Annotated in this window: 38 protein-coding genes, 1 tRNA gene and 1 pseudogene (1 of these 40 running past the window's edge); 18 read left to right on the top strand and 22 right to left on the bottom strand. The window is 43.0% G+C overall.

Going from position 1 to position 57,671, the window contains the following annotated elements:
- From BMZ28_RS14770 to BMZ28_RS14765, 3 genes are all read left to right on the top strand, one after another.
- Positions 1-2,803, top strand: partial view of an autotransporter outer membrane beta-barrel domain-containing protein gene (locus tag BMZ28_RS14770; RefSeq protein WP_074824345.1) — the 3' portion only. The gene continues 371 nt to the left of window position 1, outside the view; the window shows 2,803 of its 3,174 coding nt (coding positions 372-3,174); the start codon falls outside the window, past its left edge; its stop codon occupies positions 2,801-2,803.
- Positions 2,804-3,999: 1,196 nt separating this feature from the next.
- The gene (locus BMZ28_RS17745; protein WP_428480396.1) at positions 4,000-4,266 is read left to right on the top strand and encodes an IS1/IS1595 family N-terminal zinc-binding domain-containing protein; all 267 of its coding nucleotides are present in this window, start codon (positions 4,000-4,002) and stop codon (positions 4,264-4,266) included.
- 90 nt (positions 4,267-4,356) lie between these two features.
- Positions 4,357-7,734 (top strand): autotransporter outer membrane beta-barrel domain-containing protein, encoded by a 3,378-nt coding sequence (locus BMZ28_RS14765; RefSeq protein WP_074824342.1) that lies wholly within the window; start codon positions 4,357-4,359, stop codon positions 7,732-7,734.
- Between the two features lie 60 nt (positions 7,735-7,794).
- On the opposite strand, the gene BMZ28_RS14760 is transcribed toward BMZ28_RS14765, so the two are convergent.
- Positions 7,795-8,346 carry an RNA polymerase sigma factor gene (locus BMZ28_RS14760; RefSeq protein ID WP_074824339.1) on the bottom strand — a complete coding sequence of 184 codons (552 nt, stop codon included), beginning with the start codon at positions 8,344-8,346 and terminating at the stop codon, positions 7,795-7,797.
- Between the two features lie 3 nt (positions 8,347-8,349).
- Positions 8,350-8,739, bottom strand: a complete 390-nt coding sequence (locus BMZ28_RS14755; RefSeq protein WP_074824336.1) for a hypothetical protein — start codon at positions 8,737-8,739, stop codon at positions 8,350-8,352.
- Positions 8,740-9,315: 576 nt separating this feature from the next.
- On the opposite strand from BMZ28_RS14755, the gene tehB reads away from it, so the two are divergent.
- The 9 genes and pseudogenes from tehB to BMZ28_RS14715 all read left to right on the top strand — a co-directional run bounded on the left by tehB (position 9,316) and on the right by BMZ28_RS14715 (position 27,798).
- The gene (gene tehB / locus BMZ28_RS14750; protein ID WP_074824333.1) at positions 9,316-10,182 is read left to right on the top strand and encodes an SAM-dependent methyltransferase TehB; all 867 of its coding nucleotides are present in this window, start codon (positions 9,316-9,318) and stop codon (positions 10,180-10,182) included.
- A gap of 181 nt (positions 10,183-10,363) precedes the next feature.
- A complete protein-coding gene (locus tag BMZ28_RS14745) occupies positions 10,364-10,714 on the top strand; it encodes a DUF4156 domain-containing protein (RefSeq protein WP_074824329.1) in 351 nt (116 codons plus the stop codon).
- A 748-nt stretch (positions 10,715-11,462) separates the two neighbouring features.
- Positions 11,463-13,130 (top strand): ShlB/FhaC/HecB family hemolysin secretion/activation protein, encoded by a 1,668-nt coding sequence (locus BMZ28_RS14740; protein WP_074824415.1) that lies wholly within the window; start codon positions 11,463-11,465, stop codon positions 13,128-13,130.
- A gap of 13 nt (positions 13,131-13,143) precedes the next feature.
- Positions 13,144-22,509 carry a hemagglutinin repeat-containing protein gene (locus tag BMZ28_RS14735; RefSeq protein ID WP_074824325.1) on the top strand — a complete coding sequence of 3,122 codons (9,366 nt, stop codon included), beginning with the start codon at positions 13,144-13,146 and terminating at the stop codon, positions 22,507-22,509.
- Complete coding sequence (locus BMZ28_RS14730) at positions 22,506-23,030, top strand: hypothetical protein (protein WP_232036573.1); 525 nt, start codon at positions 22,506-22,508, stop codon at positions 23,028-23,030. Before BMZ28_RS14735 ends, BMZ28_RS14730 begins: the two co-directional genes overlap by 4 nt.
- A 308-nt stretch (positions 23,031-23,338) precedes the next feature.
- On the top strand, positions 23,339-24,562 hold the full coding sequence (locus BMZ28_RS17580; protein ID WP_074824321.1) for a VENN motif pre-toxin domain-containing protein: 1,224 nt from the start codon (positions 23,339-23,341) through the stop codon (positions 24,560-24,562).
- A 2-nt stretch (positions 24,563-24,564) separates the two neighbouring features.
- Positions 24,565-25,116 carry an immunity 42 family protein gene (locus BMZ28_RS14720; protein ID WP_074824318.1) on the top strand — a complete coding sequence of 184 codons (552 nt, stop codon included), beginning with the start codon at positions 24,565-24,567 and terminating at the stop codon, positions 25,114-25,116.
- Between the two features lie 168 nt (positions 25,117-25,284).
- Positions 25,285-25,595: pseudogene (locus BMZ28_RS17765) on the top strand (MafI2 family immunity protein).
- Between the two features lie 262 nt (positions 25,596-25,857).
- Complete coding sequence (locus tag BMZ28_RS14715) at positions 25,858-27,798, top strand: autotransporter outer membrane beta-barrel domain-containing protein (protein WP_074824315.1); 1,941 nt, start codon at positions 25,858-25,860, stop codon at positions 27,796-27,798.
- Between the two features lie 92 nt (positions 27,799-27,890).
- On the opposite strand, the gene BMZ28_RS14710 is transcribed toward BMZ28_RS14715, so the two are convergent.
- The 3 genes from BMZ28_RS14710 to BMZ28_RS14700 form a co-directional block, all read right to left on the bottom strand.
- Entirely contained in the window at positions 27,891-29,060 is a 1,170-nt protein-coding gene (locus tag BMZ28_RS14710) for a nucleotide sugar dehydrogenase (protein WP_074824313.1), read from the bottom strand.
- Positions 29,057-30,205: a glycosyltransferase family 4 protein gene (locus BMZ28_RS14705; protein ID WP_047782171.1), complete on the bottom strand. Its 1,149-nt coding sequence runs from the start codon at positions 30,203-30,205 to the stop codon at positions 29,057-29,059. The genes BMZ28_RS14710 and BMZ28_RS14705 overlap by 4 nt, the downstream gene beginning before the upstream one ends.
- 114 nt (positions 30,206-30,319) lie before the next feature.
- Positions 30,320-31,684, bottom strand: a complete 1,365-nt coding sequence (locus tag BMZ28_RS14700) for an asparagine synthase-related protein (RefSeq protein ID WP_047782170.1) — start codon at positions 31,682-31,684, stop codon at positions 30,320-30,322.
- Positions 31,685-31,809: 125 nt separating this feature from the next.
- Here BMZ28_RS14700 and BMZ28_RS14695 point away from each other — a divergent pair, with 125 nt between their 5' ends.
- Complete coding sequence (locus BMZ28_RS14695; protein WP_074824310.1) at positions 31,810-33,036, top strand: oligosaccharide flippase family protein; 1,227 nt, start codon at positions 31,810-31,812, stop codon at positions 33,034-33,036.
- A gap of 6 nt (positions 33,037-33,042) precedes the next feature.
- On the opposite strand, the gene BMZ28_RS14690 is transcribed toward BMZ28_RS14695, so the two are convergent.
- The 5 genes from BMZ28_RS14690 to BMZ28_RS14670 form a co-directional block, all read right to left on the bottom strand.
- Positions 33,043-34,086 carry a hypothetical protein gene (locus tag BMZ28_RS14690; protein WP_047782168.1) on the bottom strand — a complete coding sequence of 348 codons (1,044 nt, stop codon included), beginning with the start codon at positions 34,084-34,086 and terminating at the stop codon, positions 33,043-33,045.
- A 72-nt stretch (positions 34,087-34,158) separates the two neighbouring features.
- On the bottom strand, positions 34,159-36,300 hold the full coding sequence (locus BMZ28_RS14685; protein WP_074824307.1) for a polysaccharide biosynthesis tyrosine autokinase: 2,142 nt from the start codon (positions 36,298-36,300) through the stop codon (positions 34,159-34,161).
- Positions 36,301-36,476: 176 nt separating this feature from the next.
- Positions 36,477-37,673 (bottom strand): polysaccharide export protein, encoded by a 1,197-nt coding sequence (locus tag BMZ28_RS14680; protein WP_047782166.1) that lies wholly within the window; start codon positions 37,671-37,673, stop codon positions 36,477-36,479.
- Positions 37,674-37,796: 123 nt separating this feature from the next.
- A complete protein-coding gene (wecA, locus tag BMZ28_RS14675) occupies positions 37,797-38,843 on the bottom strand; it encodes a UDP-N-acetylglucosamine--undecaprenyl-phosphate N-acetylglucosaminephosphotransferase (RefSeq protein WP_074824306.1) in 1,047 nt (348 codons plus the stop codon).
- Positions 38,844-39,674: 831 nt separating this feature from the next.
- Positions 39,675-40,139: a response regulator transcription factor gene (locus BMZ28_RS14670; protein ID WP_074824305.1), complete on the bottom strand. Its 465-nt coding sequence runs from the start codon at positions 40,137-40,139 to the stop codon at positions 39,675-39,677.
- Positions 40,140-40,168: 29 nt separating this feature from the next.
- Between BMZ28_RS14670 and BMZ28_RS14665 the strand changes: the two genes are divergently transcribed.
- Positions 40,169-40,498, top strand: a complete 330-nt coding sequence (locus tag BMZ28_RS14665) for a NapC/NirT family cytochrome c (protein WP_164720472.1) — start codon at positions 40,169-40,171, stop codon at positions 40,496-40,498.
- A gap of 105 nt (positions 40,499-40,603) precedes the next feature.
- On the opposite strand, the gene BMZ28_RS14660 is transcribed toward BMZ28_RS14665, so the two are convergent.
- The 6 genes from BMZ28_RS14660 to BMZ28_RS14635 form a co-directional block, all read right to left on the bottom strand.
- The gene (locus BMZ28_RS14660; RefSeq protein ID WP_074824301.1) at positions 40,604-41,782 is read right to left on the bottom strand and encodes a fimbrial protein; all 1,179 of its coding nucleotides are present in this window, start codon (positions 41,780-41,782) and stop codon (positions 40,604-40,606) included.
- 751 nt (positions 41,783-42,533) lie between these two features.
- A complete protein-coding gene (locus BMZ28_RS14655; RefSeq protein ID WP_373876102.1) occupies positions 42,534-43,529 on the bottom strand; it encodes a substrate-binding domain-containing protein in 996 nt (331 codons plus the stop codon).
- A gap of 51 nt (positions 43,530-43,580) precedes the next feature.
- Positions 43,581-44,621, bottom strand: coding sequence for an ABC transporter permease (locus BMZ28_RS14650; RefSeq protein ID WP_047782158.1), 1,041 nt, complete (start codon positions 44,619-44,621; stop codon positions 43,581-43,583).
- Positions 44,622-44,665: 44 nt separating this feature from the next.
- The gene (locus BMZ28_RS14645) at positions 44,666-46,168 is read right to left on the bottom strand and encodes a sugar ABC transporter ATP-binding protein (protein WP_074824298.1); all 1,503 of its coding nucleotides are present in this window, start codon (positions 46,166-46,168) and stop codon (positions 44,666-44,668) included.
- Positions 46,165-47,676 (bottom strand): xylulokinase, encoded by a 1,512-nt coding sequence (gene xylB, locus BMZ28_RS14640; RefSeq protein ID WP_074824295.1) that lies wholly within the window; start codon positions 47,674-47,676, stop codon positions 46,165-46,167. Before xylB ends, BMZ28_RS14645 begins: the two co-directional genes overlap by 4 nt.
- A 3-nt stretch (positions 47,677-47,679) precedes the next feature.
- Positions 47,680-48,717, bottom strand: coding sequence for an NAD(P)-dependent alcohol dehydrogenase (locus BMZ28_RS14635; protein ID WP_047782155.1), 1,038 nt, complete (start codon positions 48,715-48,717; stop codon positions 47,680-47,682).
- 214 nt (positions 48,718-48,931) lie between these two features.
- On the opposite strand from BMZ28_RS14635, the gene BMZ28_RS14630 reads away from it, so the two are divergent.
- On the top strand, positions 48,932-49,495 hold the full coding sequence (locus BMZ28_RS14630; RefSeq protein WP_074824292.1) for a D-lyxose/D-mannose family sugar isomerase: 564 nt from the start codon (positions 48,932-48,934) through the stop codon (positions 49,493-49,495).
- An 81-nt stretch (positions 49,496-49,576) separates the two neighbouring features.
- The gene (locus BMZ28_RS14625; protein ID WP_175474944.1) at positions 49,577-50,584 is read left to right on the top strand and encodes a LacI family DNA-binding transcriptional regulator; all 1,008 of its coding nucleotides are present in this window, start codon (positions 49,577-49,579) and stop codon (positions 50,582-50,584) included.
- Between the two features lie 189 nt (positions 50,585-50,773).
- On the opposite strand, the gene BMZ28_RS14620 is transcribed toward BMZ28_RS14625, so the two are convergent.
- Together BMZ28_RS14620 and BMZ28_RS14615 are read right to left on the bottom strand one after the other, a co-directional pair.
- On the bottom strand, positions 50,774-51,382 hold the full coding sequence (locus BMZ28_RS14620) for a LysE family translocator (RefSeq protein WP_074824289.1): 609 nt from the start codon (positions 51,380-51,382) through the stop codon (positions 50,774-50,776).
- A gap of 403 nt (positions 51,383-51,785) precedes the next feature.
- Positions 51,786-52,268 (bottom strand): cold-shock protein, encoded by a 483-nt coding sequence (locus BMZ28_RS14615; RefSeq protein ID WP_074824287.1) that lies wholly within the window; start codon positions 52,266-52,268, stop codon positions 51,786-51,788.
- A gap of 188 nt (positions 52,269-52,456) precedes the next feature.
- On the opposite strand from BMZ28_RS14615, the gene BMZ28_RS14610 reads away from it, so the two are divergent.
- Positions 52,457-53,155 (top strand): RluA family pseudouridine synthase, encoded by a 699-nt coding sequence (locus BMZ28_RS14610; protein ID WP_074824285.1) that lies wholly within the window; start codon positions 52,457-52,459, stop codon positions 53,153-53,155.
- A 355-nt stretch (positions 53,156-53,510) separates the two neighbouring features.
- Here the strand turns inward: BMZ28_RS14610 and BMZ28_RS14605 are convergent.
- From BMZ28_RS14605 to BMZ28_RS14590, 4 genes are all read right to left on the bottom strand, one after another.
- Positions 53,511-53,586: transfer RNA gene (locus BMZ28_RS14605), tRNA-Phe, on the bottom strand.
- A gap of 110 nt (positions 53,587-53,696) precedes the next feature.
- Positions 53,697-55,466 (bottom strand): protein-disulfide reductase DsbD, encoded by a 1,770-nt coding sequence (locus BMZ28_RS14600; RefSeq protein ID WP_074824282.1) that lies wholly within the window; start codon positions 55,464-55,466, stop codon positions 53,697-53,699.
- A complete protein-coding gene (cutA, locus tag BMZ28_RS14595) occupies positions 55,442-55,786 on the bottom strand; it encodes a divalent cation tolerance protein CutA (RefSeq protein ID WP_232036571.1) in 345 nt (114 codons plus the stop codon). The genes BMZ28_RS14600 and cutA overlap by 25 nt, the downstream gene beginning before the upstream one ends.
- A 137-nt stretch (positions 55,787-55,923) precedes the next feature.
- On the bottom strand, positions 55,924-57,225 hold the full coding sequence (locus tag BMZ28_RS14590) for an anaerobic C4-dicarboxylate transporter (RefSeq protein WP_047782140.1): 1,302 nt from the start codon (positions 57,223-57,225) through the stop codon (positions 55,924-55,926).
- Between the two features lie 215 nt (positions 57,226-57,440).
- On the opposite strand from BMZ28_RS14590, the gene tnpA reads away from it, so the two are divergent.
- The coding region (gene tnpA / locus BMZ28_RS14585) for an IS200/IS605 family transposase (protein WP_139211644.1) at positions 57,441-57,671 on the top strand (231 nt) is incomplete at its 3' end.

The following is a 57,671-nucleotide window of genomic DNA, read 5'->3' as shown; positions in this document are numbered from 1 at the left end:
AATTCTGAATGGGGTAACGTTGTCTACGCCTGAGGCTGGCAATGCGATTACCGTCAGAGACAAAGCTGAAGTTGAATTCAATAATGTCACGATTAGTGGCGACCATTATCTTTCGCTACTTGCCTCTAATAATACTAAATTGACCATCGATAACCTGAATTCATCTGCTGGTATTTATCTGACCAGCGGGAGTTCAGGAACGCTTAAAAATAGCGATATTAAGGCAATATCAAATATCGGTGTTGCGGTAACGTTATCGGGTTCTGATTTACGTATTGATAACAGCAAGCTATTTGGCCGTGGTGGCGGTATGGTGATTACCAATCAAGGAAGCGCCAAATTTTATGGAGGTATCCTCAGAGCGGAAACGGGCGCATTATCAATCAATCAGAACAGCACTTTTGAAGGTGATAACGTAGAGATTATTTCCGATAGTCGTCGTGCGGTACAGATAACTCAGGGGAGTTCTCTGACCCTCAGTGGTAATTCAAAAATTAGCGGACTGGATGGTATCTATGCTGACAGTGCCAAACTGGATTTAAGCGATTTAGCCATTACCACAACGGGTTCTAACTTAGGGCATGGTATTTGGTTACAGAACCTTGATCGCAGTTGTATAACGGGCTGTGACACCATGCAGTTAAAGCGGTCAACGATTGATACGGTTGGCACATCGTCTAACGGTGTCTATCTGACTGTTGGGGCGAAAGCGGACATTGATAATACGGTGATTACTACCTTGGGCAACAGCTCAATGGGTGTATATGTTTCTGGCAGTAGTTCTAGCTATTCACCTTCATCCCTTAAATTAACCAATAGCCAGATTAATACTTCCGGGGAGAGTGCCCGTGGGGTTTATCTGCGTAATTATACTGACGCCGGGCAAGTGACGGGGACGTTGGATTCAGTCAAGATTACTACCGGGGGGCTTTACTCTGCAGCATTGGCATTGGCAGAGGGCGTTTCCGTGATGGGAAGTAATGTCACGCTTGAATCGAACGGTGAATACACCACTGCGCTGGAGGTGATCGCCGGTACGGCAGGTAAAAGCAACAGTCTGACCCTGAACGGCGGCAAGATTACCAGTAACAAGGGAGCAGCAATATCGACGGCAGGTTTTAGTACCATTAACCTGAGCCATATGGATATCAGCGGATTAACCGGGGTAATCGTGGCGGGGGCTTCAGCCAATACCGATATGACGATGAATCAGGTTAATGCAACCGGTGATATTACGGCGGCTCAAGGCAGTCAGGTAAATTTGCAGTTGAATAATGCTTCAGTGCTAAAGGGGAGTATCACCGGAACCAATTTGCTGATTGATAGCAGCAGTCAATGGCAAATTACCGATGACTCTGCGGTTAATCGTCTGGAAAATAGCGGTACAGTCAAGTTTGACCCACAGGGGATGCCAGGACGCGTTTTGACGGTTAATGGCGATTATGTCGGCAATAATGGTGTGTTAATTTTAAACACTGAGTTAAACGATGATAGCTCGGCAACCGATAAATTGCTGGTAACGGGTAATACCTCCGGCCAATCTTACCTGCAAATCAATAATGCAGGTGGCCTCGGCGGTGAAACGGTTAATGGTATTGAAGTGATTAACGTCGGCGGTCAGTCAAATGGCTCGTTTACTCTGAATAGCCGGGTTAGTTATGGCGGTTATGAATATTTCCTCTATCAGGGCGATTCTGCCGGTAACGGAGGTGATTGGTATCTGCGTTCTGAATATGTGACTACCCCTGTGCCACCCCCTGGCCCGGATCCAGATCCAGATCCGTTGCTACCGACACCACCACCGTTACCACAGACTAAACCGGTGATTGAACCTGAAGTGGGTGCTTACGTTGGTAATCAGGTGGTTGCAAATACGTTATTTAACTTACGGTTACATGACCGACTAGGTGAACCTCAGTTTACGGCACACGCACAGGGTGACCGTTCGCTGGCATCGTCTATGTGGCTACGGGTTGTCAGTTCACAGGAAAGAAATCGTGTGGCGGACAATCGTTTGAAGGTTCAAACTAACGCGACGCTGGTGCAGTTAGGGGGAGATATTGCCCAATGGAATCTGACAGGTCAGGATCGCTTGCATTTAGGCGTGATGGCGGGATATGGGAACGCTCATCTGACCTCCCGTTCAATGCAGAGCGAATATTCAGCGAAGAGTCAGATCGATGGTTATAACCTTGGAGCCTATGCAACCTGGTATGCAAATCAGGATTTGCAACAAAATGGTCTGTATGTTGACAGCTGGCTACAGCACAACTGGTTTGATAATGATGTGACTGGCGACCAGCGCTCAACGATTCACTATAAATCCAAAGGATTTAGCGCCTCGTTGGAAACTGGCTATACCCAAAAAATCATCGATTACGCCCATGGCTCATGGTTTGTTCAGCCGCAGGCTCAGGTGATCTGGTCGGGGGTTCATGCCGATAATGTTAACGATGGTCGCGGTAGCACGATTGATAGTGGTAATCAGGATTACTGGCAGACAAGGGTTGGTTTACGCACCTATCTACAAGGTAAATCGCCGGTTAATCAACAGCAGACATTCCAGCCGTTTATTGAGGTTAACTGGTTACACAATGGTAATGACTATGGAGTAGATTATCGTATTGCCTCCGGTACGCGTCATTACGAGAGTGATACCGCGAAAGACATCGGTGAAGCTAAGATTGGTATTGAAGGTAAACTTACCAATAGTTTTTCCGTATGGGGCAATGTTGCTCATCAGTTTGACGGACAAGACTATAGCTATACAGCAGGAACGCTGGGAGTGAAGTATCAGTTCTGATTGTTGGTAAATCGTCGGAAAAATGGGCTATTAAGGTGCCGTGATTTCTGCAATATCAGTGTGAATAAACCCTCCTTATACTTTGGTATGGGGAGGGTAAGGTAAATCACTATTGTTTCTAATATTTCCCGTCTCACAATGAGTCAGGAATGCCGTAGGGTTATTATCTCTGGCGTCAAAAAATGAAATCACTTCACTTCTCTCTTCATCTGATTAGAACCGAAAATACTTTTTTATTCCGAAGGGCCTGATTGAATCGGTATTCGTTGGTATACGGTATCGTAGGTTTGTCAGTGCTAACTTTCTAAGAATGACTCAATATGAATATTCGGCCTTATGTGCTTATTGGATAATGTCAAATTGGGAGTTATATGAAAATAGATACATTAATTAATGATGGAAATTATATTTATTAATACTATAACGATGGCTTTATTTTTTAATGGAATTACTGGAGGAGTATTCCATTGTTGAGCTTGGTTAGTCCATGTTATTTATAATTCTCAAGTGATTTATTTATATTATTTATGTTATGGAATTAACTATTGTATCTATTTTAATTTAAATTTTGTTAATTTATTATTAATGAAATTCGCTATCTTTTGTTTTTGTTTAAATACATTGATTGCTCATTGTTTTTATTGAAATAAAAGCATGTGTAATTAATATTATTTATAATATTCCTGATAATAATAATTTATTCTTACTGTATGTTTTTAGTGAATTGCATCATTAGTTTATGTGTAATTCCTTATAAGTGAATCAAATATAACAAATTGAAATTAAAGGGTATTTTATATTCAGGTAAGTCGTGCTATTAATATTCAATTGAATTGCTCGATCGTTACATTAATATTGATAGCTGTATGCTATCAGCGTGGTGTTATCGATCGTTTAAATCTATTTGATGTTGTTGGAAGCCATGAATTACTATTGATTTTAGATAGAATTTTATTATTAGAATTAATTAACTCGTTCATTCAATTTCAATATATTTAAGCTGTGTTTCTTGATGTTATTTTTTGTATTAATGATTTTCATCCTGCTATTTGGGTTGAGGTTTTCAACTTAAGCTTAATTTATATTGTCTTAGTGCAAAATATTTTCTCTGTTAAAGTGTTTTTAATATTCGCATACGGATGCTTTGCGTTAATTAATAACATCTCTTTATTATTTAACGTACCGATGGATTTATCATGAACAACTCTTTTCCAATATGTCACCATTGTAATCATGCAACTCAGGTAAAAAAGCACGGGAAAAGCCGTACCGGATTTCAGCGTTATTATTGTTTGGTATGTCGAAAAACATTTCAGACCAGATATGTCTATAAAGGTAATGAAGACAAGATCGAAAAGCAGATCGAGCGTTTATCAACTCAAGGACATCTTCCGCAAGCGATAAGTACCAGTCTGCAGGTTCGCTTATCTACAGTTCTTCACTACATGAAGCCCAAAAATTAATAAAATAACCTTACTTCGATACTGGTCTTTTATAACTTAATAAGTGAAAATGATTATTGTTTATATTAATTTGGTATAACGGAGTGTTCTATGCCAAGTCAAAGACAGATATTCAGTATGACAAAGAAACCGCTGGTTATTCTTATTGGTGCACTGTGCTGTAATTTTTATGCTCAGGCTGAATCCCGAGCTTTTTTTGGACAGGTGACTTGGCAGGGGGAGCCTAACGGAAGCTGGCACGAAGCGGCTAATTGGGACAAAGGATTACCGGTTAGTGACAGTGTGGTGATGCTTCAGGATGGCGCAAGCGTTAACTTGACCCAGCCGACTGGCGTTGTTAAACAGTTTTACAGTAATGATGCGACGTTGAATATTCTCTTCGGCGGTGAGCTATTGGTCGATAAACTCGTGACCTTCGGCTATGAAGCGAATACTAAAACCACGGTTTTAGTGAGTGGTATTGGCTCCTCCATTCGCTCTAATGGTACCGACGGAAATACTTGGACTTTCGGTAAGAACGGTGAGGCCGTTATTCGCCTCGAAAAGGGTGGACAACTGCTGCATAAGGGAGCGAATCCTAATACTATTCATCTGGGCGATGTTGTTGGCGGCGGCAGTGGCACGATTATTGCCACAGGTGCAGAACGGGATGTTAACGGTAATAAGATTGCTGCCATTGATACTGATGCACTAATGCGGGTAGGACAATCGGGTAAAGGATCGTTACAGATTCTGGATGGTGCGCTGGCTAATATCAACACGCTGCATCTTGCTCACTATAATGGCAGTGAAGGTCATGTTTTGGTATCAGGTCAAGGTAGTACTCTGAATACCGTCAACGAACTGAAGGTCGGCTTTGAAGGTCTGGGTACCCTCACCATTGAAAAAGGTGGTGTGGTGAATACCGGTGGGCTTGGCACGATTGCTAATACTTATGGCCGTCCCAATACGGCTAATTCCTGGGCTTTGGTGACCGGTGAAGGCTCAGCCTGGAATGTGAATAAGGGATTTTTTCTTCATTACGGCTCCAGTGAGGGGACCAAGCACCGTTTAGATATTCGCGATGGTGGTGCGGTAAATGTCACGGGTTATTTCATTATTAATAATTTTGAAGAAGACAGTGAAGGTATTCTGACCATTGCGGATAAAGGTTCCATACTGAATGTGACTGGTGATGCCAATACGGGTATTGGTCTATCGATTGGTCATGGTAATAAAGGTCTTATGAGCATCACCAACGAAGGTGTGGTGCACTCTTCCGGTGCCTTTGTCGGCACGAATCCGACAGGCATTGGTGAGGTCGTGGTATCCGATGCCGGTTCCCGTTGGATAAACGACAACGAACTTTGGCTGGCTCGCAAGGGTATGGCAAAAATGACTGTTGCTAATCAAGGCGCAGTGGAGTCCGGCTCATCCTCGATTGGCGTATTTGCCGGGGCTAAAGGCGATGTTTTGCTCAAGGATGAAGGTACTCGCTGGAATAACTTAGGCAATATGATTATTGGTGATGCTGGTATTGGTACGTTGACGTTAATCCAAGGAGCAAACCTGACTGTGGGCGGTGTGTTAAGTATTGGCGCGCAGGCGGGAGGAACAGGAACGTTGAATATTGGATCGGCCTTGGATAAAGCGGCTACGGTAGCAGGTATATTGAATGTCTCTGACATCAAGCTGGGGGATACCTCGACCACGAGAATGAACACCGGCGGCGATGGGACTATCGTATTTAATCATACCCACTTTGATGCTACCAACGGTGGTTATCGTTTCAATGCCAATACCTCGGGCTATGGTAACGTGCTGGTACACAGTGGTACTACGTTGTTTAACGGCCAGAATACTTATGGTGGTATGACCGAAATCCATCGTTTGGCGGTAGCCCGCGCGGGGGCAAAAAATGCCTTTAGTGCCAACTCTGATTACCAAATAGACAACGGTGCATGGCTGGACATGGCCAGTTATCAACAGACGTTAGGGAATACCACCAACGCAGGCCTGATTACTTTCCATACCAATACTATCGGTAAAGGTGAGGCGCATAATCTGCTGAGGGTACAGGGAAACTATCACGGGGATAACGGAACCATCGTTTATAACACGGTGTTGGCTTATGACGATGCGGCGACCGATCGCTTAGTGGTGACGGGGAATACCTCGGGAACCACCAATGTCAGAGTGATCAATGCGGGAGGAACCGGCGCAAGAACGCTGGATGGTATTCAGATAGTCGAAGTTCAGGGCCTGTCTGATGGCACCTTCGTTAAAGCGGCTAACCACCGTATTGTCGCTGGTGCTTATGAATACGATCTCGCGCGAGGAACCGATGCTAATCCAAACAATCTCAGCAAAAATTGGTATTTAACCTCGACCTGCGTTAATGGTGCTGGTGACTGTGAAGAGCAAGAGGAAATCACGCCACCCAATACCGGCGATAATGGTGATAGCGGTAATAGTGGCGATAAGGGTAATAGTAGTGGCAATGGGAAAAATCATATCTATCGTCCTGAAGCCGGGGCTTACGGGGATAATATCGCCACCGCGAATATGGCGTTTGTGCACACATTACATGACCGTTTGGGCGAGCCGCAGTATACCGATGCCGTACAGGGCGAGATCGATCGGCCAACCAGCATGTGGTTAAGGACGATTGGCGGACATACCCGTTCTCGCAACAGTGGCCAGTTAAAAACACAGACCAACCGTTTTATTATTCACGGTGGGGGTGATATGGCGAGCTGGAGTAATAATGGTGAAGATCGTACTCATCTGGGGCTGATGTTTGGATATGTTCACGCCAGCAGCAATACCGACTCCAATATTACCGGATACTCGGCGCGGGGGGAAACCGACGGTTATAACGCCGGTATTTATGGTACCTGGTATGACAATGACGCAGAGAAAACCGGCTTATATGTAGATAGCTGGGCACAGTACAATTGGTTTACGCATAGGGTAAACGGCGAGTATCTCAACAGTGAAAAGTATAAATCACGGGGTGTCGTGTTATCGCTGGAGTCGGGTTATACCTTCCTGGTGAATGAAAATAAACAGCGTGAAGAGAAAACGTTTTTACAGCCGCAAGCACAGATAGTGTGGATGAATGTGAAATCTAAAAATCACCGAGAAGTGAACGGAACTCGAGTGTCCAGCTTTGGCGATGGAAATATCATGACGCGTTTGGGTAGCCGTTTGTACTGGCAGGGCCATCATGAAATCGATCATGGCAAAGACCGCATATTCCAACCGTTTATTGAAGCGAACTGGTTACACAATACGAAAAACTTTGGTGCAACCATGGATAAGGTGCGGGTTGAGCAGAAAGGTTCGCGTAATCTGGGTGAGTTGAAATTGGGTGTGGAAGGGCAAATTAACAAGCAGGTTAATCTCTGGGGTAACGTCTCTGAGCAGCTTGGTAAGAATGGCTACAGCAATACCACCGCAATCGTTGGTGTTAAGTACATGTTCTAAAAAACGACAGATAACCCAGAAACGGCCGAAAATATTTTGGACCGTTTCTGGGGAGTCATATTATTGTTGTAGCATATCTTGATAAACATCGGCCAGATAAGTGCGTAGAAACATCACGGCATAGCGTTTACGCGCCATCAGCGTATTAATATTACACCCTGTCTGCTCGGCTAATTCGCTAAATGATAAGCCATGAAGCTCCGTCATTTCAAAAGCCTGTCGCTGTTCTTCCGGTAACAGAGCAAGCGCCTGTTCCAGTTCGCCCCAGAATATGTTCTGTAAATACTCGCTTTCCGGGCTGCTATTATCGATCGCCAATAGCGAGATAAGATCGTTGATATCATCGTCGTCATCGCTATCCGCCAGATAATCATCAAGTAAGATTTCTTTCTTTTTACGCCCTTCATCAATGATTTGATGGCGGGCGGTTTTATATAGCCAACCGGTAAGGTGCTCAATTGGTGAAAGCAGGCTATCGGCTTTCGCTAACTGATAAAAAACTGTTTGCACAATGTCTTCAGCTTCATCTGCTGTCATCACGCGTTTACGGATAAAAGCTCGCAGCTGTCGGTAGTATTTACTTAACGTGTCAGCACTACGGGCGCTATTCATCGTTTATTTGTCATCATGCGGAGTATCTGGGCATTCACACTCTGGTTTTTTTTCAGTATGGCGTCGGTGATGACGACCATGATGGTGCTCAGAACAGCGACCATGGCGGAGTGAATCAAAACGGTGACGATATTGCTCACGTTCTTCATCACTCATGTTGTGCCATTTTTCAAATAGGGCTCTTCTGTCAAATCCTCTGCGGCCAAAGCGCGGTAGAAGGTGACCAAATAACAGGCGGCTTAAAATAAGTAGACCGGCAGCCTGTAGAAAACTGATGGTAGGCAGATTAAAGATTGCCGGCAAGAGCGCATTCCAGAGCTGCTGAGTTATAAAGCTAAGGGCAAACAGCGCGACGATGACGATGCAAATAAATCTTATGGTAGCGTTTTTCATTGGGAACTCATCTTTGTTAGTTGAACATACTTATGTAGACGAATGAGGAAACAAAATCGTGTTATTTAAATTAATTATTTTTTTAGTTCGTCAAATAATGTGATGGTAACCCCTTTAATTCAGCTCGTTAGATGATGTAAAACAGAATTGATAAGTGAGCACATACTTACACAAATGAATTATGAGGATAAGTCTCTTTTTGTCGGTGAATGGAACAATATTGCATAGGGGAAGTTGACGCCGTATAAGCCGTTTCGGCATCAGTTAATATCCTGATTTTTAGCGCTAATATGCTACGTTATTTAGGGGGAAATTCCGTTTGTTGGTGAGATTTATCTCTTTTAGTTGACTCGTTTCAGCTAATGTCAATTGACTGATTTATCTTATTTTTAATCTAGCTGTGATCGGTGTTTGATTAATGAATAGTGGAATGATTTATTGTGCAACTATTATATATTGGTTCGGCATGTTTTAACCTCCGTATTTCATGTTGAACAGTAGAATTGTGAATACGCTGATTGTTATCCACCTGGCCATGGTTTTTTCGTAGATTCAATTTGAAGTAAGAGATCTAATATGGAAAATCTTATTTGCTATAAACAGATGCCACTTTGGAAAGCGGTAACGTTACCTAAAATGTTTCAGGAGCAGCATAATACACAGGTCGGAACCTGGGCTAAGCTCACGATTTTTAAAGGGAATCTGAATATTGCATTACTGGAAGAAAATGGTGAGGTTATTCAGCGCGATCGGTTTTCAGCCGTATGTCAGCCCCCGTTTCTTAAGCCACAGGAGTGGCATAAGATCGCTTCCTGTTCATCTGATTTAGAGTGCCAATTATCATTTTATTGTCTGCCGGAAGACTATACCCAGAAGAAATATGGCATGACTAAAACCCATTCGGAAGTGATAAATGCGGTGCGCTATATTAAGCCATGTAAAGCATTAGACTTTGGCTGCGGCTCCGGGCGTAATGCCCTTTATTTGAATAAATTGGGCTTTGACGTTACGGCCTGCGATAAAAATACTCAAAATATCAGCGCGCTTCAGGACTTGATTCAATCAGAGTCGTTAAGCCATCTTTCCGCTCAAGTATTTAATATCAATCAACAGTCGATTGAAGAGAGCTACGATTTTATTCTTTCCACCGTGGTGTTTATGTTTCTGGATAAAGAACGGGTTCCGGGCATTATCCGTAATATGCAGGATAAGACTAACAACGGTGGCTATAACTTGATTGTTTCCGCCATGTCGACGCCGGATTTTCCCTGTAGCGTGCCGTTCTCTTTCCTGTTTAATCACGATGAACTGAAGCACTATTATCAAGATTGGGAAATCATCAAATATAACCAGGATGTAGGTGAGCTGCATAAAACCGATGCTGAAGGAAAACGCATTAAGCTGCGTTTTGCCACCATGCTGGCTAAGAAAGTGAGTGAATAACTCAACGCGTGAACCCGCTTTATTTGGTATTGCGGGCGCGGATAAAAATAATGGAGTAAGCTGATGCTATTGTTAGTTAATAGCGAATCATAATGTTGATTAACGGTAGCAGTGAATACCTAAAGCTTTTTTCAGATTTTTGTTAACGTGAGTGGAATTCTCAATATGATGTGGGGGAAACATGCAGAATAAATTGTTCTTAGGCCTTGCGGCTGCAACGTTACTGCTGGCAGGGTGTTCCAGTTCAAATCCATTAAGCGGTGCCGGTCAGCAGGTTAGATTGGTTGATGATAAGCCCGGTGCCGAGTGTCAGTTACTGGGTTCAGCAGAGGGAAGCCAGAGTAACTGGTTATCCGGTGCTAACAGTGAATATGATTCAGTGAGCAGTGCGACTAACGAGCTACGCAACAAAGCGGCAGCCATGGGTGGCAATGTACTCTACGGTGTCTCTGGCCAAGGCCCGAGCTTTTTGTCGGATTTTGTGCCGTTAGACAGTAAAGTCAGCGGTCAGGTATATCGCTGCCCGAACTGATAACGATTAATGAGATTGGGTATTCTGTTAGTGTGGCGAGATAAACCGGCCATACTGGCAGAACGACCTGATGCTGTGTCTTCTGTTATAAAACCATTTCTCTATAGTCAACCACGGCCACCATTAGTCTTAATCGTTTTTGCTGATGGCCGATAATTCGCGTCAGTTGTTATGTGCTTAATCTTCCCTTCAAAGAGATCAGAATCATTGCCGATCGTGAAAAGCCTCTAACGTCTCCAGATATTTCCCTGCTAATAATGGGGAAATAAGCATGGTTGATTCTTATTAAATGACTGAAAATTATTTATAACGATATTCTGTATTTATATTTATACGCAGCAATTAATGTTGCTTAATAAGCGTTTCTATCTTCTGATAATATTGCCAATTAGTTTGTTTTAAAAATATAATTTCAGTGGATTGTTTACTGTCCCTACCTGTTGTTTCTTTTTATTTTTCTTTATTTTTAATTTTATATTAATAACTTAAATTCAATATACCCTCTTTGGGGTATTAGGAAAATTATTGATTTAAACAGGTATTTTTACTAGGTTATAAATGTCATAAAATACCTCTATACTTTCAGAATAATGCTTATTAATTTTAAATTTTTATTTTAAATTTTTCTATTAAACCTTGATGAATTGAATGGTTTCGTTTTATTAATACCTATGGATTGGTAATGAAAAAAATATTGTGTGGAAAATCAGTCGATTTTAATATCGGTTTTTGTGGTTTATTAGAGACCATGAAAAGAACGCTGCCTTTTGTTGCAGTGGTTTGTTTATTGGCCTATTCGGCGCATTTATCTTGCGCTCCGCTTAATCCTGCTGAACGGGAAGATAATCAACAGCAGCAACGGGATATTTTGTTGCAAAACCAACAGCAGCGAGAGGATTTGGAGCGAAATATACGCATTCGCCAACAGGCTCAATCCTCTTCTCAGAAGGTTCAGGGACCCTGTTTTACACTTTCTCAGATTAATATTGAACGGGCTTCATTATTATCAGAAAGCGCAAAGCAGAAGCTAATACAACCCTATCTCAACCAATGTAGCGGCATTAATCAAATTTCACAGTTAGTTGAAAAGGTCTCCGATTGGTATATCAGTCGAGGATATATCACCAGCCGGGCTTTTTTAACCGAACAGGATCTCTCGTCAGGCACGCTGAATATTGTGGTGTTAGAAGGCAAGCTCGAGGCGATTTACCTTGAAGGGAAAGTGACGTCTGAAATTAAAATGGCTTTTCCGCATTTAACCGGCGGTATTTTAAATCTGCGCGATATTGAACAAGGGATGGAGCAGATTAATCGGGTGCGTAACGTACCGGTACAAATTGAAATTTTACCCGGTAGTGAGCAGGGGCTTTCTATTGTTAATCTGACAGCGACGCCGGAATTTCCACTGTTGCTAAACGTAGGATTTGACAATAGTGGGCAAAAAAGCACCGGTACCGGGCAGGTAAATGCCTCTATCACCGGTAATAATTTAGTGGGGTTGGCGGATAAATGGTTTGTTGCCGGTGCGAAAAGTAGCGACTTATCCAACAGCCACGATGCCCAAAGTATACAAACAGGTATCAGCATTCCCTATGGTTATGGTCTGCTGGATTATAACTACTCATATAGCGATTACCTGAGCAGTATTGAAAACCGCGGTTTTTACTGGCGTTCTCGCGGTAACACTCAAACCCACCGTTTAAATAGTTCATGGGTGTTATATCGGGACAGTGATATTAAGTCAGGGCTTTCTCTGGGTATTACCCATCGTATTAGTCGAAATTATTTAAATGATATTTTGCTACAAAGTAGCAGTCGCAAACTTTCTAGCGTGAGCGTTGGTGTGAACCATAGTCAGAAAGTATGGGGAGGGTTTGCAACATTGAATCCGACCTATAGCCATGGTGTGCCGTGGTTAGGGGCTGAAGACGATCGCGGTAAAGTATTTGGTGCGCCGAAGGCGGGGTTTTCTAAGTGGAACGTGTCGGGTAGTTACTATTTCCCGCTGTCGGAGAAAGTCACTTGGTTGAGTAGTCTGTACGGGCAGTGGACGTCGGATCGGCTGTATGGCTCTGAACGCCTGACTATCGGTGGTGAGAGTTCTGTCAGAGGGTTTAAAGAACAGTATCTGGCGGGCGACAGCGGTGGTTATTTGCGTAATGAAATTAGCTGGAATCTGACCACTCTGCCTGTGCTGGGCAATATTAATACCATCGCTGCCGTCGACGGCGGTTATCTACATCACGACAGTCTGGATCCTTACGCCTCAGGTACGCTCTGGGGAAGTGCTATCGGGCTCACGACTAACAATAATCATTACTACAGCAGCTTTACGGTGGGAAAACCATTGAGTTCTCCTGACTGGCTTAAGTCTGATTCACTATCAATGTATTACCGCATCGGATTGATATTCTAAGGGATTAATCATCATGAACAATAATATGACATCGTTGCCGGTTAATACTTCCAGACGTTTACTCAGCTACCTGATCAGTGGGCTACTTGCGGTACAACCGGTACTGCCTGCTGTTGCTGCCGGTGTCAGTGTGGCGGGCGGGAATACGACAACTGAGCAGGCCGCTAACGGTGTACCGGTGGTGAATATCGCTACGCCAAATCAACAGGGCATTTCCCACAACCAATATCATGAGTTTAACGTGGGCAAAGAGGGGCTGATACTGAATAACGCGACCGGTGCGCTTAATCAGACTCAGCTCGGCGGCATCATCCAGAACAACCCTAACCTAAAAGCCGGACGGGAAGCACAGGCGATTATCAATGAAGTGGTAGGAGCAAATCGCTCACAGCTTCAGGGCTATACCGAAGTGGCGGGTAAACAAGCCAACGTTATGGTGGCCAACCCTTATGGGATTACCTGCGATGGTTGCGGCTTTATTAATACACCCAACGTCACGTTAACCACTGGTAAACCGGTGATGGATGCTCAGGGGAATCTTGAAGCGCTATCCGTTACTCAGGGCTCGATTACTATCAATGGTCAGGGGCTGGATGCCAGCCAAAGTAGCTCGGTGGCGATTATTTCCCGTGCCACTGAGATTAATGCCGGATTGCACGCTCAGGATTTGACCGTGATTGCCGGAAGTAATCGGGTTGGGAATGATGGTTCAGTGACGCCGATTGCCGGAACCGACAGCACGCCAAGAATTGCTGTAGATACCGGTTCATTGGGCGGCATGTATGCCAATCGTATTCATCTGGTTTCCAGCGATAAAGGCGTGGGGGTTAACCTCGGCAATCTGAATGCTCGGCAGGGTGATGTTCAGTTGGATGTTAACGGTAAGCTGACGCTGAGTAGCACATTAGCTCAGGGAGCGATAACCGCCAGTGCTGATGAATTAGCTTTAACCGGTAACCATAAGGCGAGCGGTGATATCCGTTTAAGCAGTAAAGGCCAGACCAAAGTCAAAAATAGCGTTATCTCATCCGGTAAACATGTGGCACTGAATAGCCAGGGGCAATTAACGCTCAGTGATAGCGTAGTTGCCGCCGGGGTTGATGCTCAGAGCATTGTGGGCAAGAGTGGCACCCTGCAATTAGAGGCGGATAGCCAGCAGTGGAGTAACAGCCAGTTATCTGCGGCACAGGTGACGGCAAAAAGCCGTCAGGTGCTACAGCAGGATAGCGCTTCGCGCCTGATGGGAACCACCGGCGTTAGCCTGACAGGTTCCCAACTGTTGCTCGATGGTCAGGTTAGTGCCGGACAGGATATGGCATTGGATGCGAATAATATTCAAGTTGGTGCAAAGTCCAACGTTTCTGCTCAGCAGAGCTTGAATATCCGGGCCAATGAGAGGCTCAATAATCTGGGTGAAATAAATTCAGGTTACCTCACCACGATATCAGCAGGGAAACTTGATAATCAGGGACTCATTGCCACTAATGGTAATAACGTTATTACCGCTAGCGGAGTGAATAATCAGGGCCGTATTCAGTCGCTAGGTACGCAGTCTATAACGGCTGAAACGGTGGATAATAGCGGAGCGTTATTATCCGGTGGCTTATTCACCTTAACTGGCAACGGAGTTTCACTTTCCGGCAGTATCGGTTCTCAGCAGACGCTGACATTAACCGCTAATGACTGGCTGAAGGTTGAGCAAAGCGGTTCTGTACTTAGTGATGGCAGCCTGAGTCTACAGGTTGGTCGTGCGGATATTGCCGGTTTGCTACATGCACAACAGGCTATGTCACTTAATGCTCAGGCGCTGAATACTGTACAAGGCAGTCGTTTACTCAGTGATAAACATATTGGGCTGATGGCATCGAGTATGACGCTGGGTGGTTTAGTCTCGTCTAATGGCTCACTGTCGATTGATTCCCCATTATTTACCACGTTAGCCAGTGCTCAGATCCAGGCTTACGCAGGTTTGTCCCTTAACGCCAGTGAAAACGCACAGCTACAGGGCGTATTGACGGCGGGTGATAGCCTGACCTTGACGGGTACGGCTATCAATCAACAAGGCATACTGAAGTCTGACGGCACGCTGTCATTAACCGGTACTGAGATTAACCAACAGGGCACACTGCAAGGTCAGACGGTCAAGATTAACGGACAAGGGCTAACCAATAGCGGCACGGTATTAGCCCTCGACCAGCTTTCGGTTAATGCCAAGCAGGTTAACAACCAGAGCAGCGGCAAGCTGTTTAGCGCCGGTAGTCTGGACTTAACCAGTGATTCTCTCAGCCATTCAGGGCAAATGTTGGCGCTATCTGACTTGGTTATTCACTTGCAGCAGAATTTTGTGCAAGGCGGCACGATTGCGGCAGGTAATGCGCTAGCGCTGAGTAGTGCTGGCACCATCAGCCAAGCCGGTACGCTGCAAGGTAAAGAGGTTAGCGTTACCAGTGGTGGGTTGTTTACCAATCAGGGCAAGATAACGGCAGGAGAAGGCACCTTAAGCGTGAATGCTGCGGATATTCGCCTGACTGCCAACAGCCATTTACAGTCCGCAGGTGATATTCAGCTCACCAGCGGCGATTCAATTACCCATGATGGTTTTACCGGTGCGGGTGGTGATTTGCAGCTCAGCGCGGCTAATGCCATTACCAATAGCGCACTGCTATATGCCGCGGGTGATATGCGGTTGTTCGCCAACAGTATCAGTAATATTAAAGGCGATATTCTGGCGGGTAAGAGTTTGTGGATGCAGAAGGATGCTGCGGGTCATGCCAACAGTTTAGTGCTTAATAGTTCGGGTACTATTGAGACAATTAATGGCGATATTACGATAAATACGGCTAGATTATTGAATGAACAGAATGGATTATCGATAGTTCAATCAGATCGCGATTTAACTAAGGAATATAAATGGTTAAGTGCTTCAGAAGCTAATATTCCGTTGCGTGATTTAGATAAAAATGAGGTGGGAGTATACCGATACCATTTTGATCCAGGTTCGAATGGGAATGGTGGGTTTAATGATAGATATTTTTATTACATGGCGCCGTTACTCGGCTCTGAAACAAAAGAATTACCCGTTTTTATTTCAACTGTGGGAGTAACGAGTAATGGAAAATCTGCCAGAATAGCTTCTGGACGTGATTTATTTATCTCAACAGGTTTATTGGATAACCACGCCAGCAATATTCTGGCTAATCGAGATATTTTCTTATCTGGTAACATACTTAATAACCAATCTTGGTTCAGTGGTACGGAAACTCAGTATCAAAGCTATACCCATTCCCGTGGCTATTCTTTTTATGAGTGGGAGTGGCTGCCAGACGCAGCGTCAATTGACATGAATGGCTCGGTTTACTATTACGACAAAGAGCGTGAGGAGCAAATTTTTTTCGATAATAGCTCAGTGTCATACACTGCCACCGGCGAGCGCCGCTTTGAACGCAGCGGTGACTCCGAACTCTATCGCTCAACCATTCAAGCAGGCGGTACTCTACAAGCCAGTTTTAATAACGATATCAGCAATACCACCGCAGTTGCCAATGCAGGCAATATCAACCATACGCTGAATGCGCCTACGCTAAGCGGACAAAATAATATTGCACTACCTGATGGTTTAAATGGTCTGTTTGTGCAAAATTCTGATCCGGATAGTCCTTATTTAATTACCACCAATCCGAAACTGGATGGTTTAGGTGGACTGAATAATGGCCTGTTTAACGATCTCTATGCGCTGTTAGGCCGTCAGCCGGGGTCTGCACCGCGTGAAACGGATAGTCGTTTTACCGATAAAAATAAATTTCTGGGATCGGCCTATTTTCTTGATCGTTTAGGCTTAAACCCTGACCTCAATTATCGTTTCCTTGGCGATGCGGCGTTTGATACTCGCTATATTAGCGATGCGTTAATTAAACAAACCGGTAACCGTTATATCAATGGCGTTGGTTCTGATTTAGCTCAGATGCAATACCTGATTGATAATGCAGCGGATGCTCAGGCTGGCCTGAATCTGACATTTGGCATTGGCCTGACTCCGCAGCAGGTGGCTCAGCTAAATAAAAGTATCGTTTGGTGGGAACCGGTTACGGTGAACGGACAGACGGTATTAGCCCCTAAACTGTATCTGGCGAAAAACGATGTCACATCCCTTGATGGCAGCGTGATTAAAGGTAGCCATGTCGAGCTGGACGGTGGACGACTTGTTAACCGTAACAGCAGCATTTTGGCGGATAACTCGCTGCTTATTGATAGCCAAAGCACCATCGATAACGTTAACGCCGGGCAAATAAAAGCGGGTGGTGCGTTATCTATGATGGCTATGGGCGATATTAACAATATAGGCTCAACCATCCGTGGACAGCAGGTTGAGATAGAAAGTGTTGATGGTAATATCGTTAATCGAACGGAAACCCAGCAGTGGGGAGCCTCAGGCAATACCTATAGTGGAAGAGGGTTATTATATAACCAACAAACTATTGGTTTTTCAAAGACTGAAGTCGGTAATATTGCCTCCATCCAGTCTGAGGGGGCATTGAATTTAACCGCTGGTAAAGACATAACCATTCATGCAGCAGAAGTCACCTCTGATAAGGGGAACTTAACGCTATCCGCAGGGAATGATGTCAATATTGAAGTGGCTCGGCAAAGCCAGTCTATTCAGAAAGGTAAGAATAAAACGCAAATCGAAGGTGCACTCAGTAGCACACTACAAAGCGGTGATAATCTTACCATCGCCGCAGGACGTGATATCAACGCGCAAGCGGCGGAAGTGGACGCGAAAGGTAATGCTTCACTTGTTGCCGGGCGAGATGTCAATCTGACGACCGCCCAAAGTCGGGTTTATCAGGAAACTCACGGTAAACGCAAACAGCAGATTGATGAGTCGGTTCGCCAGCAAGGTACGGAGATTAGCAGCGGCAAAAATACACAAATTGTTGCCGGGCGTGATATCAAGGCTCAGGCCGCTGAGGTTCAGGCGGAAGGCGATCTGAAGCTGTATGCAGGTCGTGATATTGATCTGAGCAGCGCCACGGAAAGCGATTATCGCTTCTTTAAAGAAACCAAAGTTAAAAAGAAAACCTTCTCCAAAAAGACAACCCGTATTGTTGAGCAAGACTATAGCACCCATGAAAAGGGATCGGTGCTGAGCGGCAATAATATCACCCTGTCTGCCGGTCATGATTTAACCGTACAGGGTTCATCGGTGGCTGGTGAAGGGAATGTTGCACTGGCGGCGGGGAATAACGTCAATATCGTTGCGGCTACTGAGGAACAGTCCACTTATCGTCTGAAAGAAGTGAAAAAGAGCGGCATGTTTAGCGGCGGTGGTTTAGGCGTCACGATTGGTTCCCAGTCGACTAAATCGACGTTTGACGGTGCGCAAGTTAATCAAAGTGATGCTCGCAGTATGGTCGGCACCTCCGGCGGTAACGTGGTTATTTCTGCCGGAAACACCGCCACCATCAGTGGCAGTGATATTGTTGCCGGGCGTGCCGTGGGTGATACCTCTCGTGCGACGGGGCATATTGATGTTACCGCGCAAGATATTGCCATTCTCCCCGGTAGGGATGTGGTGGATCAAAAAACTACTCACTCATCGAAAAGTAGCGGTATCGGTATTTCCATTTCGGACCCGCTAATTAATAGCGTGCGTAACTTCCGTGATATCGGCAAGTCCGACGATGGTGGGGTACAGAAAACCAAAAATGTATTAAATGAAGCGGCGGCCACGGGAGCGGATTGGTTTAACCCGACTCAGCTTCCGACAAGTTACGGACGTTCATCCAGCAAGAGTGAAACCACCACCCACGGAGAATATCAAAGCGGTAGCAACGTCAATGCGGCCGGCAATATTCAGCTTAATGCCACCGGCAATGACAGTCGTTTAGCTGACGGTAAGCTTACCCATGGTGATGTGGTGATTAGCGGCAGTCGGTTAGGTGCTGGTGAGTCAATTATCATTGATGCTAAGCGCGATGTGGTGATTGCCCCTTCAACCGATAGTCAGAACAGTACCAGTAAATCAAGCAGCAGTAGTTGGAGCGTGACGGATGCCACGCCGACCCTAGGGTCAGTGACCCGAGCTATGGGGGGCGGGCCAAATCACGGTTCCAGCGTATTACCTGTTGGTATGGATAAGTCGCAAAGTAAAGGTGATAAACAGGTTACTGCTCAAAATCCTTCCGTTCTGACCGGTCAGGATATTTATATCAATAGCAAAGAAGGCAGCATTGATGTTGCCGGCAGTGCGCTGACCTCCGTCAATGATTTGATGCTGACCGCCAAGCAAGGTGATATCCGGGTGAGTTCCGGTAGTAATACCGTGCGTCAACATGAAACCGGTAGCCGCACCACCGTTGGTGAATTAGGCGGTGATGGTTATAGCGGCACCGCAGGCTGGCGTAAAGAGAATCACTCCCGACTTGATGAGAGCACTCAACAAAGTACGGTTCGCAGTCAGCTGACCAGCGGTAGTGGCAATGTGACGCTACAGGCGGGCCAAGATGTGGTGCTTAATGGTGCTGACGTTAGCGCGGGTAAATCGATCAATCTGAGCGGTAAAAACGTGCTGATGGATGTCAGTGAAGACAGCTCACTGCATGAAAATCGTTCCAGCTCAACGCAGTATGGTGTTACCGCTTCCACATCAGGTTATGCGGTAGCCGCTGCTCAAGCGATTGAGAAGGCGGCCCAGTCAGCGGAGGATGGGCGCGATCCACGCTTGACCGCTATTTATGGCGCTCAAGCAGCGTTGAATATCGCTTCACAAACAATTCAGTCCAATATGAATCCGTCGGCGGTGAAGGTGACGGTTAGCGCCACGGCAGGAAGTTCTCAACAACAGCAGAAATATGAAAGCCAGCAGCAGCAGGGAAGTACCCTGAAAGCGAAGGAAACAGTCAATATTAATGCGACTGAGGATATTCGCGGTAAAGGCGTGGATATTCACGGGAAGAATGTGATTCTGAATGCCGGTCAGGATATCGCATTGATCGCCGCTCAGGACAAAGACAAGCTGGAAAGCAGTAACTCAGGAAATCAACAGAGTATCGGTGTGGGTGCCGGTTTTGGTGGTACTCAAAATGGCTTTACTATTGAGATCGGTGCCAGCCAGTACAAAGGCAAAGAAAATGGCAGCTCGCTAACTAATCATAATAGTCAGATTCAGGCGGATGAAACCTTAAGCGTCACCAGCGGCCGTGATACCACCCTTAAGGGGGCGGAGTTGTCCGGCGAGCGAGTGATCGCTAACGTTGGGCGCGATCTGACCATTAGCAGCCAGCAAGACAGCGCAAAATATGACAGTAAGCAGACCTCCAGCGGTGTCAATGTCAGTATTTGTGTACCGCCGATTTGTTGGGGGGCACCAGGTGCTCAGGGAAGTGCTAACTTCAGCGGTGAGAAAATCACCAATGATTATGATGCAGTGCGCGATCAGAGCGGTATTTTTGCTGGTTCCAGCGGTTTTGATATCAATGTGGGTAAACATACTCAGCTGGACGGTGCAGTTATTGCCTCTGAAGCCGATGCGGATAAAAACCGTATCAGTACTGGCACATTAGGTTGGAAGGATATTGAGAATCAATCGGAATGGGCGGGTAAGCAGTATGGCGCGAGCGTATCAGCCGGAACTCAGTATGATAAAAATAGCGATAGTTATACCGCCAATACGCCAGCGATGCCGACAACGTCAATGGGTAAAGTGTCGGATAAAAACAGCAGCACAACTAACAGTGCAATTGCTGCCGGGGATATTATTATCCGTGACCAAGATAACCAGCAGCAGGATATTGCTGGCCTGAGCCGTGATACGGACAATGCGCATCAGGCGTTGGATAATAACTTTGATAAGGACAAAATAAAGGACAAGCTGACTATCCAGAAAGAGGCGGTAGCGCTGGGTACTCAGGCCATGGATGCCTATAAGCAAAGTAAGCTGAATGAGGCTAAAGAGCAAATTCGGGCTGAAATGGCGGCTAACGGCGAGCTGAACGGTCTGTCAGAGAATGATATCAACGATAAGATTGCCGCCTCAAATAAGTATAAAGAGGTGGATAAACAGTACGGCGTTGGCAGTGAGTTTTGGACCCATGGTTCGGCGGCAACCGGATTACTGGCGGGCGTATTGGGCGGTAATGTCACCGGTGGTCTTGCCGCGGGCTCAGCGCCTTATATGGCGGCACTGGTAAAAGATGCGACCAAAGGTAATGACGCGGCGCGTATTGCGTTACATGCCATTGTTTCTGGCGCGTTGGCTTCAGCACAGGGTGTGAACCCGGGGGCAGCAGCGGTGGGTGGACTGGTTGCTGCCGCGAGTTCAGATGTGCTGGCGCAAGCGTTTTATGGAAAACCTGCCTCAGAGTTGGTTGGCGATGAGAAGACGCTGATTAGCAATCTGGTCACGATGTTGGGTTCAGCGGCAGGCGGTATGGCCGGTGGTGATGGACTGTCAATCGCCAGTGGAGGTAATGCGGCTCGGGTTGAGGTGGAGAATAATTCGCTGGCACAAGGCTGGGGTGGTTTTTTCACACCGGGTATGATGCATAACGGGCAGGAGCAAGTAACTATCGGTGCGACGATGGTTAAAAGTGGAGCTTCGCCGGATGAGATAAGCGACGCATTTTCACTATATGCTAAAGGCCAAATTCCAGAAGGACAGAATGCAGCGGAAGGATTGATTGTTGCATGGGGTAATTTCTTTGGGATGCCGCTGGAAGCGGTCATATCAAAAGGGGACATGACGTTAGAAAAAGCAGCGTCAATCGTAGCCAGCGGTGTGCCGACAAGTGAAGCAAAGGTGGCTCAGTATGTAGCGGCTAAGGCGATTTTAACACTTGTTGGAAAGGGAAAAAATGCAATAAAAGGCAATGATATTCTTCCTAATTACAAAGTTAATGATTTGTCTAAAATTGATGATAATGCTTTAAATGTTACTGAAATTCGAGGGAAATTAGGTATATATATAAAGGGTAATAAGGTTGATAATATCTCTATCGCAACAGGATCTATTGCAGTGAATGGCAAAACAGAGTATGTATTAGCGGTTAGTGGTAAATCTTGGAAAGGAAATGCGCCTACGTCTGTTAATATTAATGGTATTAATTATAAAGTGATCTTAGAAGACTCTCAAAGTATTCGTAATTATCCATCATCCACAACACAAACTAACTATAATCATGCGGAGCATAAATTATTTAGCTATATGAAAGATAATTACTCAGGGCAAAAAGTGGATGTGAAAATATCTGTTGAGAACACTTCTAAAATAAAACCTGGTATGTGTAATGGTTGTAATGGTTCAGGTGTTAAATTTGCTGAAGAAATGGGAGAAAACTTCAATATACAAATGTATCAGGGAACAACAGGAAAAAGACCATGATAAATCAAGAACTGATAAATTACCTGCATTCAGCTTATCCTGAATTATTAATTGATATTAATTATATAAAAGGCTATTCAGTGGATGAAATTAAGAAAATTGAACGCCTTTATGATATCAAGGTGAAAGGACAATTATATGATTTTTTACTGTGTATGGGGCGGTGTAGTGGTGGTTTTTTTGGGGATGACCCTTTGATGTTCTATAGGCAGAATAACGGCGTTCGCTCACATATTCTTTTTCAATATTCTTTTTGTGAAGATCTATGTTCATTGCAACAATGGGAATTAGTTAAACAGAAACCATTTATATTTTCATTTGAAAGTGAAACTCAGTACTTTTTTTTATTAACTGATTCAGATAACGTAGATCTGGTTTATCACTATGATGAAAATCAAGAAATGATAAAATCAACAAATAAGACTTTTTATGAATATTTGCGGCATTCAGTGAGTACTGATACTCGACATTATATAAAAAATATGGCTTTTGATTATTCTGGTGAATTAATTATTGTTTAATTACCGTAGCTCCTCTGTTCTCTGTGGGGGAGCTATTTTTTTCTAATCTCTAGACCTGCATTGCAAGTCTAATAATTAACTGGTCTTGCTCAATATTAATCACTACTACACTATCTGTGAGGAATCAAATCTCCTTAATGGTGAATAGGGGCTACGTTTATTATCAGGTTTGTAATAAATTGTATAACAATGAAATTTTAGTTTGAGCATTGTTACAGTTGTCTGCTCTTTAACAATATTGGGATAAAGTGTTTTAGTGGGTTGTTGAAGTGAGGAGCTTCGGTTTCGCCTCAAATAAGTATAAAGAGGTGGATAAACAGTACGGCGTGGGCAGTGAGTTTTGGACCCATGGTTCGGTGGCAACCGGATTACTGGCGGGCGTATTGGGCGGTAATGTCACCGGTGGTCTTGCCGCGGGCTCAGCGCCTTATATGGCGGCACTGGTAAAAGATGCGACCAAAGGTAATGACGCGGCGCGTATTGCGTTACATGCCATTGTTTCTGGCGCGTTGGCTTCAGCACAGGGTGTGAACCCGGGGGCAGCAGCGGTGGGTGGACTGGTTGCTGCCGCGAGTTCAGATGTGCTGGCGCAAGCGTTTTATGGAAAACCTGCCTCAGAGTTGGTCGGCGATGAGAAGACGCTGATTAGCAATCTGGTCACGATGTTGGGTTCAGCGGCAGGCGGTATGGCCGGTGGTGATGGACTGTCAATCGCCAGTGGAGGTAATGCTGCTCGGGTTGAGGTGGAGAATAATTCGCTGAGCTCCAAGAATGTCTTGGATATGCATAAGGAACTGATAAAGGCAGAGGTAAATGACGAAGATAAATTAGCTATTTATGAGAAATATGCAGAAATCAGTAAGAAAAATCGAGAAGAAGCTATCGCTGAAAGTTGTTCAGGTGATCCGTTTTGTGCCAATGCTGAGTTCGCACAGATACAAGCTGGTAATAGTATCGCTAACAGCTTGAATCGTTTACCTATATTTTCTGATTTAAGCAGTGAAGATTTAGCTCAACTCGATCGTTTTGTTTTAGCAGAGAACGAAGATAGCGCAAGAGCTATTTACCAGTCTTTGCCGAGTTATGTGAAGCTAGCACTAAACGGTAAGGAAGCGCTTGAAGAGATAGGACTGAAGGCTGTTATTAATGGTGGCTATGGTTTAGCGGCGTTGGGAGTGATTGGTAAGAATCAGTCGGCTAAAGGGAGTTCGCTGCCAACTCCAACAGCAATTCCAGCCTCCAATGGGTTAAATTATGTATCGAATCCCAAACATACTCCAGGGCAGATGGGATATCATCGTAATGCAGGAACTGAGCCTAAAGATTCTATTAAGTTATTTGGTAATTCAGTGGCTAGTGGCAAAAAGAGATATGCTTTAGATAGTGATGGTAATGTGCACCAATTTACTAATACTAATGATGGAACGTGGCATTGGTCTGGTAGTACGGGTGATAAAAGCGCAGCCGTAAGTAAGAAAGATATTCCATCAGATGTTAAAAAAATCCTTGGTTTGCCAGGGAAATGGAGATAGTTATGGTTTTTGGTGATCCTAATCATTTTGCTATTCTTATTGAATACTTACCTCAGTGGAGTGAGGTGCAAGGGAGCTTTAAGAATGGTTTATTTCATTTTTGTATAGACGGACGAATGTATCCAGATAGTGCTAGAGTGGCTACATTGGGTGGTGATATATCTTGTTTATCTAATGGAAATGCCTTGGTCTTACCTATAACAAGTGAGGATATTTTCAATATGGGAAAGAAAGAGGCGTTTTTCTTTCTGTTGGGCACAATGTTACCTGAACGAGTAGATCCGGAAATCGAAGTTTCTGATGATTTTGTTACATCTTATCAATACCAAGCATCTACATATAATTTAGAAGATGACTGTTGTTATGTTTTTGCTGTTTCTTTCAAAGATATGATTAGAATTTTAGGGGCAAAGCTTAGTACTTTGAGCGGTGATGGTGATATAGGTTACCATTGGATTGATATAAATGATCCGCATATTAGCGATGTAATCTTAAAAAAAGAGATTGTAAAAGATATCGTTGACTCCACAATAAATTTCTACTCTAGTCTTTAATAATTAGTTAACAGTATAATTATCCCAGCCAGCTTTAAACTGGGATTTTACTTTTAGTAGTCAGTGTTAAATATCTGTCTCAATCATTAACCGTCCCCGTCCACGAGTAATCGTCACCGTTGGTCGGGCGTAAGATTAGGTTATTCCAGCAAGGTCATAAAGAGAATTATGATGATGAATGATATTGATTTACCTAGTTATCTAAAATTACCTTTGCAAAGGGCTTTACTTAGGAATATAACCTCTAACATTAGATGTATTGCTGTATCCTTAGATAATAAAAGAATTCAGTTATTTTCTACTTTAATGGTGAGGTTACTGAATGTAATGAAGAAACTGCTTCGGAGGTCGAAACTGAAGTAATTGCCGATTTTGATGATTATTTTACTATCAATGTGCATATTGAACGACTTGATTATCCAGAACTAATAAAAGTTAATCACGGGTATTGCGTATATTTAAGAAAAGAATATATGTAGCTTAAAACTCTAAGCTAAAATACTGGGAGTTTTGTTTTAACCATCAAAAATTAATATCAACTTAAATAACCAACCGTCCCCATTCACTGGTCATCATCACCAGTTGACTGGCCGTAAAACCAATCTACCCCAGCCAACCACCATCACAGTAATCGGCAAACGAAGTCCGTACCTGCTGTCATCAGGCGGGTAATACCATTTATATAATGGATTAATACAATAAGATTTTTATAAAACAACAGGAGTTACAAAGGTAAACATCATGGAAAAAACATTACTTGCCTATATTATCGGCGCATCATTTTTAGGTTTTTCAGGCGGTGCAATTGCCTATACAGAAAATGTTGATGGAATTACGGTTAACAATGAGATTGTATCAATACCGGAAAACACGGCGGGGCAGGGTAATCAATCAGTATCGAACGGCGGTATTATCAATAACAATATCGTCCGTGATAATGGAACAATATTTATCCGTTATGAAGGTCGTGCCAATGACACCACCGTTGATCAAAATGGAAGACTATCGGTAGAGAATAGCGTTATTAATAACACTCAGGTTAATGCTGGTGGCTCGCTGGATATGTATTTCGACAGCCGTTCAATTGGTTATTTGAATATAGCCCAGGGGGGAAAGCTATCTATCAGTAATACCGATCACACCGCTATCGATGTCACGACTAACAACCCCGCCAAGGCAGCTAATATTACCATCGAAAACTTGAATGTTGCCGGTACGGTTTCAATCGGGCCGACATGGCTAAACGGAGAGCTGGAAGATTTTGCGCCAATGCCGTCAACGAAAGGAACGAGCCTGATAACTCAAATCAATAATCTCGTTCTTCAGGACGGATATGTTGACCTGATCGCCTATTCGCCAGCAGCACAGCCTAATCGTTTAGAGATCAATAACCTTTCAGGTCAGGGTAATTTTGCCATCACGACTCAGTTAGCGGACAAAATGGGTGACTTTATTCATATTGCCAATAAGGCAACGGGTCAGTTTGGTCTGATGGTGAATGATAGCGGTAAAGAACCACAGACGACGGCACCATTGACGGTGGTTCATGTTAATAGCGGCGATGCCAACTTTAGCCTGTTGAATGCCAATAACGTGGTCGATCTGGGTGTTTATCAGTACAAATTGTATAGCGCTAAGTCTGGTGAAAGTACCGATTGGTATTTGAATCCTGTTCCGGTAAAGCTTGAGGACTTGCAAGAAAGTGGGGATGCAAACTCCGCGGGAAATGGAAATGGAAATGGAAATGGAAGTGGAACAGTGAATAGAACGCTGAGCTCAAGTGCAAAAGGGGTTCTTAATATGGCTGCGGCACCACGCCATATCTTATCGGCTGAGTTATCCACCCTTCGCCAACGTCAGGGTGATTTGAGCCTCGATAAAGCGGGAAATGCCGGAGTATGGGTTCGTTATACCAACGATACCAGCCGTCTTTCTGATAACAAGCATACTTCTTTCAAGAACACCTTAAACGGATTGGAAATTGGCGGTGACAAGCAGATTGATTTGAATCAGAGCAAACTGCTGGTTGGTGTTTTTACTTCCTACAGTAATTCTGACGTTAAGTTTGATAATGGCGGTAATGGTGAAATCAGAAGCTACGGTGGCGGTGCTTATCTGACCTATCTGGATATCTCCGGTTTCTATATTGATTCCGTTCTGAAAGGTAATCACTTGAGTAATGAAATCCGTACTCAAATGAGCAGTGGCAATACGGGAACCGGTAGCTATAGTCAGAATGCGATTACCGCGTCATTGGAGAGTGGTTTTAATATTCCGCTTTATCAAACTTATGCCATAGAACCTTATGCCAAAGTTCAGTATTCAAACATTGGTAGTGCGAATTACACCTTAAGTAATGGGATGAATGCGCATATTGATAATGCTGACAGCGTTCAGGGGGAACTTGGCACATTATTCAGTACCCAGTTTTCATCAGGACAAATGCTGGTTAAGCCTTACGCGAAACTGGCCGTTGCCCGTGAATTTATCAAGTCGAATAAAGTGGACATCAATGACATTGGCTTCAATAACAACTTTTCCGGTAACGTTGGGAAATACGGTTTAGGTCTTGATGCTGCTATTACCAACCATGCTTCGGTGTATGCGGAAGTGGATTATCAAAACGGTAATAAAGTTGAAACCCCAGTCAGGGTTGATGCTGGATTCAGAATTCGGTTTTGATGATTGATGGTTAACTAAATTTAGCCACTGGAACAGCGGTGAGATGTATCACCTCTGTTCCAAACACCCGCCATCAAAGCCAACTGCTTCCACTATGAGTCATGTCCAAACAGATCCCGGGTATAGACCTTATCCTGCACATCCGCCAGTTTTTCAGCCATACGATTGGAAATAATCACATCTGACAGCGCTTTAAATTCATTGAGGTCATTGACCACTTTAGAGTGGAAAAATACCGGCTCTTGCAATGTGGGTTCATAAACTACCACATTGACTCCCTTGGCTTTGATACGCTTCATAATTCCCTGAATAGAGGAAGCGCGAAAATTATCGGAACCACTTTTCATAATCAGTCGGTAGATACCTACGGTCTTAGGTTTTCGGCTGAGAATAGCATCGGCAATAAAATCTTTGCGGGTACGATTCGCTTCCACAATAGCGGAAACAATATTGTTAGGCACATCTTGATAGTTCGCCAAAAGCTGTTTGGTATCTTTCGGCAGGCAATACCCACCGTAACCAAATGACGGGTTGTTGTAGTGATTACCAATGCGTGGATCCAGACTAACGCCATTGATAATTTGGCGGGGGCATAGGTTGTGTGATTCGGCATAGCTATCCAGCTCATTAAAATAGGCTACGCGCATCGCCAGATAAGCGTTGGAGAATAGCTTAATGGCTTCGGCCTCGGTCGAGTCAGTTAACAAAACCGGGATATCCTGTTTAATGGCGCCTTGTTGCAATAAATCGGCAAACAGACGGGCTCGCTCAGACTGCTCACCAATGATAATGCGTGAAGGATGAAGATTATCGAATAATGCTTTACCTTCCCGTAAAAACTCTGGTGAGAAGATGATATTGTCGGCGTTAAGGGATTCTTTTAACTTCCGGGTATATCCGACGGGCACCGTCGACTTAATGATAATGACGCAGTGCGGATTAATGGCCAGAACGTCCTGTATTACGCTCTCAATGGATGAAGTATTAAAGTAGTTAGTTTCGGGGTTGTAATCCGTTGGGGTAGCGACGATAACAAAGTCCGCATCCTGATAGGCTTCATGCTTATCCAGCGTAGCTTTAAAATTTAGCGTCTTATTTTTTAAATAATCTTCGATAAGTTGGTCAACAATAGGTGATGTCCCGTTATTTAACAGATTGACCTTGCGGGCATCAATATCCAGAGCAACCACCTGATGGTGTTGAGACAGTAAGATCCCATTTGACAGGCCAACATAGCCGGTACCTGCGATAGCGATTTTCATTGATAGAGTTCCCTCTTGAGTAAGATTCCAATGGATTCTATATACTTTTCGATCACAATATTTTCATCGAATTCCCGCACGATTTTTTTACGGCTGTTAAGCCCCATTGCCAGCCGTTCTTTATGGGATAAGCTAATCATTCGTTCAAGAGCGTCGATTAAACTTTCAGTCGATTGAGGTTCGCACAGGAAGCCGTTATAGTCATCATCAACAGTTTCCTGACAGCCTACGTTGCGGGTTGTTATTATGGGTTTGCCCATGGCACCGGCTTCCAACAGTGATTTAGGTACCCCTTCCCGATAAAATGAAGGTAAAACGACGCAGTCAGCAATAGATAACTCCTGCTCAACGTTATCGGAAACGCCCAGATAATTAATAATGCCGTCATTGACCCAGGTTTCTATTTTTTCTTTTGCAACTGCGGCAGGATTATTGATATCGACAAAACCAAGCAATCTGAATTCACATCGATCACCATATTTTGTTTTTAACTGTCGGGCTGCCTCGACATATTGTTCAATGCCTTTATGATAGAGCATTCTGGCTACCAGAATGAATCTGACCACGCCATCATCAGGGGCTTCTTTGACTGAAAATCGCGTTAAATCAACGCCGGAACCTGGCACACGATCGGTTTTTTCAGCGTCAGGAATAATCTCTTTAAGAAATAACGTTCGGTCATCCTCATTTTGAAAAAATATCTTATCGACATCGCGTTGGCTAAATTTGTAAAGTAATGTGCAAAGTCTGGAAATAAAGCCTTTTTTTACAAAGATAATGCCTAATCCGGCAATGTTATTGATTACGCCGATATTGAATGTTTTAGCCAAAATAGAAAAGTAAATATTATTTTTTGGTGTGAAGTTTAATATTATATTAAATTGATTTCTGTAAAGAACCATCGCCATTTTTAATATGGTAATGAAGTCTTTTATTGGGTTCATGCCTCCCTGATCTATGTCTATTGGAATATATCGACATCCTAACGATGAGAGTTGTTTTGAATAATTATCTCTTGGTGCAATAGCGACAACGTTATAACCCATGTCGAGCAATGAGTTTATTGTATTCCTTCTAAAGTTATACAAATACCAACTGGTATTTGCGGTGATAGCGATAGTGTACTTTCTATTTTTCCTGAACATGATGAATCTCCCTTTTTCCATGCAAATTAATTAGGTTGATTTTGAATTTGTATAAATATTTAACAGTGAAAATAGTTCAGGTTTGAAATGGGGTATTAAGGTTTTTTTATTTTATTAAAGAGGCGATTTTGTTTTTATTGATATGTGATTTAAAGATAATTCTTTTATGCCGAGACTTCCTGTATTGAAATCGACTTGAAAAGGGCTGGTTTTACTGTCTTTAAAAAAGCCTGGCCAGTAATGCTTAGCTAGCTTAGTCATGGGGTATTTGTATATGTTATCAATGATTGATTGATTACTGGAAATATAGAAATGACGTTTAATAAAATCAGTCTCTAAAAAAGGTAGTTTAAATTGATACCCTTGTTGCTGAGATAAAATATATTTTTGCATTTCTCTGGCTGGTAATATTCTAAACATAAATATATACCGAATAACTAAATGGAAGTCTTTTAGCTCTTTTTTCAATATGTTTATTTCGCTATAGAATTGCTGGAGTATTTTATTGTTACTACTGATTTTTTTATCACTCTCCTCAACAAGAGAGTGGGCCAGTAGTTCTTCATCTGATGTTGATGAGAGGCATTTTAACACTTTAGTGATCCGGTATAATAAGCGGCCAGCTCTGGTTTTTTTATTTTCCCATATGGGTAAAATAGAGAATGGTCTGGCAATAAGGCGCACTAATTTTTTATGATATAAGTTATATAATTTATCATGAGGTAGGCCAGAGAAGAGTGAATCAGCCCCTTGCCCATCAAGAATAAAAAGACTTTTATCTAAATTGAGGTCGTTGATAATGGTCGGGATAACTAATGCGATTTTATCGGAGATCGGTTCAGATGTGATATTCAAAAATTCATTTGCCTGATTTTCCAGATCGTGTCTGACAGAAATTGTTTGAATAGGAATCTCTTTTAATTCACACATTTTCTTGGCTTTATGACTTTCCTCGGGCATGGATGACATAAAACAATTTATTGCGTTTTCGGCTTTATCCAGTTGAATAGCCATACCCAACAGAACGGATGAATCAACGCCAGCACTGAATAATACGTTGTATTTCCCTGAGTTTTTTTCTAGCGACGTAATTAAATCATCTTGAACGTTTGCTGAGTAGTTTCGCGATTCTTCCGCGGGTAGTGGTTTTTCGGGAAGAATAGTGCACGTTTCGAGTGGTTTTGATAGAGAAAATCCAGTATAGGCAGACATAAGAAAAATGTTTTTATATAGGGTGAATGGCGGAAATATAAAACCATACCTGATATAAAATTCAGCGGCATCCCGATCAATTTCTGCATCGATTTTATCTACCAGTTCGCTGACGTTTTCAGAAATAATAATGTCATTATTAAAGTAACAAAGGTATAGCCGAGTGGTTAGGCTTTCGTTAAATATAGCATCAGATTTTATGATTAATCCCATTGACCGAATAGAGGCCTCTGATGATGCTATATTTAGCGGATTTATGATGATCATAATTTTCCTTAAATTAAGATAATTTTAATGTCGGCATCTAAATTTTTCATCGCCAGAAATATTCATTACATATCAGGTGAAAAAAGTTATAATATTGATAACTTCATATTAATTTGGTTATAATTATGAGAAAGCTGTCCAAATATAAAGAAACTGTTTCTAATTTTATGGGGCTTTCCTCAATAAATATTCTCAATCTTTTAGTAACTCTAATAACTATGCCTTATCTATCAAGAGTACTGGGGCCTGAGTGTTATGGGATCTATTTTATCTATATTGCGGCATCAACATTTTCCATTATTTTAACCGATTACAGTACTAACATTACCGGTGTCAGGGATGTGGCACTTGCTCAGAATAAGTCAGACCAGCAGAAAATATATTCTTATACTCAGTCGATTAGATTTGTTTTTGGGGTTTTTTCGCTAGTGATTTTTACTGTCTACACACTCTATTCAACCAGTGATCAAACTGTCTTATTCGTGCTTTCATATTATATTATTAGTATTTTTGGCTATTATTTAACTGCGCCATGGTTTCATCAGGGAACTTCAAATATGAAATTCCTCGCGTTATCAACCTTAATTGCCAGAATAGTCCAGATATCAACGATATTTTTATTTGTAAAATCTACGGATGATTTATCTTATGCCATTATGTCTAATGCTTTAGTTTTTATTATTACTGGCATTGTTATCTCTATATATCGATATAAACGAATTGGCGTAAAAGAAAGTATTAACTTTACCCATACGTTAGGAAAGATAAAGTCCGGTTTTGATAGTTTTATTGGCGATTTTTCACCTAACCTCTACAGTAATATCCCTTTGTTGATTATTGGCGCTTTTACAACTCCTGCTATCTATGCCAGTTATTCTATTGCGATGCGGTTAGTTGGCATTGCGGGTTCTATTCAATTAATGTTATCGAAAGCGGCTTATCCAGTGATTGTTAAAGGGAAAGGAACCCTTAAGGCCTTACTGTTGATGAATGTGCTACTTTCCTTGCCGCCGATTATTGCCATTATTCTTTTTGGTGATGCTTTAGTGAATATTTTTCTTGGACCTGGCTACACCAATGCTTCTCTATACTTAACTTATCTTTCGATGGGTATTTTATTTAATGGCATATTGAGCTCTTTCTCCTATGGCTATTTTCTTGCCAGAGGTTTGGACAGGGAATTTAGAAACATATCCTTGTTTGTTTCTGTATTATCAGCAATTTTTGGCTATGTGATGATTTACTTTTTTAGCGTTGTTGGTGCAATTATCATGTTTGTGTTTGCCCGGTTTTTATTTGCCATCTGTTACTTTATTATTTATCGAAAAATTGAAAGTAAAAATATAGCTTAATTGAGGCTAATTTTTAGCGCTGCCTTGTGTGACATATTGTTTCATATAAATTAAGAATACGCACATAGGAAGGATAAATCCTGAACGATATCTCATTGCTGAACCGGCATTAAACAAACCAAAAGGATAGTGAGTTATTAGTATCATACAGGTGAAAGAAAAAAATAATGATAGCGCAAGCGTATTGACTTTTTTTCTGACTATTATGGATGTTAAGTTGTAATAGACTAATAAAATAAATAGGAAAGTGCCTTCAAAAAAGAATGGAAATAGTTTTACATTATTGATTGCTTCAACTAATGTTGGTCCGCTGAAGGCCATAGGAAGGCCAATTGGCATAAAGGTAAAAAAATCATACTCATTATGCCAAAATTCATTTTTCCGGGTTGTTCCACCATCTGATGAGAAATGTTTTGGCATGATTTGAGAGTATTCAAATATTGAATCGATATAATGCATTGATATTAAAATAACTAAGCAAAATACAACTATATTTAAACTGATTGAAAGTTCAGATTTTATTCCAATTTTGTAAAATAATATTGTTAACATGGAAAAGTAAATTGTAATAGAGTAATGGGGCTTAATAAAGGTCAATAATAGTAATGCAAAAATTTGAAAGATGGAGAAAAACTTTCTTTTATCATTGAGTTGATCTATCAGCCCGCCTACGCAAATACAAAATGAGAAGAGTACAAATATTTCTTTAGAAAATATGGACGTCCACACCCCAAAAGAGGGTAAAGCAATAAGCAATAAAACAAGGGGTAATGTCCTATGTTGAAGATTTGCTTTCTCCAGCATATAGAGAATACCGATTATAGATAATATAATCGAGAATAAAAAACTGCCGAGAGAACCCAGTGATGAACCAATAACGGACATAAGATAGGCCGTGCTGGAAAAATCACTGCGATGTAAATAATGGCCATTCAGATAATCATCGGTATCTCCCAGAGACGAAAACTGAGAAAATACAAAAACTGCTAAAAAAGAGTACACTATTTTTATCAGAATAATATAAAGTATTGTGTTCTTTGGGATGGACATTATTTAAGCTAATCTCTTTTTGTTAAAGATGATTGTTTGATAACAATCATCTTTAATATTATATCTTTAATATTAATAGATATAATATTCATAACTCCCATCGCTATAATGTTTAGCGGCCCTTTTTTGGATAGCATTCAATACGACGCCATTAATCATCGCTCCACTCTGTTCAAGACGCTTAATGGAAGATTCAATTTCGCTAATGGTATTTTTTTCAAAGCGAACAATAATAATATTCATACCAGAATATTTTCCTATTATGGTTGAATCTGTTGTGGCTAACGTTGGAGGGGGATCCATAATCACTAGATCATAGTGACTATTTGCCCATAATAGTAATTCGGCTAAATATTCATTCATTAATAGTTCTGATGGATTGTGGGGCACGGTGCCTCTGGGAAGAAAATCGAGCCCTTCTACAGGGGTGTTATATAGGCAATCAGCGATCTCTTTTCTATTTGATAGAATATCAGAGAGGCCATTTTCCGGCGTTCTGCCAAATGATTTATGCAAACTGCCTTTTCTCATATCTGCATCGATAAGCAGCACTTTTTTACCGGAATTGGCTACAACGGCAGCAAGATTGCTACTAACAAAACTCTTCCCTACACCTGGAGTTGCACCAATGACCATCAGTATCCGATTGAGTGTATTCTGTGAAGCAAAATGGAGCGCGGTTCTTAAACTACGAATGGCTTCAATAGCGGGATCGGTAGGGTGCTTTACTGCCAGTAATTTAATGTGATTTGTGTTTTTATCAGATTGAATTTCTTTGTTTTTTTTGGATTCCGCTTTAGACAAGGGAATATTAGCATAAATATTAATATTAAGGCTTTCTAGTTGTGTGGAGTCATTAATAAACCGTCTGAAGTATTCTCTACCCAATATCAAGGCAATAGATAGCAGTAGGCTCAGGGTGAACGCTAATCCAATAATGACCGGCGGATTTGGCTTTATTTTATCTGGTTGAGTAACTGCTTTATCGATGATTCTAACATTGCCAACTTTACTGGCTTTATTAATATTCAATTCTTGTTGCTTATTTAATAGTGACACATAAATTTCTTGGCCTGATTGTACATCTCTGGTCAGGCGAAGAATTTCTTGCTGGGTTTTAGGAAGGTTAGCAATTCGTTGATTAAGAATGTTTTTCTCTTGTAGTAATGCTTCCTTTTTCTCCAGCAGCGATCGATAGGCCGGGTGTTCTTTGGTATACAATTTAGATATTTCAGCTTCTTTAAAGATAGCCTCGTTGAGCTGAGATGTGATCGCAACAGTAGATTCTAACGTGGACTTTGCTTCTAAATTTAAGTCGACAGATTCATGAGTTTGTCTAAATTGGTTGAGCTTACCTTCCGCTTCTTCTAATTGTTGTTTTATCAGTGGCAGTTGCTGATTTAAAAAATCCAGGCTTTTAGCGGCTTCAGCTGATTTTCTTTCAATGTTTTGTTGCAGATAATTATTGCTGATGTTATCGAGGATTTTTCGGATTTCATGTTTATTTCTGCCTTTAAAATTAAGCTTCAATACACCACTGTCTTTTGTTGTATCAGAGACCGAAAAATTCGCCAGCAGATTATTAACAGCGGTAATTTTATCTAACCGCTTGATACGAAATTCGGTGCCAACGGCAGCATCAATATCACTAATTAGAATAGTGTATTCATTCTGTTTTTTGATGACGCCGACTTGTCCGTTTATCTCAATATTATTTGAGGTTATTTTATAGTGGTCATCGGGCAGAACAGTTAATATTAATTCCTCATCATATATAGACTCGGGTATTTCTAGTTTTGACACCACGATAGTTGTAGCTGGTTTTTTTTGTAGTAGGTTGATGACTCTGCCGATAATCGGATAGCTCTTTTCTGAAACCTGTATATCGAGATTAAGATCGTCGATGGTTTTTCCCATTACCATTCTTGATTTAAGTAATTCCATTTCCGCAGCGGATTGAGGCTTATCATCTGAGAGTATGTCAGAGAAGTTACTTAATATATTGTCCTGTGTGTTTTTTTCTATTTGAATCAGTACATCTGCTCTATAGATTGGTGTGGCAAGCAAACTATAAAATATAGCGATTGTGGTACAAAATAGAGTGATGATGAGAATGAATTTTTTATGATCAACAATGGTTCCGATAATTTTACCTAGGTGGATCTCCCCATTTTCTTTCCAATTATTATTGACGTTTTTTTGAGTGCTTACCATGCTTATTCCTTTAATCCTGACGGGTCGACCTAAACTTTATTTTTGCTAATAATTTTTATTTAGATGAATACATTTACTTATATTTATGCTGGTTTTTATTAAATTTGCAGAAACTATTTATCGATAGCAGAACGATAAATATGACCGAGACAAACTACTCGGCATTGAGTTAATCACTATTGTGGCCAATTTTTTATCCAACGGGTGGTCTCGGTTATGCTGTTAATATTGGTAATAGTTGGAGTTAGCTGACTAATAACACGATTCCAGCGAGAAACTGGAGCTGTAGTAACATAAACAATGTCATAGGGCTGTAGTTGAAATTCGGTGCCTAATACCAGTGCAGTAGCGTCCTTTGCATCAAGTTGATAAATATTGGCAAGTTTTTGATAGTGGATCTCGCTCTCGTCTTCGTCATTATCTTGAACTTGCTCAACGTTCTCTGGTTTATTACTACCTTGTAGCGAGCGGATAACAAAAATACCGCTGGCATCGCTAAGGGCTTGGTCGATGCCGTTTGCATTTCCCAAAGCTTCGGTTAATGTCATGCCACTGCGATCCATCAGTAGTGTGCTTGGTGTTTTCACTTCCCCCATAACAAAGACTTTCAGATCGTCATTGCGCGGAATATAGAGAATATCCCCATCGTGCAGTAAACGATTTTGTGTCAGATCGCCGTTTTGCATCAGCGCCTGTAGAGATACTGGATATTTTTCCCCCTGTCGGGTGAGGGTGACGTTGCGCCAATTGGCATGTTCGGTTAAACCACCCGCTTGATTTAACGCATCCATGATGGTGAGGGGAATATTGCTAATGGCCTGCTGACCGGTTTTCGATACTTCGCCAGTAACATAAATTTTTTGAGACCGAAAGGCGGCAATACTGACATCAACCTGTGGAGATTCAATAAATTGAGCTAATTTTTTGGCAATGATTGATCGTACCTGAGGCATGGTTTTGTCTTTGACATAGAGCTTTCCGATATAAGGATAAAAAATGGTGCCGTCGGAATGAACCCAATTTCCGGTATCACTGGCGCTGCGATATTGGCCGGCCGGGGTAGTTAATTCTGGATGGTCCCATACCGTTACCATCAGAATATCGCCGACACCAATGCGATATTCATAGTGTTGCAGTTCACGATCCAGATCAGGGTTAGCTTGAGCTGTAATAGGATTAACCCGCATATCCTCGATTAATTGAGGCGTAATAGGATAAACATTGACTCGGTCGTTGATATCAAACTCTGTATCGGATGATTCAATAATGGTTTTATTTGACGTGGGAAGTTGGCTACCTGGTTCAACGGTGCAGCCATTTAATAGCATCATTGTACTGATAAAAGAGCTAATTATTGTTGTTCTTATTTTCATTCCATAAATACCTGAATACACGATCAATCAACATTGGGTCTGGTAAATTTGAACGCGAAATTGATGATTTAAGTTGACGTTGGATGACATGTTGAGTGTTGAGCTAGCGAATTGAAGGTCGCACTATGCTTTTTTTAGGTTATTTTGATGTTGGCGTTGTAATTGAGTTAATACGTAGGAATAACCCATAAACAAAAATAGAAATAAAATCAGAGAAAGTGATTCTCCTACATGGATTTGTTCGAGCAAGATACCCAACCCAGCGATGAATAGCGCCAGCATGATAATGCTGGCAAGCGTTTGTCGGTCGGTTAAACCTTGTTGCATCAGAATATGGTGTAAGTGACTTCGGTCTGGTTTAAATGGACTACTACCCTGTTTGATACGACGAATCATGACCAATACCATATCCATCAGCGGTAGGGCGATGATCCACAATCCGGTGACCGGATTGATAACCGCGTTTTCTCCCTGAGTGGCTAGCAACAGTAGCCAAAGGATGGTAAACCCTATTAGCGTACTGCCCGCATCACCCATAAATACTTTCAAGCTTTTGCCAAACGGCCATCCGAGGTTAAGTATTAAATAGGGAACAACGATAGCCGTTAGGCACAAGCACCAGATCATTAAGTCCTCTTGACCACCCAGAGCGAAACAAATCGCTAATGAGATCAGGGAGACACAAGTGAGCCCGCCGAGCAGTCCATCAATTCCATCGGTCATGTTAAAAGCATTAATGGCCGCCCAAGTGGCAAATAGCGTAATCAAATAGCCAAAAGAGCCCAAAATAAGAATATTATCAGCGAGCAGATTGCCTAATGAATGCAGATAAACGCCGTCAATCATCAAAAATATAGCCGCCAGAGCCTGTGCCGCAACGCGTGGTAAGACCGGTAAATCGATATAATCGTCAAGAATACCTACGGACAAGAGTAAGAACGCACCCAATAAGTAAGCCATTATATTAGGCGTAGAGGGTGTATTTAATATAAAGAGACTAGCCAGAAAAATAGAGATGTAAATAGCGATTCCGCCAACTAATGGTATATGACCATGATGATGTTTTCTATCGTTTGGTTTATCTACCAAGCCAATATTAATCGCTATTTTTCTGGTGATTAATAATATAATTAAGCAACAAATCGATGGGAAAATTAAATATTGAAGCATAGTTTTATTTTCTCTCTGTTAATTTTAGGAACGCTACCGCCTATGGCTTACAGCTGCCATATCGCCAATGTAAAAAATAGACTGCTGTTCAGTTTTCTGTTTTTTAACTATTGGTTGAAAATAAAAGTGTGCTCCATGAATAGTGTGTAATTCATGGGGTTAACCACGGTTATGATTTTTATTTTTTTTATTTTTTAAAATGCTGGTTTTTACTATTAGCACTTTAAAATCGAGTTTATGTTTGACATGATTTATTGTCAATTGTATTAATCTTAATTTATTTTTCTTATTCATTTTGGTTCTTTTTTTATATGCAATTTTAATCATGATTAATGATTTATTTTCATAATAATTTAATCTTTAAATATTATTTAAATTTGTGTTTTGGTTGTGTTTCTTAATCTTCTCTATTTTTATTTAACTTTTACATATTAAGTGGTTATGTTTTTTTTGTTTTCTCTATCGGTTATTGGGTTAATGCTGTTACTCTGTGTTTTTCTTTGAGCGTTAAATGATTTATAGATTTTTATTTAACCGTATTGTTTTTTATAATCAATTTTTAATCAAGTAAGGTTATTTGAGAAATTTATTTGTTATAAGGATATATTTATGTTGGTGGCATATAAATGCTTTTGCCATTCAGGTGAAAACGCGATGTTTTACAATAAAAGGAAAGAAAAATAGAAAGACATCAGCAAGGCAATTCTAATAGAAATAAAATATCAATATTTTCGCATTTAGCGGATTTATCTCTGAGCCTGGCGTATTATTTTCATAGAGTAAGAAGCTAATTAATCATAACTATTATTTAAAATTTAGTCTGTTGCTTCTTTATGGTATCAGGAATAATTCATTAAACTCAGGATAACGGGATAACTGTTGCGCTAATTGCACCGGAGAATCACTATCCATCTTTTTCATCATATTATGGCGGTGAATTTCTACTGTGCGTAACGCCAGATAAAGTTTATCGCCAGTCATTTTGTTAGTGTAGCCAGCCAGAACTAAATGCAGGATCTGTTTTTCTCGTACAGTGAGTCGTGAAAATTTGGTACGTAACGTCTGATTTTTTTGTTGATACTGAGCACGGTGTTCACTGAGAGCCAAGGCATTATGGATGGTATCAATCAAGATTTTTGCTTCAACGGGTTTCTCCAGCAGGTCAAATGCGCCATTTTTAAACACCTTACTGGTTGTTGGCCTGATTAGCTGTGGCATTGCGCTGTTGACGACCGAAGTCGTAAAACTAACGGGCGGTGAGGCGTTTTGTGGTGAATGCCATGTGATGCAACCCATGGTAACAACCTAGTACCTTGAATTATCTGGTGTCTAAAGGTACACAGGGCATTAATGATGTGGTGAAGGTGGTGTTTACCGACGCTGATAAAATTGATTGGTTGTCACACAGAAAGCTTCGAGAGTCGTTTGTTTATGATTCGGGTTGTTTGGAGTGTCATAAAACGCTGTTGGATAAGGCGCAGGAAAATGGCTTTAAATCTCAGCAAATGCATCAGCATTATAAGGTACTGCAACAAACAGAGAATCCGGTTGCCTGTGTTTCTTGCCACGTGACCATCGGTCACAACGGCGAACTACGAAACGAACTAAACAAAACGCATCCGGAATACAAATATAAGAAAGAAAACGCAGAGTAAAGTTTTTAACTACGCCTGACTTGTTCAAACATCCAATAGTTTTAGGTGGGTGAGCAAGGTCAGGCTGACTTCTTTATTCATATCTAGATTCTTTACTGAGTAACCCTAATAATAATTAATGGTGTAAGCAATTGCACCATTGGCTTTGCCACCTTTAACCGTATCGCCAAAGCGATAATATCGCGCTTTTAACGGAATAATATAGTTGGCTCCGTCGACTTGAGTCAGCGGCAAGCCGGTGTTGTAACCGTTGGCTTTTCTTATATTAAGAACCGATTCATTCTTATTCCCTATTTGCAGCCCTAAGCCTTCGGCGGCATTGTCGCCACTCTCTAATTTAGCGGTAAAATCGTCGTGATAACCATTGACGCTATTGAAGATAATGGTGAGTTTATTCTTAATAAAGGCATTACTACCAATATCACCCATAATTTCGTCTTGATGAAGATTTAAGCGCGATGATTGATAGCCATGAAATGGCGGGCAGTTCTTCAGCGTAATTTGAAAGTCCTTCCATTCAGAAGCCGAACCAACTTTGCTAAAGTCAGAGAGTAAGTGCTTGCCTAAGTTCACATCAACGTCGCTAACCTGACAGGTTTTAGTGACGATGCTCACCGCACCGGAAAAACGTATGGTCCAGTAAGGGCGATAAAAAGAGAAAGGTGAGTCGACACCATTAGACAAGACAATCCAGGGAAATGAGGATGCTAACACCTGTTGTACGTCTGAGGAGACCACTGGCCCGGTTTTGATTAATTCTATCGCAATACTGTCGGTTTTTTCTGTACCTTCCCGTGCCAAAAGTCTGGTTTCAGTGACGGGAGGTTGACTCCATTTAAAGGGCATTTTGCCCGTCGACTCGGTAGATGCGTTTTTCACATAGATAACCAAGCCAACACCCGGGATATTTGTTGGGAATACACTTTTATTACCTGACTCGGTTGGCGGGCCTGATGGTGATATTAATGTCTGGCCTTGAAGATAAGGCTGTATGGTTATTGGCAATTCTCTTCTGCTCCATGAGCATTTATAGCCAATGGTATCTATCTTTGGTGTATAGGTTTGCGCATACAGTATCGAACCTATCGGTAAATCTTCCCCGGCAGTAATAACGCCTGGCCCGATAATCGGCACTGCGATATTGCGGCTATAGCTTGAATCCCATGACTCACACGCGGCAGCGTGGGCATCAAATGCCGAAAGCGTTAGAAAACTGAGTATCAGGCTAGCCAGAACGCTCTGATAGTAGCGGTATGGTAATAATAAAATATTTATCGGTTTCATTGTGATGAATCGGCTCTTAATCCATTACCCAGCTTTGCATCAGCGAATAAAGCAGAAGAGGAGGGTAAAGCTCTTCTGTTAAATTTGGAAGATAGATAACGAGATCGAATATATCGAACTATAAATTCAGAAATTAATCTGAATAATAGGTGTTTTAAATATGTTAGAGAAAATAATCACGTGCGTTGTTATTATGTGAGTAATTAAAAAATGCATTGGGTGACTATTCAATTTTTCAATCTATCACGTGGAAAAAATAATGTAAACGAAAGGAAAGTTGGGTGTCAATTATCAATATGTTGTTTTTAAATCAAGGTAACTAGATTGTATAATCGCCAAGTTTCATTTTAACTACATGATATTTATTGTTTATTTTCTAATATTATTCAAGTTGATCATTGAATAATATTTCATTTTTTTTAATTGATTTACTTTGAATAAATGAGATTTTCTATTATTGATAATTAACTCTTAGTGTTTTTTATTCTAACTGGAATAGTTTTAATAATCATATTATCCATAAGCAATTTTCAGTTTTTTAGATTATCTTTTATTTTAAGTGAAAATGTGTTGGGATTTAAAAAGTCAAGTTTGTATATGTTGGATTTGTGGTTTTTGTTTTTATACGTAGTGTGGTGATGTTATTTGAATGATGCGCTGGAATGGCGAAAAAGGAAGGGTAGGAGAGTCGGGATTTCAATAAATCACAGCGTGTCATATGACCCGCTGTGATATTAGTATGAATTAACCGTTACTTACGAGCATCAAGTAATTGCTGGGCATTCTCAACGGTCACCACTGTCCATGGAATAGCATAGCGTTTATCTTTGCCTTCATTCCATTGCAGTTTATCGGCATATTGTTTCCAGATTGCAGACTGTGGTTGATAACTGTCACCCTTAACGGATTTCATGGCGATATCAATCGAACCCTGCATTTGTGCGTTGGCATCTTGCAGGATGGAAACCATTTCGCCACTTTGGACTGAACGAATGGCATCTGAAACGCCGTCAACGCCAGCAATCGCGATGGTGTTAACATCAATTCCGGCACCTTTAATGGCTTCAATGGCGCCTAATGCCATTTCATCATTCTGAGCGATAACGCCGTTAATTTTACCGCGGTGTTTCTGTAACCAGTTTTCCATCAGTGGCATGGCTTCTGCGCGAGACCAGTTGGCGGTTTTGCGCTCGAGGACTTTGACTTTACCCGCACCACATTCAGCAATCGCTTTGTCATTTCCTTCACCGCGCTGAATTTCACCGCTACCGCCTTTAGGTCCCTCAATGATGACAACATTACCTTCGCAGTTCATTTTTGCCAGTACCGCTTTGGCTTCCATATAACCGCCGAGCACGTCATCAGAAACCACTTCAGCGGTCATTTTATCGGTATTTAACCGCGCATTCGTTACAATGACGGGGATTTTTGCCTTATTTGCCATAGTGACGACATCGATGTTTGCTTCATAATCCATCGGATTAATAATGATGGCGTCTGTTTTGGTCTGAATAGCAGTTTCAGCCTGATTATTCTGTACCATTGGATCGTAGCGGCCATCATAAACCGTGATCACTGCTGCGCCACTTTTGACTGCTGGATGCTCTTTCGCTGCTTTTTCCATCAGCTGTACAAATTCAGCCTTCATGCCGTACATCAAAACCGCAATTTTGACCGGATTATCTTGTGCCGCAAATGCCATGTTGCTGACGAATAGTGCGGAAGTCAGAGCAGCAATTTTTGTCATTTTTTTCATTGTTGTTCCTTTTTTATCTGTAGGGTGTTGTTATTTATTATATTAATCACGTCGTTGCTTACGTGACGGGTCGAGTAGTACAGCAATAACAATTAATGCGCCTTTAATAATTTGTTGGTAGTAAGAAGGCACGCCCAACAAATCCAATCCATTATTCATCACGCCAATAATCAGTACGCCGAACAGGGTTCCTACAAGGTTACCGATACCCCCTGACATACTGGTTCCACCGATAACAACGGCGGCAATAGCATCTAATTCGTAGGCACTACCAGCGCTGGTTTGTGCCGAGCCGGTTCTGGCGGTTAGGATTAAACCTGCGATCCCGGCCAGAGCACCACACAGGGTATAAACCAGAATTTTAATTTTGATAACGCTGATACCTGAGGTTCTGGCGCTTTTCGGGTTACCACCGACAGCGTAGACGTAGCGGCCAAAGGTCGTTTTATTCAGCACAATCCATGCCAGCGCAAAGATCACCACCAAGATCACAACCGGCACCGGAATATCAAAAATATAGCCATTGCCGAGCCAGCGAAAATCGCTGTTTAGCTGTGAAACGGGGTTGCCGTCAGTGGTTAATAATGTCAGGCCGCGGGCGGCAGATAGCATTCCCATGGTGACAATGAAAGGCTGTAAATTGAATCGGGCTAAAATGGTTCCGTTGATCAAACCACACACAATACCGATGCCTAGCGCAATGATCATCGGCACCATCACGGCATTGGCGGTATCGCCAATCGAGAGTCCGGCATTGGTGGTGGCAAAGCGGGCGGCAACAATACCGCTGAGAGCGAGTACCGAGCCAACAGACAGGTCAACACCGGCGGTAATAATGACAAACGTCATTCCGATCGCCAGAATGCCGTTGATGGAAATCTGACGCAGGACAATCAACATATTATCCTGACTTAGAAAGTAGTTATTCGTCCATTCTCCTCGAGCAACCTGGATTTCCCCAACCACGGCAACAATCAGGCAGAGCGCAAAAAAGGCCATGATAATGCCATACTTATGCATATTTTTTTTATTACGGGCTAAAAAAGACATTCCCGATGCTGGTGCAGAGTAAGTGCTATTCATTGTCTTTTCTCTTGGTTTTTAAAATAAATACGAAAATTAATGTCTTAAACGGCGAGCTTCATGAGTTCTGTTTGTGTCGCGTCTTTGGCGGAAAGCTCACCGGCCATATCACCGTCACGAAAGACGATGATGCGATCGCTCATGCCAATGATTTCGGATAATTCAGAAGACACCATAATGATGCCTTTACCCTGTAAGGCGAATTCAGACATAAACCGGTAGATCTCTTTTTTAGCGCCGACATCAATACCTCGGGTCGGCTCGTCTAATAACATCACGTCAGGATCGAGAAGAGCCCAACGGCCTAGTACCACTTTTTGCTGGTTTCCTCCACTGAGGTTGCCAACGAGCTGATCGGCATCGGGGGTTTTGACGTTAAATAATTTGATCATTTTATTTGATCGGTTTTGCTCTTTTTTCTCATTAATAAAACTTGCCCGGCTAATAGCGGAAAAAGAGGCGATATTAATATTTTCATTAATTGAACGGCAGAGCATTAATCCGGTGTCTTTGCGGTCTTCCGTCACGTAGGCTATCCCCGCTTTAATGGAATCTTGAGGGGAATGGTGATGTAAATGTTGGTCTTTAATATGGATCGAGCCGCTGGTGGCGTGTTCAATACCAAAAATAAGATCGAGAAACTCACTGCGCCCGGAGCCAACCAAGCCATAAATGCCTAAGATCTCGCCTTTTTTTAGCGTCAGGCTGATATCTTTGACTTTATTATTCCAGGTTAGCTTACTGATATTCATGATGGTTTCATCAGTCGGCTGATTGAACTTGGCAAATTCATCTTTAAATTCACCGCCGATGATGTGTTCGATCAATTGTTCACGGGTGATATCAGCAATGGCACCTTCGGTAATAAAGGTGCCATCGCGGAAGATGGAGAAGGTATCCGCTATCTGGAAGATTTCAGACAGTCGGTGGGAAACATAAATAATCCCTTTGCCTTTTTGAGCCAGTCGCGTGATGACATCAAAGATTTTCTGTGCATCTTCTTCACCAATGGCTGATGTGGGTTCATCCATAATGATGATGTCAGCATCGGCATGAGATAGCGCTTTGGCGATTTCCACTAACTGCTGTTCAGCGACGCTTAAATTACGCATTTTTTCAGTGGGTGAAAGGGTAAAGTGCAGATCGTCCATCAGTTCTGCGGTGAGCTGATTCATTTTTTTGAAGTCAACTAAGCCACAGCGCCTGGGTTCACGGCCTAACCAAATATTCTCTGCGATTGTTAAGTCAGGGATAGTACTTAGTTCTTGCTGAACGATAGCAATACCCGCTTTTAACGCATCTTTTGGATGATGGAATTCATGGCGTTGGCCTTTAACGGTGATTTCACCGGCATCCGGCTGGATAAATCCCATCAGAATACTGAGAAATGTTGATTTACCCGCACCATTTCCGCCACATAAGGCGTGGATAGATCCTTTTTTCAGGCTGAATTGGGCATTCTTCAGTGCGACCACCGGGCCAAAAGATTTTTTTACCCCGGTAACACGAAGAAGCTCATGAGTCTGATTATCCATTGATGTTGTCATAACGGCACCTTTGGGTACTCCGCTTTTAGCAGCGAAAGATAATCCTGATAAAGCACTTCATAGCGAGAAACCATGTCAGCATCAGGAACAACGTGGGTTGTTTCATCAAGATGGACAAATTTCTGGCAGAGGTTGGCTAATAAGGCTGATTTATCATCTTGCTCGGTCAGCGTGTTACACCAGATGGCTTGAATAGCTGCGCCAAGCGCCGCTGTTTCTTTATGCGTTACGCATACCACCGGTGTTGCCATGATATTGGCAACAATCTGCCGCCATTTTTCACTGCGGGCACCGCCGCCAGTTAGACGAATCTCATTGGTCTCAATGCCTTGCTGGCGGAACAGATCGATGCCAAAACGTAATCCATAAGTGGCACTTTCAACTACTGCCAGACTTAAGTTTTGCGGGTTTAAATTACAACCATCCAGATTGTGTAAGCTGGCTTTGGCGTGGGGGAGGGGCGGAACGCGTTCACCGTTAAAAAACGGCAGCATCATCAACCCATTTGCGCCGGGTTCGCTCTGATTTAATGCATCATTAAACGCATGAATATCCAGATCCAAAAAGTTTTGAATGATGGTGGTGGCTGATGTGACGTTCATGGTACAAATCAGCGGCAGCCAGCCATTATTGGATGAACAGAATCCGGCGATCATTTCGGAGTCCGCCACCACAGGCGTATCTGAATAAGTAAACAGGGTGCCTGATGTGCCTAAGCTCATGGTAATAATACCAGGGGAAATATTCCCTGTGCCTATCGCCGCCATCATATTATCGCCACCGCCGGTGGCAACTTTGGTAGTGGCGGAAATACCCAGTTTTTCAGCAATCTCTGGCAGCACGGTGCCGATGCAGGTTTCTGCCGCAATCAGATCGGGTAATGCCTTTCTGAGACGACCTTCAGGATCAATCAGATTGACCACGCGATCGTCCCATTGGCGCGTACGGATATTTAACAATCCGGTCCCTGATGCATCACCATATTCAGCGATTTGCTTGCCGGTTAACCAGAAATTTAAGTAGTCATGTGGCAGTAAGACGCAGCTTAATTGCTGCCATAACTCTGGCTGGTGTGTCTTGAACCATAATATTTTTGATGCGGTATAACCGGTTTGCGGCATTAAACCCAATTGGTCCAGTGCGGCTTGAGGCCCGCCCAGCGCATCAATGATTTGCTGATTTTCTAACGCGGTTTCAGTGTCACACCAGAGTTTGGCTGGTGCTAACACCTCTCCTTGACTATTTAATGGCACAAATCCGTGTTGTTGGCCTGATACGGCAAGGGCCACAATTTCTGTTCCAATGATGCCAGCGTTCTGAATAGCCTGTGCAAAAGCGGATTCTAATGCATCAGTCCACCAGTGGGCATGTTGCTCACGACGACCTGATGAATCGCTGATAATAGGGTGAGGCGCACTGCCTTCACCCAAAATAATCGCTTTTTGGCTATCGACGATGACAACTTTGGTACTTTGCGTACCGCAATCGATCCCGGCATAGAGCGTCATGCGTTACTCCATTTCCAGAATAATTTTGACGTCAGTCGGCCGACCTTCTACAGCACGTTCATAGGCAGCAATACTGTCGTTAAATTTGAACGTCGCTGAAAGTAATGGCTGAACATTCAGTTTACCGGAGCTCAGTAGCCGAATGGTACGCGGGTACATATTGGCATAGCGGAAAATGGTCTTGAAGGTAATCTCTTTAGCCTGTGCCGAGACAATATCCAGCGGTGCCGGATCGATGGGCATACCCACCAGAACCGCGATTCCGCCCGGGGCGATATGTTCAGAAATATTGGCAATAACCGCTTTTGAACCACTGCACTCAAACAGAACATTCACGCCGCTACCTTCAGTCAGCTCATTGATTTTATCGGTAAGCGCTTGGGCGTTTTTGCTGTTGATCGGATGTAAGCCTGAATATTGTTTGGCGACTTCCAGTTTTTCGTCGAACACATCACAGATAACAACATCGGAGCAACCGCCTGCCAGCGCGGCAAGGGCGGTCATAATACCGATAGTGCCAGAACCGATAACTAATGCGATATCACCGGGTTTTATTTCTGCTTTGGTGGCTGCCTGCATGCCGATTGCCAGTGGTTCAACCATAGCGCCTTCGGCAAAACTGACGTTTTCAGGGAGCTTAAAGGTAAACGCCGCAGGGTGAATGACGCTCTCACGTAAGCAGCCGTCAATTGGTGGAGTAGCCCAAAAACGGACTTCAGGATCCAGATTATAAATACCATCGCGTGATTGAGGCGATTGCAGATTAGGAATACCGGGTTCCATACAAACCCGATCGCCCACTTTCAGATGAGAAACCTTGTTACCTACCGCAGTGATGGTACCGGATGCCTCATGGCCAAGGATCATCGGTTTTTCAACAATAAATGGGCCAATGCGTCCATGTTGATAATAGTGGACATCACTGCCACAGATACCAACGGAATGAATCTTAATTTCAACATCATTGTCGCCGAGAACTTCCGGACTTTGCCAATCCTGGATAGATATTTTGCCTGCTTTTTCTAATACTAATGCTTTCATGATCTTCTCCGTTTCATTTTTATGATATCGATATCATTGCAATGATTCGGATATTAGATCGAAATTTAGTGTGTTTATGTGATGTAGGTTAAATTTCTATTAAATGGTGGAGTTTTTTGTAAAATACAACCGAAAAATAGCCTCATTCATCACATTATCATCATTATCCTTTACCCTATAATGATATCGATATCATTGTGGTGTGAGAGTAGAAATGAATAACAAACGGTTGGCCGTGAAAAAACAATATCAAGAGAAAACGGTTGAGTTTTTATTGAAAACACATATTCAACTGACTGATAATGAAAAAAATAATATTGAAATTGCGCATTTCGGATTACCTGACTATCCACGTTCAGGGTTACAGTTACTGACATACTTTAATGACGCAAGATATTGTGCCAAAGAGCTGGTGCTCTTTCCCAATCAGGTCTGTCCGGAGCATAGACATCCTCCCTTTGAAGGAAAAACGGGTAAGCAGGAAACATTCCGCTGCCGTTGGGGAGAGGTTTATTTGTTGGTGGATGATGATTCGTTAACATTAAATCAAGATAAACAAGGAAATCCGATTTATAGCCCGCCAGAAGGTGATGAGCAGTGGTATCGCTGCGATCGTTTTATCGTATTAACACCGGGTCAACAATACACGATCCCACCTGATACGCTACACTGGTTTAAAGCTGGGCCAAATGGGGCCGTAGTTTCTGAGTTTTCAAGCGAAAGTCGTGATGAATTCGATGTTTTTACCGATCCACGGGTAAAGCGTTTAGAATATTGATGGTATTGACGTCATTTTTACGTGACTGAATCGATTAAATGATAATATAATGATACAAAATGATGCTTTTTTGATAAGGAGATGCAATTGGCAGATAATCGTTCACAAAAAGTGACGTTAGAAAATGTCGCGGCTATTGCGAATGTTAGTAAAATTACCGCATCCCGTGCTTTTTCTCAGCCAGATAAAGTTCATCCCGATACATTAAAGCGTATTTTGGAAGCGGCTGATAAAATTGGCTATGTGGTGAATGCCGCGGCGCGTAGTTTACGGGCCAAGTCATCAAACACCATCGGGATTGTCAGTCCTGATATGGCCAACCCATTCTTTGGTGGGCTGGCAAAGCTGATGACACAAGAGGCTTATCGCGCGGGTTATGATACGTTGCTGTTTGATTCCTATGAATCAAAAGAGAATGAAGCCCGTATTATTGATAAATTGATTGGCTACAATGTCGATGCCATCATTTTATCCGTGGTGTCTGCCGAACGTTTTTATCGGCCTGATTATATTAAGCAGTTAGAATTATTAAATATTCCGGTTATTTTGGTCGACCGGGAAATGGATATTAAACACTGTAGTGGCGTGTATATTGATAATCTGGATTGTGGTTTGCAGGCTGGCCGCTATTTGCTTTCTCAGAAAGCGAAAAACATTGTCATTATTTCCGGTCCGGAAGACTCTAACGTTGCCAGAGACAGAGTGACGGGCTTACAGGCCGCCTTGCAGGGAAATGTCGATAATATTGAAATTTTATATGCCGATTTTCTGATGAATGAAGCCTATAACGCGACCAACCACTATTTGAAGCATCATCAGGCACCGGACTATTTTGTTGGCTGCAATAACCAGATCTCTTTGGGTATTATCAAGTCGTGTATTAATCATCAATTAGCGCTGCTGAAAGATGTTTCGTTATTCAGTATTGATGAAGTCTCTTATGCCACAATTTATGGCTTTAATTTCCCCTGCATCTCACACGACCTGCAAGAAATTGCCTGGCAAGCTGTCAGCATGGCGGTCAGGCGTGCATCAGATAAAGCGGCAAAACCCGGGAAAGTGATTGTTAGAGGTAAGCTGGGTTTGTAATGGTCGTTATTCGAAGAAGCAAGAAACCAGCCTAAAGGCTGGTTTTTTAAATGTACCAATAACTTAGTGGCCTCAATTTAGGCATTGATGACGCCCTGTTAATCTAAAGCGCCAGATTGGTCTCCCTATCGTGCTGCCAATACCTATGATTAATGTTATCAACAACTCATTTCATTTATGCTTACTGAGTTAGCTAGCAGTGAAAAACTGTAAGTAAAGCATGTAGCAGGCGGTTAAGATTAGCATGCCGCCCATAATGAGGTTGAAGATACGGATACGCAGTACGCTATTGAGGAGCATTGAGACTCTATCCCCTAATACAGCCCAGGCCGCCAGCGACAGATAGCAGATGACGAAGTAGATTACGATGAAGGTGAACAACGTAGTGTGCGTCTGCGGGGTTGAAAATAGTGCTGAGCCAGAGGCACAGGCGATCCACGCCTTGGGGTTGAGCCACTGGAGCAGGAAGCCCTGCATAAAGCTGGGAGTATCGCTTTTCTCCACCACTAACTCAGGAGGCGACGAGGCAATTTTGTAGCCGACATAGATAATAAAAGCCGAACCACCTAGGCTGAGGTACTCGAAAAATATCGGATAGTTCTCAATCACCCCAAGGAACCAAAATCCAACGAAGACCAGTAACAGAGTGAAACCAATAGTTGCGCCAGAAACGAACGGGAAGGTTCGCCAGAAACCGTGGTTAGCACTGGAGGCGATTGTCACCATATTCACCGGACCCGGTGAGATGGACATGCTCAGTGAAAACATGCTCATCGCAAAAATCAGCCCAAATTCCATTTTTCTTCTCCATGGGTTAATTAGAATCGGGGGATCCAATCTTAATCCTTCTACCAGACAGTGAACCGATCCCAAAATAACGTCGAATAAGATGAGCCCTCAGATAGGCTCCAACCAACACTGGATTCAGGTAGGAACTGGTAGACTTCCGTAGCGCTGACGAGGTCATAATATTGAATACAACAACGATTTTAGTTGAATTCAGGAGTTGTGGGAAGGTGCCTTGATTTGAACAATGCCATAGCTTGACTCCGCAGAGGGGAGCCTTATGGATGAGACGAATAATCGAACCAAGGACACAGGGATTTTCAAAACGCGTGTCAGATTTGTAGAAAGAGGTGATTGCTCCCAGATAGTCGACTAAGAGCAATAAGAGGACATCACTACCGGATTTATGACGCCATCAGACCTTGAGCATTTTCACAGTAGCATCTACGTCTATCTCATCTTCTGAGAAGATTAACGTCGTACCCTGAAAGGTGGTAATCGCTAGTTTTTTCAGCGAACGCATTTCACCAGGCTTAGTGGCTGATTTCGGTCTGATACTATTCATCAGTATACCCACAGACATCACCACATTTTCCTTATCAATATGGCTATCGGCTGACACTTCTTCACTGTAAACCAGATAAGACTTGATCGACGTAAGTTTAATGCGCTCGCCCGCGATATAGATGTATTTGCTTTCTGGTATGACTTTTACAGAATAAGCTGACAGACCTTTGTTATTCGTGGTGGGTTCGAAAGTTACCGCCGCATTTTTCTTAATCAGTTCAGGGTTGGCAACTTTAATCACATGAAAATAACGGTTATCACCGTTTTCATCTTTGATAAATCCAAAACCTTTATCTTCAAACCACGTTGTGATCGTTCCATTCATTGCCATTACCGCCTACTTAATCGTTTATCCACTCAGTTTTTGCAACGCGCAGTGTAAAGCACAATGGCTGCGCAGACCACGTCTTTGGTTCAAGTCTAGATGATAAATTTCAGGGATGCGCGGGGAACGACCAGATTCGCCAGTCGGTTTAAAATTCGTTATCATCCGCTTCCACTCTCTATCCGGGTAACCTGATGTCTAAGATTATCGATACCTTTATTGCCCCGTCATGCCATGACGAGATAGAGATTCTCTATCAGGACGATCATCTGGTGCTTATCAATAAGCCTTCCGGGCTGCTCAGTCTCTCAGGGAAAAATCCGCAAAATCTCGATTCGGTGCATCATCGGCTGGTACAGATATTCCCCGGCTGCACCTTGGTTCATCGCCTTGATTTTGGTACTTCTGGATTGATGGTGATTGCCCGCAATAAGGCTATCAATGCCGCGCTCTGCCGACAGTTTAGTCAGCGTACAGTGACCAAAGTATACAGCGCACTGCTGTGTGGACATCTGGATAACAACCAAGGGGTGATAGATGCGGCGATTGCCAAAGACCCGGCGCTGTTCCCGCTGATGTCAATTTGCTTAATCCACGGTAAGCCCGCTCGTTCCAGATATCAGGTCGTTGAACGCTTTTATCATGAGTTGGAAGACGGGAAGTTATTACCATTGACGCGGGTAGAGCTAACCCCGGAAACCGGACGCACTCATCAACTGCGTATTCACTGCCAGCAGTTGGGCCACCCTATTTGGGGCTGCGACCTGTATGGCGGTCGCCTGCTACCAGGCACCGAACGGACACCTCGGCTGATGCTGCACGCCAGTGAGCTGCATTTTGTTCATCCCGTCAGCGAAGAGTGGGTCAAAGCCCATCATGCCAGCCCGTTCTGAAAAGCAAAAAACCAGCCCTTAGGCTGGTTTCTTTAAATATGGTGCCCGGACTCGGACAAATCTGTCAGGAACAGATTTGAACAATGCTTTAGCATTGGCCCCGTAGGGGTGAGTCTCATGGATGAGACGAATAATCGAAGATGTAGAGTCCGTTCTGAAAAGCAAAAAACCAGCCCTTAGGCTGGTTTCTTTAAATATGGTGCCCGGACTCGGACAAATCTGTCAGGAACAGATTTGAACAATGCTTTAGCATTGGCCCCGTAGGGGTGAGTCTCATGGATGAGACGAATAATCGAAGATGGAGAGTCCGTTCTGAAAAGCAAAAAACCAGCCCTTAGGCTGGTTTCTTTAAATATGGTGCCCGGACTCGGAATCGAACCAAGGACACGGGGATTTTCAATCCCCTGCTCTACCGACTGAGCTATCCGGGCAACGGGGCGCATTAAACAGGATTACGTTGAGTTCGTCAACGAAATTTATGCGGATAATGATGAAGTGCACAACAAACCGTCAATTTGCCGATTGTTTGCTGGTATTTTCATCAATTAGCGCTGTCGTTGCGTTGTTTGACCTTCTCCAAATGAGCGATAAATTGCTCTGCATTCATAAAGCCTGACACCCTTAAATCGGTGAGTTCATGACCCTGCTTATCGAAAAATAGAATGGTGGGTAAACCCAGAACCTGAAACTTCTTTAACAAGGCGATATGCTGCTCATTGTTGGCCGTAACATCCGCCTGAAGCAGTACAGAATTGGCTAATGCATTCTGAACCGAGCGATCGCTGAAGGTATACTTCTCAAACTCTTTACAGGTGACGCACCAGTCAGCATAGAGATCGAGCATCACGGTTTTACCTCTGGCCTGTGCCAGAGCCTGATGTAAATCGTCACGGTTACTGATTTGGCTAAACATACTGCGTTCATTGACTGAGGTTTGTGCCGTAGAAGAGCCAAAGGCCCAATCCTGTAATGGTCGGGTAACGATCAGCGCTGCCGCCAGAAACAGTAACTGAACGATGCGCATCCAACCCTGAGAGGCGCGTAAACTGATAATAAATGCCCAACCGAAGAAGGCCAGCCCCAGCGCCGACCACATGCGTAATTCCCAGACATCACCATACAGACGACCCAATAAAATCACCGGTAACGCCAGAATGATAAAACCAAAGCCTTCTTTAACATACTGCATCCACGGGCCGCTGCGTGGGAGAACCTTATTACCAAATAGGGTAACCAGTATCAGTGGAATCCCCATGCCTAATGCATAGAGGTAAAGCGTACCGCCGCCGGCTAACAAATTACCGCTTTGGGCGATATACAGCAGAATGGCGGTTAACGGCGCGGTAGTGCAAGGGGAGCTAATTAATCCGGCCAGAGCGCCCATAATAAACACCCCTAGCGGAGAACCGCCTTTCTGGTGATTACTCCATCCGGTAATTCTGGTTTGCAGAGAAGAGGGGAGTTGCAGGGTATAAACCCCAAACATAGATAATGCCAGCAGGATAAACAGTAGCGATAAACCAATTAATACCACTGGATGCTGAAAATAGGCCTGAAATTGCATACCGGCAGCGGCAATCACTACCCCCAGCGCCGTGTAGGTCAAGGCCATTCCCTGCACGTAGACTAACGCCAGAAAGAAGGTACGGGTCAGGCTATAACGCTGCTGACCGCCGAGAATAATACCGGAAATCAGTGGGTACATTGGCAATACACAAGGCGTTGCGGCAGCAAGGATACCGATCACCAGAGCCCAGAGGGGAGAAAAGGGAAGCGGGGTTGCTTCCGCATCTTGTGGGCTATTGGTTTGACTACTTTCCAGCGAGCTAACCGCGGCACTGCTTTCCCCTTGGGCTGACGCTGCGGTAATGGCACTTAGCGGAACTTTGCGCGTTTCTGGCGGATAGCAAAAGCCAGCCTCAGCACAGCCCTGATAGCTCACGATAACCTCAGCATCATTGTTGGCCTGAGTGAGCGTCAGCGGGATGGATAAGGATTGCTGGTAGATAATGGTATCGCCGTAAAAACTATCGGTATGGCTATGGCCTTTTGGTAGCTGATAGGGGGCGATCTCTGCCTCTTGTGGGACAATCTTAATCTGGTGCTGATAGAGGTAATAACCGGGCGCGATATCCCATTTCAGGGTGAGATGTTGGTTATTCTGGCTGAAATCAAAAGCAAAGGCTTGATCGACGGCAATAAATTTCCCTTGCGATGGAGATTTATCAAATAGTGCAGCCTGAGCGCCAAATACGGTACAAAATAAGCCAAGCCAGAAAAAAGCGATTAGTTTAGTGATGTGTCGAGCCATGATAAATATTCTTTGTTGCCTGCGCTGACGGGTAGCGCCAGCAGCTCTGGTGTTTCATAAGGATGATGCTGTTTTAACATTGCCATCAGGTTTTCCTGACATTGTGCATTGGTCTTAAACAACATCTGAACTTCATACTCTTGTTCCAGCTTGCCTTGCCAGTAATACAGCGAAGTCGCTCCCGGCAGAATGGTGACGCAGGCGGCTAACTTTTCGCCCAGAACTAAAGTAGCAAGCTCTTGCGCGCTGGCTTCATCCGGTGCGGTGCAGAGGACAATGGTGGTATTAATGCTGTGATTTTCAGTCATTGCGGACGTCATAATGTTCACCTCGTGGCGGGAAAACATACTGCATTTAGCAAAACACTATACGGGGTGAACGGGCGTTTGTCAGTAAATAGCGATGGGCATGGGGGAAAGCAGCCTGAGGTGTGAATGCCTCAGGCTAGACAGAGCAATTACAGAACGATATTACCGACGATAAATCCAAACAGTACCGAAAGGGTAATCGCAATAACGCCCGGAATCAGGAAGGAATGGTTAAATACGTATTTGCCGATGCGCGTGGAACCGGTGTCATCCATCTGAACCGCGGCCAGCAAGGTTGGATAAGTTGGCAGCACGAACAGGGCTGAAACGGCGGCGAATGAGGCGACGATACCAACCGGAGATACGCCCAGCGCCAGTGCCGCTGGCAGTAATGCTTTTGCCGTGGCGGCCTGTGAATAAAGTAGGGTCGCGGCGAAGAACAGGATGATGGCTAACATCCATGAGTGCTCTTGCAGTAAAGAACCGGAGAACGCTTTGATATCAACGATATGGGCTTGAACGAAAGTATCGCCTAACCAAGCAACACCCAGCACACAAACGCAAGCGCTCATGCCTGATTTAAAGGTACCGGCATTGAGAATTTCGTTGGTATCCACTTTGCAGCAGATACAAATCATGGTGGCAATGGTCAGCATAAAGACCACGATGGCATGGTCACGACCCAGAATAGGATTTTCAATCAGGCCAACGGAACTGCTGATCGCCGTTGCATAAAGCATCACGGCAATAATACCAATCAGAAACAGCGCCACGGAAAGTTTTGCACCGGGCTTGATCGCGATATCCGTCACTTTAATATCGCTGACTAAACCTTTTGCCAGACGCTCTTGATAAACCGGATCGTCTTTTAACTCACAACCGAGGAAGTTACTGACGATAGCGGTCAGCATGACGGCGGTAAAGGTGGTTGAAATACAAATACCTAACAGTTGCAGATAGCTGACGCCAACCGGCTCCAGTAAGCCTGCGGTAAATACCACTGCGGCAGAAATCGGTGATGCGGTAATGGCAATCTGAGAAGCAACCACGGCGATGGATAACGGACGAGAAGGGCGAATGCCTTGACCTTTGGCGACTTCAGCGATAACCGGCATGGTAGAGAATGCGGTATGGCCAGTGCCGGCAAAAATTGTCATAAAGTAAGTGACGATAGGCGCAAGAAACGTAATGTACTTAGGGTGTTTACGCAGCAGTTTTGCCGCCAGGCTGACCAGATAATCCATGCCTCCGGCAACCTGCATCGCAGCGATGGCTGCGATAACGGACATGATGATTTGAATAACGTCGAATGGGATATTTCCCGGGTTAATTTTACAAACAAGGGTGAGAACAAGTACACCAAATCCACCGGCAAAACCGATGGCAATGCCACCGAGTCGAGCACCAACGTAGATGGCCAGCAGGACAATCACGAATTGTACGGCTAACATATATTATTTCCTTGATTTTATACGTGTTATAAAGCGAGATAACACAAAATGAATGGCTGGCCAGTTCCTTTGGATAATAAAAAGGCATGTTAATTTTTTATTTCTAACTGAATACCACGTCCTATGGACGTGGTTATCGACTTTAGGCTCTGCCAGTAAGGCTACTCATGGGAAAATCCGAATCTGTTATCCCCATAACTGATAAGGATTTAACCATGAGTAGATTCGAAAAAGCATCGCATGTGCTATGGCATTGTCAATACCATATAGTCTGGACGCCCAAATGCCGATTCCGAATATTGAAAAATAATGTAGGGAAAGAGGTGTACAGACAAATAAGAATTTTGAGTGAACAGCTCCATATAGAAATAGTGGAATTAAATGTTCAATTAGATCACGTTCATTTATTAGTCAAGATCCCACCAAAGCTCTCAGTGTCAGAGGTA

The organism is Pragia fontium DSM 5563 = ATCC 49100 (assembly GCF_900112475.1).
Classification (GTDB): Bacteria; Pseudomonadota; Gammaproteobacteria; order Enterobacterales; family Enterobacteriaceae; genus Pragia; species Pragia fontium.
Note: the sequence above shows the minus strand (reverse complement) of the source record. Positions and strands in the feature narration are given on the sequence as shown.

Coding starts and splice junctions, on each gene's coding strand:
- BMZ28_RS14655 (WP_373876102.1), bottom strand. CDS start 43,529: ATGACAAAAATTGCTGCTCTGACTTCCGCACTATTCGTCAGCAACATG.
- BMZ28_RS14715 (WP_074824315.1), top strand. CDS start 25,858: ATGGAAAAAACATTACTTGCCTATATTATCGGCGCATCATTTTTAGGT.
- BMZ28_RS17745 (WP_428480396.1), top strand. CDS start 4,000: ATGAACAACTCTTTTCCAATATGTCACCATTGTAATCATGCAACTCAG.
- BMZ28_RS14735 (WP_074824325.1), top strand. CDS start 13,144: ATGAACAATAATATGACATCGTTGCCGGTTAATACTTCCAGACGTTTA.
- BMZ28_RS14760 (WP_074824339.1), bottom strand. CDS start 8,346: ATGAATAGCGCCCGTAGTGCTGACACGTTAAGTAAATACTACCGACAG.
- BMZ28_RS14600 (WP_074824282.1), bottom strand. CDS start 55,466: ATGGCTCGACACATCACTAAACTAATCGCTTTTTTCTGGCTTGGCTTA.
- BMZ28_RS14745 (WP_074824329.1), top strand. CDS start 10,364: ATGCAGAATAAATTGTTCTTAGGCCTTGCGGCTGCAACGTTACTGCTG.
- BMZ28_RS14630 (WP_074824292.1), top strand. CDS start 48,932: ATGAATAACAAACGGTTGGCCGTGAAAAAACAATATCAAGAGAAAACG.
- BMZ28_RS14695 (WP_074824310.1), top strand. CDS start 31,810: ATGAGAAAGCTGTCCAAATATAAAGAAACTGTTTCTAATTTTATGGGG.
- xylB (WP_074824295.1), bottom strand. CDS start 47,676: ATGACGCTCTATGCCGGGATCGATTGCGGTACGCAAAGTACCAAAGTT.
- wecA (WP_074824306.1), bottom strand. CDS start 38,843: ATGCTTCAATATTTAATTTTCCCATCGATTTGTTGCTTAATTATATTA.
- BMZ28_RS14720 (WP_074824318.1), top strand. CDS start 24,565: ATGGTTTTTGGTGATCCTAATCATTTTGCTATTCTTATTGAATACTTA.
- BMZ28_RS14635 (WP_047782155.1), bottom strand. CDS start 48,717: ATGAAAGCATTAGTATTAGAAAAAGCAGGCAAAATATCTATCCAGGAT.
- BMZ28_RS14710 (WP_074824313.1), bottom strand. CDS start 29,060: ATGAAAATCGCTATCGCAGGTACCGGCTATGTTGGCCTGTCAAATGGG.
- BMZ28_RS14680 (WP_047782166.1), bottom strand. CDS start 37,673: ATGAAAATAAGAACAACAATAATTAGCTCTTTTATCAGTACAATGATG.
- BMZ28_RS14645 (WP_074824298.1), bottom strand. CDS start 46,168: ATGACAACATCAATGGATAATCAGACTCATGAGCTTCTTCGTGTTACC.
- cutA (WP_232036571.1), bottom strand. CDS start 55,786: ATGACGTCCGCAATGACTGAAAATCACAGCATTAATACCACCATTGTC.
- BMZ28_RS14705 (WP_047782171.1), bottom strand. CDS start 30,205: ATGTTCAGGAAAAATAGAAAGTACACTATCGCTATCACCGCAAATACC.
- BMZ28_RS14650 (WP_047782158.1), bottom strand. CDS start 44,621: ATGAATAGCACTTACTCTGCACCAGCATCGGGAATGTCTTTTTTAGCC.
- tehB (WP_074824333.1), top strand. CDS start 9,316: ATGGAAAATCTTATTTGCTATAAACAGATGCCACTTTGGAAAGCGGTA.
- BMZ28_RS14615 (WP_074824287.1), bottom strand. CDS start 52,268: ATGGCAATGAATGGAACGATCACAACGTGGTTTGAAGATAAAGGTTTT.
- BMZ28_RS14610 (WP_074824285.1), top strand. CDS start 52,457: ATGTCTAAGATTATCGATACCTTTATTGCCCCGTCATGCCATGACGAG.
- BMZ28_RS14625 (WP_175474944.1), top strand. CDS start 49,577: ATGCAATTGGCAGATAATCGTTCACAAAAAGTGACGTTAGAAAATGTC.
- BMZ28_RS14740 (WP_074824415.1), top strand. CDS start 11,463: ATGAAAAGAACGCTGCCTTTTGTTGCAGTGGTTTGTTTATTGGCCTAT.
- BMZ28_RS14660 (WP_074824301.1), bottom strand. CDS start 41,782: ATGAAACCGATAAATATTTTATTATTACCATACCGCTACTATCAGAGC.
- BMZ28_RS14700 (WP_047782170.1), bottom strand. CDS start 31,684: ATGATCATCATAAATCCGCTAAATATAGCATCATCAGAGGCCTCTATT.
- BMZ28_RS14670 (WP_074824305.1), bottom strand. CDS start 40,139: ATGGGTTGCATCACATGGCATTCACCACAAAACGCCTCACCGCCCGTT.
- BMZ28_RS14755 (WP_074824336.1), bottom strand. CDS start 8,739: ATGAAAAACGCTACCATAAGATTTATTTGCATCGTCATCGTCGCGCTG.
- BMZ28_RS14690 (WP_047782168.1), bottom strand. CDS start 34,086: ATGTCCATCCCAAAGAACACAATACTTTATATTATTCTGATAAAAATA.
- BMZ28_RS14765 (WP_074824342.1), top strand. CDS start 4,357: ATGCCAAGTCAAAGACAGATATTCAGTATGACAAAGAAACCGCTGGTT.
- BMZ28_RS14730 (WP_232036573.1), top strand. CDS start 22,506: ATGATAAATCAAGAACTGATAAATTACCTGCATTCAGCTTATCCTGAA.
- BMZ28_RS14620 (WP_074824289.1), bottom strand. CDS start 51,382: ATGGAATTTGGGCTGATTTTTGCGATGAGCATGTTTTCACTGAGCATG.
- BMZ28_RS14590 (WP_047782140.1), bottom strand. CDS start 57,225: ATGTTAGCCGTACAATTCGTGATTGTCCTGCTGGCCATCTACGTTGGT.
- BMZ28_RS14685 (WP_074824307.1), bottom strand. CDS start 36,300: ATGGTAAGCACTCAAAAAAACGTCAATAATAATTGGAAAGAAAATGGG.